30 protein-coding genes and 3 pseudogenes (1 of these 33 running past the window's edge) are annotated in these 45,536 nt (G+C 69.2%); 9 read left to right on the plus strand and 24 right to left on the minus strand.

Features of this window, described 5'->3' with window-relative positions; translation table 11 throughout:
- On the minus strand, positions 1-1,243 hold the 5' portion of the coding sequence (locus tag PV419_RS32605) for a DNA topoisomerase IV subunit B (protein ID WP_319695086.1). Its footprint begins 890 nt before the window's first position; only the first 1,243 of its 2,133 coding nucleotides appear in the window; its start codon is at positions 1,241-1,243; the stop codon falls past the left edge of the window.
- Between the two features lie 442 nt (positions 1,244-1,685).
- On the opposite strand from PV419_RS32605, the gene PV419_RS32610 reads away from it, so the two are divergent.
- Complete coding sequence (locus PV419_RS32610) at positions 1,686-1,910, plus strand: hypothetical protein (protein ID WP_319695087.1); 225 nt, start codon at positions 1,686-1,688, stop codon at positions 1,908-1,910.
- Positions 1,911-2,018: 108 nt separating this feature from the next.
- On the opposite strand, the gene PV419_RS32615 is transcribed toward PV419_RS32610, so the two are convergent.
- From PV419_RS32615 to PV419_RS32640, 6 genes are all read right to left on the minus strand, one after another.
- On the minus strand, positions 2,019-2,879 hold the full coding sequence (locus PV419_RS32615) for a serine protease (RefSeq protein WP_319695089.1): 861 nt from the start codon (positions 2,877-2,879) through the stop codon (positions 2,019-2,021).
- 174 nt (positions 2,880-3,053) lie between these two features.
- Positions 3,054-4,616 carry an RNA polymerase sigma factor gene (locus tag PV419_RS32620; protein WP_319695090.1) on the minus strand — a complete coding sequence of 521 codons (1,563 nt, stop codon included), beginning with the start codon at positions 4,614-4,616 and terminating at the stop codon, positions 3,054-3,056.
- Between the two features lie 412 nt (positions 4,617-5,028).
- A complete protein-coding gene (locus PV419_RS32625; protein ID WP_319695092.1) occupies positions 5,029-5,925 on the minus strand; it encodes a FadR/GntR family transcriptional regulator in 897 nt (298 codons plus the stop codon).
- 321 nt (positions 5,926-6,246) lie between these two features.
- On the minus strand, positions 6,247-8,616 hold the full coding sequence (locus tag PV419_RS32630) for an ABC transporter ATP-binding protein (protein WP_319695094.1): 2,370 nt from the start codon (positions 8,614-8,616) through the stop codon (positions 6,247-6,249).
- Between the two features lie 128 nt (positions 8,617-8,744).
- The gene (locus PV419_RS32635) at positions 8,745-9,506 is read right to left on the minus strand and encodes an NUDIX hydrolase (RefSeq protein ID WP_319695095.1); all 762 of its coding nucleotides are present in this window, start codon (positions 9,504-9,506) and stop codon (positions 8,745-8,747) included.
- 97 nt (positions 9,507-9,603) lie between these two features.
- Complete coding sequence (locus PV419_RS32640; RefSeq protein WP_319695096.1) at positions 9,604-10,953, minus strand: DUF4192 domain-containing protein; 1,350 nt, start codon at positions 10,951-10,953, stop codon at positions 9,604-9,606.
- A gap of 109 nt (positions 10,954-11,062) precedes the next feature.
- Between PV419_RS32640 and PV419_RS32645 the strand changes: the two are divergent.
- Positions 11,063-11,506: pseudogene (locus PV419_RS32645) on the plus strand (DEAD/DEAH box helicase); the annotation flags it as partial.
- On the opposite strand, the gene PV419_RS32650 reads toward PV419_RS32645, so the two are convergent.
- From PV419_RS32650 to PV419_RS32675, 6 genes are all read right to left on the minus strand, one after another.
- The gene (locus PV419_RS32650) at positions 11,439-12,299 is read right to left on the minus strand and encodes a transposase (protein WP_319695144.1); all 861 of its coding nucleotides are present in this window, start codon (positions 12,297-12,299) and stop codon (positions 11,439-11,441) included. The pseudogene PV419_RS32645 and the gene PV419_RS32650 overlap by 68 nt on opposite strands.
- A 462-nt stretch (positions 12,300-12,761) precedes the next feature.
- Positions 12,762-13,379, minus strand: a complete 618-nt coding sequence (locus PV419_RS32655; RefSeq protein ID WP_319695097.1) for a recombinase family protein — start codon at positions 13,377-13,379, stop codon at positions 12,762-12,764.
- Positions 13,380-13,756: 377 nt separating this feature from the next.
- Positions 13,757-16,861 carry a pPIWI_RE module domain-containing protein gene (locus tag PV419_RS32660; RefSeq protein ID WP_319695099.1) on the minus strand — a complete coding sequence of 1,035 codons (3,105 nt, stop codon included), beginning with the start codon at positions 16,859-16,861 and terminating at the stop codon, positions 13,757-13,759.
- A gap of 32 nt (positions 16,862-16,893) precedes the next feature.
- Positions 16,894-20,559, minus strand: coding sequence for a hypothetical protein (locus tag PV419_RS32665; RefSeq protein WP_319695100.1), 3,666 nt, complete (start codon positions 20,557-20,559; stop codon positions 16,894-16,896).
- Entirely contained in the window at positions 20,552-21,745 is a 1,194-nt protein-coding gene (locus tag PV419_RS32670) for a hypothetical protein (RefSeq protein ID WP_319695102.1), read from the minus strand. Before PV419_RS32670 ends, PV419_RS32665 begins: the two co-directional genes overlap by 8 nt.
- A complete protein-coding gene (locus PV419_RS32675; protein ID WP_319695104.1) occupies positions 21,742-23,739 on the minus strand; it encodes a PD-(D/E)XK nuclease family protein in 1,998 nt (665 codons plus the stop codon). Before PV419_RS32675 ends, PV419_RS32670 begins: the two co-directional genes overlap by 4 nt.
- On the opposite strand from PV419_RS32675, the gene PV419_RS32680 reads away from it, so the two are divergent.
- Positions 23,720-25,150 carry a serine/threonine-protein kinase gene (locus PV419_RS32680; RefSeq protein ID WP_319695106.1) on the plus strand — a complete coding sequence of 477 codons (1,431 nt, stop codon included), beginning with the start codon at positions 23,720-23,722 and terminating at the stop codon, positions 25,148-25,150. The genes PV419_RS32675 and PV419_RS32680 overlap by 20 nt on opposite strands.
- Before the next feature lie 71 nt (positions 25,151-25,221).
- Here PV419_RS32680 and PV419_RS32685 read toward each other — a convergent pair whose 3' ends face one another.
- On the minus strand, positions 25,222-27,363 hold the full coding sequence (locus PV419_RS32685; protein WP_319695107.1) for an N-6 DNA methylase: 2,142 nt from the start codon (positions 27,361-27,363) through the stop codon (positions 25,222-25,224).
- Positions 27,364-27,622: 259 nt separating this feature from the next.
- Positions 27,623-28,099 carry a recombinase family protein gene (locus PV419_RS32690; RefSeq protein WP_319695109.1) on the minus strand — a complete coding sequence of 159 codons (477 nt, stop codon included), beginning with the start codon at positions 28,097-28,099 and terminating at the stop codon, positions 27,623-27,625.
- Positions 28,100-28,218: 119 nt separating this feature from the next.
- Between PV419_RS32690 and PV419_RS32695 the strand changes: the two genes are divergently transcribed.
- A complete protein-coding gene (locus PV419_RS32695) occupies positions 28,219-29,658 on the plus strand; it encodes a hypothetical protein (RefSeq protein ID WP_319695111.1) in 1,440 nt (479 codons plus the stop codon).
- A gap of 42 nt (positions 29,659-29,700) precedes the next feature.
- Here PV419_RS32695 and PV419_RS32700 read toward each other — a convergent pair whose 3' ends face one another.
- Both PV419_RS32700 and PV419_RS32705 read right to left on the minus strand, forming a co-directional pair.
- Positions 29,701-31,860, minus strand: coding sequence for a RecQ family ATP-dependent DNA helicase (locus tag PV419_RS32700; RefSeq protein ID WP_319695113.1), 2,160 nt, complete (start codon positions 31,858-31,860; stop codon positions 29,701-29,703).
- A 259-nt stretch (positions 31,861-32,119) separates the two neighbouring features.
- Positions 32,120-32,761 (minus strand): hypothetical protein, encoded by a 642-nt coding sequence (locus PV419_RS32705; RefSeq protein ID WP_319695115.1) that lies wholly within the window; start codon positions 32,759-32,761, stop codon positions 32,120-32,122.
- 589 nt (positions 32,762-33,350) lie between these two features.
- Between PV419_RS32705 and PV419_RS32710 the strand changes: the two genes are divergently transcribed.
- Positions 33,351-35,180: a helicase-related protein gene (locus PV419_RS32710; RefSeq protein ID WP_319695116.1), complete on the plus strand. Its 1,830-nt coding sequence runs from the start codon at positions 33,351-33,353 to the stop codon at positions 35,178-35,180.
- 220 nt (positions 35,181-35,400) lie between these two features.
- A complete protein-coding gene (locus PV419_RS32715; protein ID WP_415925422.1) occupies positions 35,401-36,024 on the plus strand; it encodes a hypothetical protein in 624 nt (207 codons plus the stop codon).
- 12 nt (positions 36,025-36,036) lie between these two features.
- Here the strand turns inward: PV419_RS32715 and PV419_RS32720 are convergent, their stop codons facing one another.
- The 4 genes from PV419_RS32720 to PV419_RS32735 form a co-directional block, all read right to left on the minus strand.
- Positions 36,037-36,696 (minus strand): hypothetical protein, encoded by a 660-nt coding sequence (locus PV419_RS32720; RefSeq protein WP_319695118.1) that lies wholly within the window; start codon positions 36,694-36,696, stop codon positions 36,037-36,039.
- Positions 36,697-36,756: 60 nt separating this feature from the next.
- Positions 36,757-37,458, minus strand: a complete 702-nt coding sequence (locus tag PV419_RS32725; RefSeq protein ID WP_319695119.1) for a ribonuclease HII — start codon at positions 37,456-37,458, stop codon at positions 36,757-36,759.
- A 205-nt stretch (positions 37,459-37,663) separates the two neighbouring features.
- Positions 37,664-38,554 carry an ADP-ribosylglycohydrolase family protein gene (locus PV419_RS32730; RefSeq protein WP_319695120.1) on the minus strand — a complete coding sequence of 297 codons (891 nt, stop codon included), beginning with the start codon at positions 38,552-38,554 and terminating at the stop codon, positions 37,664-37,666.
- Complete coding sequence (locus tag PV419_RS32735) at positions 38,551-39,225, minus strand: histidine phosphatase family protein (protein WP_319695122.1); 675 nt, start codon at positions 39,223-39,225, stop codon at positions 38,551-38,553. Before PV419_RS32735 ends, PV419_RS32730 begins: the two co-directional genes overlap by 4 nt.
- On the opposite strand from PV419_RS32735, the pseudogene PV419_RS53445 reads away from it, so the two are divergent.
- Both PV419_RS53445 and PV419_RS53450 read left to right on the plus strand, forming a co-directional pair.
- Positions 39,136-39,381: pseudogene (locus PV419_RS53445) on the plus strand (hypothetical protein); the annotation flags it as partial. The gene PV419_RS32735 and the pseudogene PV419_RS53445 overlap by 90 nt on opposite strands.
- Positions 39,382-39,509: 128 nt before the next feature.
- Positions 39,510-39,587 (plus strand): annotated as a pseudogene (locus PV419_RS53450) (TetR family transcriptional regulator); the annotation flags it as partial.
- A gap of 149 nt (positions 39,588-39,736) precedes the next feature.
- Here PV419_RS53450 and PV419_RS32745 read toward each other — a convergent pair.
- From PV419_RS32745 to nrdR, 3 genes are all read right to left on the minus strand, one after another.
- The gene (locus PV419_RS32745) at positions 39,737-40,342 is read right to left on the minus strand and encodes a YdbC family protein (protein ID WP_319695124.1); all 606 of its coding nucleotides are present in this window, start codon (positions 40,340-40,342) and stop codon (positions 39,737-39,739) included.
- A gap of 220 nt (positions 40,343-40,562) precedes the next feature.
- On the minus strand, positions 40,563-43,436 hold the full coding sequence (locus PV419_RS32750) for a vitamin B12-dependent ribonucleotide reductase (protein ID WP_319695125.1): 2,874 nt from the start codon (positions 43,434-43,436) through the stop codon (positions 40,563-40,565).
- A gap of 112 nt (positions 43,437-43,548) precedes the next feature.
- Entirely contained in the window at positions 43,549-44,070 is a 522-nt protein-coding gene (nrdR, locus tag PV419_RS32755; RefSeq protein WP_319695127.1) for a transcriptional regulator NrdR, read from the minus strand.
- A 431-nt stretch (positions 44,071-44,501) separates the two neighbouring features.
- Here nrdR and lexA point away from each other — a divergent pair, with 431 nt between their 5' ends.
- The gene (gene lexA / locus PV419_RS32760) at positions 44,502-45,305 is read left to right on the plus strand and encodes a transcriptional repressor LexA (protein ID WP_319695128.1); all 804 of its coding nucleotides are present in this window, start codon (positions 44,502-44,504) and stop codon (positions 45,303-45,305) included.
- Positions 45,306-45,536 lie beyond the last annotated feature (231 nt).

The raw sequence follows: 45,536 nt of genomic DNA on the forward strand, positions 1-45,536 counted from the left end.
CGACCACGTTCGCCACGATCCGGGAGGCCGCGGAGGTGCCCAGCACCTCCTTGGTCTGCCCCTCGAACTGCGGCTCTGCCAGCCGCACGGTCACGACCGCGGTGAGGCCCTCCACGGCGTCGTCCTTGACGACGTCGTCCTCGGCGACGCGCAGCAGCTTGGCGGCGCGCAGCACCTCGTTGACCGTCTTGGTCACCGAGCGCTCGAAGCCGGTGACGTGGGTGCCGCCCTTCGGGGTGGCGATGATGTTGACGAAGGACTTTACGGTGGCGTCGTAGCCGGTGCCCCAGCGCAGCGCGATGTCGACGCCGAGCTCACGCGTCACCTCGGTCGGCGTCATATGGCCGCGCTCGTCCAGGACCGGCACGGTCTCCTTGAAGGTGCCCTGCCCGGACAGCCGCAGCACGTCACAGACGGCCTTGTCCTGCGCCAGGTACTCGCAGAACTCGCTGATGCCGCCGTCGAACCGGAAGGTCTCCTCCGACGGGCCGTCGGCGCCGTCCCGGCCCTCGGCGGTCCGCTCGTCCCGGACGATCAACGTCAGACCCGGCACCAGGAAGGCCGTCTGGCGGGCACGGGCGTACAGCGTCTCCAGGGAGAGCCTGGCGTCCTTGAGGAAGATCTGCCGGTCCGCCCAGTAACGGGTGCGGGTGCCGGTGCGGGTCTTGGGGACCCGCTTGCCCTTGAGGAGGCCGCTCGACGGGTCGAAGGGGGCCTCGGAGCCCGATTCGGTGAAGATGCCGGGGACACCGCGCCGGAAGCTGATCGAGTGGGTCTTGCCGTCCCGGTCCACCTCCACGTCGAGCCGGGAGGACAGCGCGTTCACCACGGAGGCGCCGACGCCGTGCAGACCGCCGGAGGCCGCGTACGAGCCGCCGCCGAACTTGCCGCCCGCGTGCAGCTTGGTCATCACGACCTCGACGCCCGACAGGCCGGTCTTGGGCTCGACGTCGACCGGGATCCCGCGGCCGTTGTCCCGCACCTCGACCGAGCCGTCGTCGTGCAGGATCACCTCGATGTGGTCGCAGTAGCCACCGAGCGCCTCGTCGACGGAGTTGTCGATGATCTCCCAGAGGCAGTGCATGAGACCGCGGCTGTCCGTGGAGCCGATGTACATGCCAGGGCGCTTGCGTACCGCTTCGAGCCCCTCCAGGACGAGCAGGTGCCGCGCGGTGTAGTTGGAGCCGCCCCGGTCTGCTCCGGTCAGCAGCGCAGTGGACGGCACGGACGTGTCGGCGGTCACGCGGTTCGCTCCTCGCTGAATTTCTTCTTGGCCCCACTGGGGGCCTACTTGGTGGCAGGGTCGCCCGTCAGAGCGTACCGAGGCTTGATAGAGCCTTTGTGCCGCCACCCATGAGAACGTCCATGCTAGTCCAGACTCCTTGACTTTCGCTCGTACGTTCGATCGCTCAATGGGGTGACACAAACATCACGTTCCCTTTCAGGCATGAACCATTTAGGCTCCGGGCACGTCCTCACCAACAACCGGCAACCCGGCCGGGAGGACAAATCCGACAAGCGACGTGAAACCGTAAACCCACGCAATACGGCTCATTCGCCGCCAACCGTCACCATCTGGTCTACTCAGAAGCAATTTTTGAGAAAAAGCCACGAGCGGGAACGTTTTCGGCTTGGTTGGATGTTGACCCTGGTACGACAGCTCGTCGAGCTAGAGAAGAGGCGACGTGACTACTGTTCTGACCCCCGCGAGCCCCCTGACGGCCGCTGACCGCTGCGACCGCTGCGGCGCCCAGGCATATCTGCGCGTCGTCCTGGTGAGCGGCGGTGAACTGCTCTTCTGTGCCCACCACGGGCGCAAGTTCGAGCCGGAACTCAAGAAGATCGCCGCGGAGATACAGGACGAGACCGAGCGGCTGACGGCCGCCCCGGCGTCCGCGTCCGACGACTAACGCTGACACCTCGCATCATCCGACGACGACGAGCGACACCGGCCCAGGGCCGGGACCTCGGGCGGCCGTCCCCGTAAGGGGCGGCCGCCCGTCCTCGTACCCGCCCCCTCATTCCGCCTCGGAGGCGGTCGCCCAGTCGGCGTCGGAGGCGGTCGCCTGCGACAGCACCGCCGAGATCCGCGTATAGACGCCCGGCCGGCCGGCCTCCGCGCAGCCGCTCCCCCAGGACACCAGGCCCACGAGCTTCCCGCGGGCGACCAGCGGTCCGCCGCTGTCCCCCTGACAGGCATCCCGGCCTCCGTCCGGCAGCCCGGCGCACATCATGGAATCCGAGCGGTACTCCCCCTCCGCGTTTCCCGGATAGGCCTCCTCACATGCCGCGTCCGGCAGCACCCGCAGCCGGGTGGCCCGCAGCGTCGAGGCATAGCTGCCGTTGCCCCGCGTATCGCCCCAGCCGTACACCGCCGCCCGCGCCCCCGGCTGGTAGGCCGGATCTCCGTCCGCCGCCATGGCGATGCCGTAGATCCGGGGCAGCGGTTGGGCAAGGGTGAGCACGGCGACGTCTCCTGACCGGCCGACCAGCTCGTATGCCGGATTGACCCAGACCCAGCGCGGGGCCATCTCCACCCCTCCGCTGCCGCGCAGATCGTCCCGGCCGATGATCACACGAAGGTCCCCGACCTCCCACCAGTCCACGCCGAGCACCTCGCGGCTCAGGCAGTGCGCGGCCGTGAGCACCGTGGTGGGGCCCACCACCACGCCGCCGCAGAACTGGCCCGAGCGCTCTCCGCCGAACCGCTCACGGCTCGCCAGCGCCACCGCCCAGGGCGCCAATTCCGTATGAGCCGGGTGGCCGCCGACCACCGTGCGGTCTGCCGTCGCCGAGGGAGGCAGGATCAACAGCATGGCCAGGGCGGTGACCAGCGGAGCCGCGAGAGGAGCGAACAGGGCGGGCAGCGACCTTCGCATTCAGCCTCCTGACCGTACGGAGCGCGTCGCACACCCAGCGTCACCCCATCCTCGCCATCCCGCATCCCGAGAGGGGCCGAACGGGGGTGAGCGCACACAGCGCGAAGGCCGGGCCCTGGGAGGGGCCCGGCCTTCGCGCTGTGCCGTGGAGCGGCGGTCCGTGAGTCCGGTCCGTCAGTCCAGGTAATCCCGCAGGACCTGGGACCGGGACGGGTGACGCAGCTTCGACATCGTCTTCGACTCGATCTGCCGGATGCGCTCACGCGTCACCCCGTAGACCTTGCCGATCTCGTCGAGCGTCTTCGGCTGGCCGTCGGTCAGGCCGAAGCGCATGGACACCACGCCCGCCTCGCGCTCGCTGAGCGTGTCAAGGACGGAGTGCAGCTGCTCCTGCAGCAGCGTGAAGCTCACCGCGTCGGCCGGAACGACCGCCTCGGAGTCCTCGATCAGGTCACCGAACTCGCTGTCGCCGTCCTCACCGAGCGGGGTGTGGAGGGAGATCGGCTCGCGGCCGTACTTCTGGACCTCGATGACCTTCTCGGGGGTCATGTCGAGCTCCTTGGCCAGCTCCTCCGGAGTGGGCTCGCGGCCCAGGTCCTGGAGCATCTGGCGCTGCACACGCGCGAGCTTGTTGATGACCTCGACCATGTGCACCGGGATACGGATGGTGCGGGCCTGGTCGGCCATCGCTCGCGTGATCGCCTGACGGATCCACCAGGTGGCGTACGTGGAGAACTTGTAGCCCTTGGTGTAGTCGAACTTCTCGACGGCACGGATCAGACCCAGGTTGCCTTCCTGGATGAGGTCCAGGAAGAGCATGCCGCGGCCGGTGTAGCGCTTGGCCAGGGAGACCACCAGACGGAGGTTGGCCTCCAAGAGGTGGTTCTTGGCCCGGCGGCCGTCCTCGGCGATGATCTCCAGTTCGCGCTTGAGCTTGGGCGCGAGCTTGTCGGAGTTGGCGAGCTTGTCCTCGGCGAACAGGCCGGCCTCGATGCGCTTGGCGAGCTCGACCTCCTGCTCGGCGTTGAGGAGCGGGACCTTGCCGATCTGCTTCAGGTAGTCCTTGACCGGGTCGGCGGTCGCGCCCGCCGCGGCGACCTGCTGCGCCGGGGCGTCGTCCTCATCCTCGTCGGAGAGCACAAAGCCCTGGTTCTCGGGCTCGCCCTCGGCGCCTTCGGCTCCGGGCTTGCCACCGGGAGCGTCCTCGATGACGTCCTCACCCTCGAGGAGCTCGTCCGGGTCTTTCTTGGCGGTGGTCTTCTTCGCCGCCGTCTTCTTGGCGGCGGTCTTCTTGGCCACCGTCTTCTTGGCCGTGGCCTTCTTGGCCGCGGTCTTCTTCGCGGGCGCGGCCTCTCCGGCCACGCCGTCTCCCGCCTCGGCCGACGGGGCGGTCGGAGCGGCGGCAGGGGCCTTCTTCGCGGGGACCGTCTTGGCCGTGACGGTCTTGGTGGCGGTGCGCTTTGCCGGACTCTTCGCTGCGACGCTCTTGCGGGTGCGCTTGGGCGCCTCTGCGGCACTGACCATCAGCGTCACACCCTCCTCGTCGAGGACCTGGTTGAGGCTGCGCAGAACGTTCTTCCACTGGGTTGGCGGAATCTGGTCAGCCTCGAAGGCCCGACGCACGTCATCGCCGGCGATCTGCCCCTCAGCCTTTCCCCGCTCGATGAGCGCCATGACAGACTCGGACTCGGCGATCTCCGGCGGGAGCGTACGGGATGTGCTGGCCGACACGAACAACCTCTCGGAACGATGGAAACGGCTTCCGGCCCCGTCCGCTGGGGACCGGAGCCGACGACCGCCGGCAGGATGAACCGACGGCGCGGGCGGAGTGCTACGGGTGGACTACAGCGTCGCGAACGACGCCCGTATTCCCTCCGCGGCTGCCACCTCTTTAATCATCGCGCTGTCCCAAAGAGCGTTACGCCCATTCCTCGTGTCCCGAGTCACACCCCATAACGGCCGCAATGCCCACTCAGCGGACAGATCGACCGGATGGAACGGCTTTGTTGATCACGCGCCGAGCCCGCGCCGCCCTGTCCGCGGCGATCGGCGTTGCGCCGCCGAAGCGCGTTGCGCCGCCGAACCCGCCGGGCGGGTTCCGGCGACGCCGCTCTCGTACGCCGTACGCCGTACGCCGCGATCCGCGGGGTCAGTGCTCGCGCGGCGCGGGCACCCCCACCTCTGCGTGGTCGAGATCGGGGTGAACGGTCAGCAGCTGGCGCATCGCGGCCTCCGCCGCCGCGGCGTCGCCGGTGCCGATGGCCTCGACGATCCGGCGGTGGTGGCCCACCCCGGCCTCGGTGAGCCGGTCGCAGCCGGCGATCGGGGCACCGGAGACATGCAGCGCGGCGGCGACGATGCCCGCCAGGTGCTCCAGCATGCGGTTGCCCGCGATCTGCAGCAGCAGGGCGTGGAACTCGGCGTCGGCGCGCGAGAAGGTCAGGGTGTCGCCCTGCCCCAGCGCATGGCCCATGATCTCCGCCATGTCGGCGAGCCGCTGCTGCACCTCCTCGCGGCCGGAGCCGGCGGCGAGGCGGGCGGCGAGCGGCTCGATGGTCCAGCGCAGCTCGCACAGCTCGCGGCGCTGGTCGTCGCGCTGCGGGCCGAAGGCCCGCCACTCGATGATGTCGGGGTCCAGGAGGTTCCAGTCACTGACGGGGCGGACCCGGGTACCCACGTTGGGGCGGGCGCTGACCAGACCCTTGGCCTCCAGGACGCGCAGCGATTCCCGCACGACGGTGCGGGAGACCTCGAAGCGCTGCCCGATCTCCTCGGGGACGAGCGGACGGTCGGCCCCCAGATCGCCGGAGACGATCATCTGGCCCAGCTGCTGGACGAGTTGGCCGTGCAGCCCGCGGCCCCGGTTGCCGGCCGTGCGTCGGCCCACTCGGCCGATCTCGGCGTCGACGCCGTCCCAGGAGGGGGCGCCGCCGCGGTCGCCGCCGGGGGAATCGGCGTAGGGGTAGCGGTCAAGCTCGCCCGGGCCGGCGAGGCCGGAATCGGCGGGGCGAGCCGCGGTCATCGTGGTGTGCGCAAGGGTACTCACGCATCCTTTGTCGGCGACGCCCCGGAAGCCCTTGAGGTCTTTGGTGAAAAGCACACGAAAGGGTGATCGCCCATTACCTCACAATTGACGCTGAATCGGACAGAAAACAGCACCCTCCGGGGAGTTGCGAGCACTTCACGCGATGGGCCTGCGGAACCCTTCCCGGCCTGGTCCACCCCCACGCCGGCACCGCGCCGGCGCTACGCCGGGTGGAGTCCCCCGGCGCGCCGAGGGGCGCGGCTGTGGGCACGGCTCCGGAATGGCGCCCGGTGCGTTCCTCGCGTGTGACCGGCGCGGTATTGGCTCGGCATTCGCGCGGTATTACTGCCGCGCCCGGCCGCGCAGACCGGTGAGGGCATACGCGCACAGCAGGACGACCAGCGACAACAACAGGGCCTGCCCCACGGGCTGGGACGCCAGCCGCAGGGCGAGCGCCAGGACCCGGTCCATCATGGAGTGCGGCTGGTCCAGCGCCTCCGCACGCAGCCGGTGCGGCAGCCCGACGAGCGAGCGCACCGACGGCTCGGCCATCAGCCGCTGGACGACCGGCACCGCCAGGACGGGCACCGCCAGCAGGGTGGCCAGGCCGAGCGCGGTGGACCGGAAGACGGCCGCCGCCATCAGCCCGGCCCAGCCGGAGCCGATCGCGAGGGCGCAGACACTCGCGATCAGCAGCGGCCAGTCGCCCGGCAGCGGCACCGCGTCACCGCCGACCAACAGGAGGAGCGCCGCCCCGTCCAGGGCGAGGACGGCGAAGGAAAGCAGCAGCGCGCCGACGGCGCACACCAGGAACTTGGCGGTCAGCAGACTGAGCCGCCGCGGCACCGTGTCCCGGGCCGGGGCCAGCGCGGGATAGCGGAACTCCTCCCCGAAGGACAGCGCGCCCAGGAGCCCGGAGGCGATCGCCACGGGCGGCAGCGGTACGTCGGCGGGCCAGCCCGTGATCCGGTGCAGCTCCCCCGCCCCGCCCGCCCGGGCGAGCAGTACGGAACCGACGAGCGAGGCCACCAGGGCCGCGAGGGCGATCAGCCAGCCCGTCCGTACGCCGGTGGCGCGGCGCAGCTCGTAGCGCAGCGGCCAGGCCGGGCCGGGCAGCGGCAACCGCGGGAGCACGCGGGGCGGGGTGGCTCGGGGATCGCGGGCGCCGCTGTCGCCGCGCACGGCCCCCGGGCCCATGTCGGCGGTCTCCTCGACCAGTCGGTGCACGACGATGCCATGGCGATACGCGGCCTCGCCGACGGCGGCGCAGGGCAGCCCGTAGACGGAGATACGGGTCTCGTCCTCCCGCACCACGGAAAGTCGGCCCCCGACCCCGGGCACGACGACATCAGTGGACACGGAGGCGTCGACAGGCCTCGCGACATCCGCGGGCCCCGCACCCTCCACGGACCTCGCGGCGTCCACCACGCCGGCCTCCACAGGCCTCGAGGTGTCCGCGGGCGCGGCAGCCGCCACGAGCTTCGCGGCCACCGCAGGCACCGCAGTCTCTGTGGTCACGCCAGCGTCCGCGGGCACGGCAGCCTCTGCGGGCACCACAGCCTCCACGAGTTTCGCGGCATCCACAGGCACCGCGGCGCTCGGTTGCCCGGTCCGGCCGTCGGGCCCGGCCTTGCCCCCGGCCCCACCTTCCTCCTCGCCCTCCGCTCCACCGGCGACCCCCGCCGCCCCGTTGACAGCCACGGCGCCGGCCTCCGCCACTCCGCTCGCGGCCTCCGGCCTGACCGCTGCCCCGGCATCGGCCCCGACCGCTTCGGCTCCCGGCCCCGCGTTTGCCGCGACCTCCGCCCCGTCGGCGCTCCTCCTGGCATCACCCACCCCGAGGTACATCCCGGAGTCGGCCCCGTTCCGGGCCCCGGCCCCACTCACCGCCTCGCTCTCGGCCTCGGCCTCGGCTTCGGCTTCGGCTTCGGCTTCGGCTTCGGCTTCGGCTTCGGCTTCGGGCAGGGTCGACGGCTGGGCGGCGCGCGCCTCCTCTTCGAGCACGGCGGCCAGGCGCCCGGCCAGCGGCGAGAGCACGGCGACACGGGGGCGCAGCCGGGTGCGCGCGAACTCGTCGACCGGCTGGTCCGCGATCAGCCGACCGCCGTCCAGGGTGAGGACCTGATCGGCGAGACGGGTGACGCTCTCCGAGTCCTGGTCGGTGACGAGGACGGCACCGCCCTGCCCGGCGAACTGCCGCAGCAAGCCCTGCATCCAGACGGTCTCCCGGGCGGACAGACCGTGTGTGGGGGCGTCGAGGACGAGCGTGTGCGGGTCTCCGAGGAGGGCCGTGGCGAGGCCGAGGCGGCGCTCCATGCCGGCCGCCAGGTCGCCGATGCGCTCATCGGCGAGCTCGGTGAGGCCGACCACGTCCAGCACGACGTCCGCGCGGGCGGCGGGCACCCCGACGGCGGCTCCGAGCATCCTGAGGTGACCGCGTGCGGTGCGGCCGGGGTGTCCGGGGACGTCGTCCAGAAGGACCCCGATCTCCCGGGCCGGGCGCCGGATGCGGTGGAGCGGGCGACCCCGGAAGAAGGCGGCGCCGTGGCCCCGGTCGAGCTGCAGCAGAAGCCTCAGCGCGCTGGTCTTGCCCGTGCCGGGGGCACCGAACAAGGCGGTCACGCGGCCCGGTGGAGCCTCGAAGGTGAGATCGTCGACGACAGGCCGATGGTTGCGGCGGGGGGTGCTGGTCAGTCCGGTGGCCTGGATCATGGCTTCTCCCGCGGGGCGTGGAACCGCTCGTGGCACGTGGGGACTGGTGACGTACCGAAGCACGGTAACCCGCTATGTCCTATTTCGTCGGCACCTACACCCCCTGTCGAATCGTCGTGTCATGGCCGTCACACCTCGGGACGAAGCATGGGCGGGTTGAGCAGCGTCGCGCCCCCTGCCCGGAACAGCTGTGCGGGACGGCCGCCCTGACGGGTCGTCGTGCCACCCGTGGGCACCAGGAATCCGGGCGTTCCGGTGACCTTCCGATGGAAGTTGCGGGGGTCGAGGGCCACTCCCCACACCGCCTCGTACACCCGGCGCAGCTCGCCGACCGTGAACTCCTGGGGGCAGAAGGCGGTGGCCAGCGAGGAGTACTCGATCTTGGAGCGGGCGCGCTCCACGCCGTCCGCGAGGATGCGGGCATGGTCGAAGGCGAGTGGGGCGGCCAACTCGGCGTCGCGGCCGAAGGCCCCGTCCTGGTCGAGCAGGGACTCGACCGGCGCCCAGCGCACGCTGTGCGCGTCGCCTCCGGGCCGCGGCGCGGGGAGGTCCGGCGCGAGCGCGAGGTGCGCGACGCTCACCACCCGCATCCTGGGGTCGCGCTTGGGGTCTCCATAGGTGGCGAGTTGTTCGAGATGGGCGGCGTTGGGAGGAGCCGGGAGCGCGGGGTCGTGGGCGAGCAGCCCGGTCTCCTCGGCCAGCTCCCTGGCGGCCGCAGCCGTCAGGTCCTCGTCGGCCCGCACGAAGCCGCCCGGCAGAGCCCAGCGTCCCTGGAAAGGCGGCTCGCCGCGGCGGACGGCCAGCGCGCACAGCGCGTGCCGCCGGACCGTCAGCACGACCAGATCCACGGTGACGGCGAACGGCGGGAAGGCCGCTGGATCGTAGGGCATGTGGCGATCATAGTCGTCTGCCTGACGATAATCAGTCCCTTCCGGATGGTCGTCGATGTTGGTGGAAGCGCTCCCGCCACGGTGGCCCCGCCGCGGCTCAATGGCGGCTGCGGGCCCCTCGCTGCCCGGGCCTGCGCCGCACCCGCGTCCGGCCCGTCGGACGCCGCCTGGCCGCCTGTGCACCCGGGCCCTTGCCCCCGCCGCCACCTGGCCGCCCGGGCCCGTCAGGCCCGCGGGATCCGCCAGACGATCCGTCGGACGCCGCGGCGGCAGCGGCGCCGAGGCGCTCCAATTCCCCGCGCATCGCGGTCTGCAGGGCCCGGTCGACGCGCTCCTGACGCAGAGAGCGGCGCAGAAGCTCCGGGTCGAGCCCCTCGTTGCACGCCTGGTGCAGCAGCCTGGCGAACAGGTAGTGGGGGTCGACGCACAGCGCGCGGCCGAGCGCGACGCGCGCCGCGGGCTCGTCCCCGAGCGACCAGGCGACCCAGCCCGCGAGAGTGAGCGGCGCCGCGGCGTGCTCCCCGTACGAGCCCACGCAGCGGCGGGCGAGGGCACGCCACAGCCGCAGCGCCGCTTCCGCGTCCGGCCCTTCCATCCACTGCGCGGCCCGGTCGCGCGCCAGCCGGTCCTGCAGTCCGATGATGACCGCGGCCGCCTCCTCGTCGGCGATCAGCCCGTCGTCGCGGACGTCCGCTGCGACCAGGTCGGCGATCGGCGGCGCGGCGCGGAACCGGGTCAGCATGCCGCCGAGGAGAACGAGCGTCTCTTCGCGCACCGTCGCGCAGTCCGTGCCACCCAGGATCCTCGGCACAAGCTCACTGCCCGCCGCGTCCAGCGCCCGCTCCTGCTCCTCGGCCCGGGGCGGGGCGAGCGGAGCGAGCCTGGCCTCCATCTCGCGCAGCGATCCGCGCACATGGATGCCCGCGTAGGTCGCCGCCGCCGCCATCACGGAGGTGCCGGGCAGGGTGAGCGGGACGCCTTCCGGCGGGCAGCAGCGCCGGTCGGGGCAGACGTACGACCAGAACCGGCCGTCGGAGATGCACAGCGCTTCGAAAACCGGCACCTCCAGCCCGCCGCACGCGGTGCGAAGCCGCTGGGCGAGCGGCCGCAGGCGCTCCATCACGTCCTGCCCCGACTCCCCCTCGGCCGGCTCCTGGCACAGGAACAGCACCGTCCCATCGGGCCGGCCCGCCCGCCGCTCGCTGCCCGTCACCAGGCACTCCGCGAGCTGGTCGCAGACCTCCGGCCACTCCTCGCTCGTCTGGGGAATGCCGAGCCTGAGCCGGCCGCCGAAGCGGCCGCGGGGCCCGTGCAGCGCGATCATCACGATGCTGTCGTCCGGGTGGAACCCGAGGACGTAGGGCAGGGCGTCGGCGAGCTCGGCCGGGCTGCGGAGCGTGATCTGGTCATCGCCGGACAGACCGGCCGCTTCGTTGTGTCGAGTCATGACCCGACGGTCTCCCAGCCCGGCCCGGCCCGCCAGGCCTGTGGATAACGTTATCCACAGGCCTGGGCCCGGTTCGCGCGATGTCGGTGGGATCGGGTTGCATGGGGGCATGAGCGACGAAGACCTGCGCATCGCGGCCGACCGCGTCCTGGCCCGCCTCGTCGGGGACCGCTCCGGCTCCGCCCGCCTGCGGGAGGACCAGTGGCGGGCGATCGAGGCGCTGGTCGCCCACCGGCGCCGGGCGCTGGTCGTGCAGCGCACGGGATGGGGCAAGTCCGCGGTGTATTTCGTCGCCACCTCCCTGCTGCGCGAGCGCGGGAGCGGCCCAACGGTGATCGTTTCCCCGCTGCTCGCGCTGATGCGCAACCAGGTCGAGGCCGCCGCGCGGGCCGGTATTCGCGCCCGCACGATCAATTCGGCCAACCCCGAGGAGTGGGAAACCATCCAGGCCGAGGTGGTTGCCGGTGAGGTGGATGTGCTGCTGGTCAGTCCCGAAGTGCTGATTTCTCCAAACTCGGGCTCTGTCCGTTGTCCAGTAGTTTCTGCAGTTTCTGCGGATCGATGGAACACTCGATCCGGGTGTTCAGCTCGGACGAGGCAGATAGTGGTGTGCTCTCGGCATCAGCAAGGGCGAGCATCGCGTTCTCCCAGAAGCCGGACTCGCGCCAACGGGCTGAATACGTTCGCAGGGTCGCGGTTCGGCCGAACAGTGCCGGGAGATCGCTCCAGGGGGTGCCCGTGCGGACCTTGTAGAGAATTCCTGTCATCACCTGCCGGGGACTGACGCCCCGGGCTTTGTGGGTGATCATTGGCTCGATCTTCGCCCATCCCTCGTCGGTGAGCAGCGGGATCGGGAGTTGTCTCTCGGTGAACCACCCTGCCAGCGCGCACGGCTGGCCATTGCGCGCCCGTCGAGGCGGCGCAAGGAAGGTCACCTTCACCTCGATCGCGGTCATGAACTCCTTCTGCCGTTCCAGCGGAAGGTGATTCAAAGTCCGGCGTGCCATGGATGCAAGCTCGAGCAGTTGGGCAGACCTTTCCTGTGCCCTCTCGGATTCCGCCTGCCGGGCAGTCATCTCTCTCTGGGTTTCGAGCATCGCGTCGAGTTCGGCATGCAGAGGCGCGATCAGCCGTTCCACTGCCTTCTCCGACTCCGCCAAGCACAGGGCACGCGCCGCTACCTGCTTCGCGGCCACGCCGAGGGCGGTGGCGAGAGCCTGTCTCTGGACCCTGATCTGCCGGTCGAGTTCGGCCCGGCGTTCCTCGAAGCCGTCAGGCTGACCGGTTACTGCCCCGGTCCACTCATCGGCCATAGCTTTGAGTCTGTCGGCGTTGCCGAGGAGCATCCTCACTCTTCGCCACGTCTGCTCCTCGATCGGGTCGGCGGCTAGGTAGGGGCAGGAGCAGGTGGGCGCGCCGATGTATGCCTCGCCCCGCCCCTGACACCTGTACGCCTTCCCCCGGCAGATCTTTCCCCCGCCGATGTAGCGCTTGCCGCAGGGGCTGACGATCCGGCCGCTGAGAGTGTAGACGCGGGCCTTCTGCGGCGTGCGGGCCGGGCGCCTGCTGGCGATCCTGATCTCCTCAACCTCGGCGGGGGTGAAGACAGGGGGCAAGGGGATGACCACCGGATCACCGTTTACAGGCCGACCCTCATGGTCCCGCTTCACTCCCCTGGAGCCACGGAAGACCTGCCGCGCTTCCAGGACGATGGGGTTGAGCACCTGCTGGCGCAGATTCTGGCCACCCCACGGTCGGCCATCCCGCTTCACATAGCCCTCAGTGTTCAGCACGACCGCCGCCTGGCCTCAGTCACGCATGGCGACGAACAACGTCCTCCCCCGTCGCAAGGCGTCGGCCTCGTGCTTCCGCTCGCAGTCCCCGTCCTCGTGGCACTCGTCGAGGACGAGGCGGCTCTCTCTCGTGCGTCCTGTGTCGACGACGCGGTAGCCGTAAGGCACCTTGCCGCCGATGTAGCCACCGTCCTCGGCCTTCCCCTGGATCCCGCCCTGGGTGCGTTCGCGGATGATGTCCCGCTCGTCCTCGGCATAGTCGGCATCCTTGCGCATCTTGCTCTCCCCTTCGGGAGTGCTGTTGTCGTAGTCCCGTTTGACCACGGCAACGAAGACGCCGATCTCCTGGAGTTCCCAGACCCACTTCCAAAACGCGCGCCCCGTACGACCGATAGCACGACCTTCGTGGACGACGACGATGTCGAAGGGGCGCGGCGCCTTCCGCGCATCCTCCATCAGCCGCCGCAGAGCCGGACGTTCATGAGCCTCCAGTGCCCCGGAGACACCCTCATCTACGAAGGTTCCAACGTGTTCCCAGCCCCTTCGACCGATGTACGCGCCCGTCTTCTTACCCGAGTAGGCGATGCCGTAGCCCTTGGCCTGCTCCTCCGTGGACACGCGCAGGTAGTCCACAGCCCGCAGCGCCCTCCGGTCCAAACGCAGGCGAGCCGCCACAACAGCCGTTGCATGACGGATTTGCACGTCAGATCCGTTACCCCGATGGGTACGTCACGAAAACCTCGGCAGGCGAGCAGACGACAGGCCGTTCTAAGGGCTCAAAGAGAATCAGCCAGCTGTTTCCGTTCGGTCACTCGTGATGTGAATTGGACACATCACACGAAGTCGACGATGAACTCGCATCGGATTACGCGGTGTTGATGCCAATCTGGATGAACGGCAGCAGAATCTGCTGACGTGGGTGGGTGGCGGTACCCGAAGTTTGCCAAGGAATTTTGAATCGATGTTACCGGGCAGAGCACCGTCCTCTCATTCCGACTCTGCCCGTTCCTTCATGAGAACAGCGCGAGCTGCTCGTCCTCAGGAGCTTGCGCGAGACCGGGATCCTCCGCGTATTCCGGATCCACGTCAACCGGTTCGGTGTCTGCCTCCTCAGTGATCAACCCCAGCGCCGCGACTACACGCTGCCCATCGACGGTGCTCTCCGCCTTGTCAGCAGCTGACTCCTCCAGAGAGGTCTCATCGGCCTCGTCCTCTCCCTCGGCGACCGTTGGCAGAACGTAGTGCTGGGCGAGGCTCGCGAGGTGCAGGGGTAGCGGCAGCGAGAGTGCGTCCAGGTAGTCGGGAGCCTGGCGGAGCTGGTGCACGGCAAGGGCAAGGGCTTCGGGCGAGTCGCCGGCGTCCGGGTGGCAGCCCAAGACCGCGATTTCCACCAACCCGGGGTTCCAGGCGGGAATGTGCGTATCGATCGTGAGCTTGCCCTTGTTGGGGCCCTGACGCAGAGGGCGGGGAGCGATCTTGTCGGCCTCGACGGCGGAGTCCCGGAAGGTGCCTGCCTTGGGAGTGGTGCTGTAAAAGATCCGCCCCGAGGACCGGATCGCGTCTTCGTCTTCCGTCCACAGCCCCTGAGGCAGACCGTTAACCTCGCCAGGAGCCGCGTTACCCCACCACTGAGGGGTCTCCCGACCCGCTGCGGTGCGTACGCGGACCAGCCGGAGGTCGGGATCGAGCCCAACCGGCTGCGCGTGTCCGGTCTTGATCAGGTCTCGTTCGGTTTGGCCGTCCTGAAGCCACGGCCAGTGCAGCCGACTGTTCTGGGAATGGGTCAGCAGGACCGTCGGTCGGCCGCGGAGAGAGCGGATCATCTTTTGAAGGTAGCGGGCAGTGGCCTTGCGCTGCTGGTCCATGTTCTGGTGCCAGATACGGTACTTCGAACGCTGTCGGGGTACGAAGGCCGCAGCTCCGGAGTCCGAGGCGGCGTCGGCCTCAGCGGGTTCGCTCACCTCTGGAATCTCGGCCGTCTTGACCAGGCCGAGAAGGAAGCGTGGGTAGGGAATCCAGCGTCCCGTCCGCTCGTCCCAGCCAGCGACCGCGGCCAGGCCGCTGCCTGGTGCGAGCGGTGTCACCATGACGGCCACCGGCGTGTGGCGGGGAAGCCGTGTGGGTCCGTCCTTGCGTCGCTTGACCATGTACGTGGCGACATAGCGCAGGTCCGCGGGAAGTGCCTCGCCGAGCGTGTGCTCGGGCAGGACGCGCACGCCGTACTGGCGCAGGGCGTCCTCCCATCCTGAGTGGACCCGGTGCAAGAGGTTCTTCTCGGTGTTGTGCCCCTTGGCCTTCTTGGGGACGAGAGCGAACTGTGTGAGCACGCCCGCATCCGCGCAGCCCAAGCGGAGGGCGTACTTGGGGTCGTCCAGGCGGTGGGCGAAGTCCTGACGGCGGTCGATCTCCACGAGTGCGAAGCTAGGGCAGAGCGGGTCGGCGCCATCCTCGGTGAGGAACTCCTCGGCCGCCTTCCGCCGAGTGTTGATGCCCGTCTCCAGGGCCTTGCCCCTCGGGCGCGCTTTTGGGTCGATGCCCAGGGTGTCGGTGATGCCACCTGTGGTGCGCAGACAGCGAAGGCGAAGGGTCAGTTCTGGGGACTTCCATTCGAGGACGACCGGGCTTCCGGGCGCAGCCAGCTCGTATGCCTCCTCAGCATTGGCGGGCGCCGGTCGGCCGCCGTCACCGTCCAGCCCGAGGACATCGGCGACGGCCTCGATGGCCGCATCCCGGAAGGAGGGACTCTGCCACAACAGTCGAGCCTCGACGACCGCCACGTCTCCGCTCCCCTCAACCGCTTCAGTGAGGTCCTGGCCCTCGTTGATCCTGACTGCCACCGCTAGTGCAGTCCGGCGAGCAAGAGCTTCACGTTCCGCTTCGGCGGCCTTCTCGGACGCCTTGGGCTTGGGCCGGGCGTTAGCGGGGGCGCTGGAGCCGGCGCTCGCCCGGCTGAGGGAGGGGACCCGGCGCATCTGCTCGGGCAGCGCTTGTTCGGCCCATTCGACGATCTGTGAGCGCTGGTGCGACATGAGGCCAGTGCCGATGCCATGGGCACCCATGTGCGTACTGTGGACGACCGAGGCTCGGGTGCCGTCCCCATGGCCGATCCACTCCTCAGGTTCGCAGAGCAGGCTGTCCGGGTCGGGGAAGGGGCGGTTGAGCGCCAGCCTGCCGAGGATCTGGGCGGGTCCGTTGTTCTTCCAGGTGTAGCCCTGGGTGCCACGATCCCAAGTCAGACGCGCCACCGCGTAGCGGTCGCTGGTCGGTGTTCCGGGCAACCAAGGGATGCCCGGCAGCAGGTATACGGAAGTGTCGCGGCCGTACGGCAGCCGCAGCCGCTGCTTCTTCGCATCGAGGCGAGTCGCCCAGCGGCGCACTCCGGTGTGCAGGTGGAGACGCGGGCGAGGGTCGAGGGGGACGGAGTGCAGCGAAATGTTGATCACGATGGAGAACCACCACTCGCGCCCCTTGACCACGTGCGAGAGGGGTTGAGAGAGAAGCTCCGCCCCCTGCTGGCGCGGTCCTCGCGGCACGGCTCGGAAGTGCAGGCTGCCGGCACTGTGCTCGTAGGGGCCAAGAGCGAGGATGCGCCGGGCCAGAGCGTCAGTCGCAAGCTGGTACTGCCGGTCGCGCGGGGCAGCGGTTCCACCCTCAGTCGTAGGGCAGCCGAGCAGGTCGACGGTGACGTCCTGCCACTGTGGCGGGCAGGCGCGCAGTGCCGTGTGCGTGTCAAGTACGGCGCGGTAGTGCTCGGGCTCGGCACGGATGTCCTGGAGCCAGGAGCCATTCAGCCGGTCAAGGGTGTCACCCGGCAGGGGGTGGGGGACGTCGTGCGGAGCGTAGAGCCAGAAGTCCTCGGCCTGCTGGAGCGGGTCGCGGAGGCGTCCCCGGACGATCAGTTCGGGGGCAAGGCTCTGTAGTACTCCGTTGAAGCGGGCGACGGGCGCGGTGCGGTAAGGGTCGGCTTCGGGATCGCGTCCAAGGTTGCAGAGCTCCAGGATGCTCGAGTGCCACTGCTCGGGGAAGGGCAGCGCGCGGTATCGGGCGGTCCAAGGGGTGGCGTCTGGCTTGAGGAGGTAAGCGGCCCGGCTGGTGTCACGATATTTGGCGGCCATAGGACTCCACGGTCTCCTTCGGTTCTCGGGGGTCAGCTTCCGGCGCTCAGGCCGCACAGGGCGTCGTAGAGGGGGTGGTAGAGCGTGCGTACCAGGGCGGGGTCGGCGGGGTTGGGAAACGATTCGGGGGCGGTCTCGTCGTCGAAGTAGGGCGCAAGGACGTCACGGAGCTTGATGAGCAGACCGTCATCGTTGCGCCTGCGTCCGCTCCGGGTCGCGGCGGCGGGCGGTGCCCCGGCCTCGGCAAGGGCGGGGGCGAAGGCTGCGTCGACGAACACGACACGTGCGGGCACTCCGCCTCGCACCAGACGGCCGATGACCTGCCAGATGGTGACGAGTTGGTCCCAAGCGAAGGAGGTCTTCTCTGCGTCGCTGAGCCGGGAGTAGATGTAGCGCCGGGAGAGCAGGCGGCGCCATACCTTCCGGGCGGCGAGCCGGAAACCGAGCCCAGCGGCGTCCAGGTCCGCAGCGTCGGCTACGAGCTTGCCAAAGGTTCCCGCTTCGGGATCCGGCTGGTCGCGGACGAACCTGGTGACCCAGTCGTTGACGGCGAAGACGGCCAGAGAGAGGTCGTCGGGGCGCGGGTGAGGACGGGCGAGGAAGAGCACGGTCCCGAAGGCGGCCTTGTGGCTCTGGTTGAGAATGTTGTGACCGCGCTCGATCGCCATCAAGGGGGCGACCAGGACTTCGGCGTCCTCGTCCTTGGCGAAGGCTGCCAGGTCGCCTCGTCGTACGGCGGAGGCGCTGGTGAAGTCGTCCGTGGCCGAGTCACCGGGGCCGGTATGATCCAGCTCCGCCTTATCGGAGGCCAGGACACGGACTTTGCCACGCCAGCGGGGCATGCGTTCAAGGAGGTCAGCGGCCGTCCTTGCGTCGTGGTAGCTACCGACCAGGAGCAATGCCCGCCGGCGTTCGCCGTCCTCGATCTGCCGAAGTTCCCGGTCCAAGAGCGATGTGCTGCCTGGGGCCGACTTCCCGAGTTGAGTAACCATCTGGGCGAGAACCCGATCGCGGGTGTCGAGTTTGGCTCCGGAGAGAGTGAGCGGGGTTCCTTCGCCGTCGTAGAGGAACAGCGTGCTGAAGCGGGTCTGCCGGATGGAGTCGACGGCGGCCTGGCGGGGTTTGAGGATCGCCTTGACTGGAGCCATGACGTGTGCGCGGGTCGATGTACCGGCCCAACTAGTGCCTGACATGAGCACCACGTGTGGTCCGGGTCGGCCCGCGGCGGGGTCGGCCCCCAGTGCGGGAAGGGTGAGCAGGAGTTCCCGGCCGACGCCGGCGCATCGGAAGAAACGGAGGGTGCCACTGCGGTGTTCGTCGCCTTCCGGCCCTCGCTCCGGGTCTTCGGGCAGGTACTGGAATCCGAGGACGTTACCCATGGGGGCCTCCGGCACGACCGGTGCGTAGTCCAGGGGCGGCCTGCGGGAGAGTTCGTTGTCGGCGGTGTCCAGGTGGAGGGCCGCCTCGGCCTGCGGCCACAGGAAAGTGACGCGTTCGAGGCGCTGATGCAGTGCGGCCAGTACCAGGGTGAACTCGAGGCGCCGTGTCGCCCGTTCCAGCCAGGGCTCGGTCCCCCAGGAATCTACGGGGTCCCGGTCGGGCTTCCCCGGCCCCGGTGCCTCTTGTTGCAGTGAACCGTCCATGATGGGCGACCCTGTGAGCAAGACATTGAGGACGGAGCGGACACGCTGGCTGGTCGCCGTCTGGTCGAGGTTGTGCAGGAGATCTCCGGCCCTGCGGATCAGGGTGTCGGTGAGTTCACCGTGCGGGCCGCGATCACCGAGTGGGTCGTCACGGAAGGCATCGAGGGCCTGGGTCACCTCGCTGCGGCGTGCGTCCCACGCCGCGGTGCCCGGGGTGCGCGGTGAGGCGAGATCGTCGGAGTCGCCGTCGGAGTCGTACACCTCAGTGTCGGAGGAGATCCCGTCTAGGACGGATCCATCGGCGTGCGGCCGCGGGTACCACTCGTTGATCAGTTTCTCCTGGAGGGTCCAGGCGCTGAAGTATTCGATGTCCGCCCAATCACGGAGGTCGTCCTCGGTGATCAGCCTGCGGTAAAGGCGGTTGGCAGCGATGTGCACGAGGTCTAGGGATGCCGACCATCGTTCGACGTCGCGTGCCGAGAGGGGAAGTCGGCCCTGCCGGGCCAATTCATCGATCTTGTGAATGCCGAGCCGGTCGAGCCAGGATTCCGGGCCTCGCACAATCAGCGTCGCGGACGGGGCGAAGGCAGTGTCGAGCTGCATCTGTACGCGGTCCGCTTCGTCGACGATGACGATGTCGCTGCGTAGGCAGGCGAGTTCGAGGTGCCTCAGACGTTCCGCGTTAAGGTGGTTGGGGACGGCGCTCTGCAGCAAGCTGGCGGGGTTGGCCACCCAGATCAGGGCGTCGACCAGCTCTCGGTCGGTGGCGTGTCGGGGGCAGACGCTCCACACCGGACAGCCGTGGTCGGACCGGGAGGTCTCAGGCTCCGTTGCCCCTGCGCCTTCCTCTTTCTGCCGCGCGGACTCGTCGTGCCGGTACACGGGCATCGGGATGTTCTCGACGGGGGTCGGACCGGGCGTCTTGACCGGGCGCAGTTCCGTACAGGGGGCGTCGACGTAGCGCAGGGGTTCGGCCGCTTCCAGTCCGCGCTGTGCGTCGAGGACGCACACCGTGCTCAGGTCGTCGAAGGCCGGATCGTCGTGCTGGAGTAGGGAGGCTTGGCCGCGTGCGGCGAGTCGGCGGTGCAGCCGGGACGCGTGCTGCTCGCGGGTGGTGCCGCCAATGACGGGGGCGGCCTTCAGCCCCAGGTCCCGGAACTGGCCGACTAGGGTGAGCTGTTCGGCGACATCACCGACGACGAGAGTGGTACGCATCCCCTTGCGCGCACCCCAGACGGCGATGAGATTCATCAGGGTGCTCTTCCCCGCGCCCACCATGCCGACCAGATGGAGCAGCTGGTCCAGGCGCAGTGTTGTCGTCTTCTCGAAGTGCAGCCCGTCGGTGGAGAGGACATCGAGCTGCAGATCCTCCAGGCGTCGCATCCATTTCCCGGAGGGGAGACCGCCGGCGGTCTCGGCCTCCTCCATCCAGCGTGCCGTTTCTGCGAGTTCGGCCAGTGGGATGTTCAGGGGCCGACCTGCGGTGCCCGGGACGCGGCCCAGGTCGTGGCCGGCGGGCGGAGGGAAGCACAACTGCTCGGGGATAGTCACGGAGGCCGGCCGGTGTCGCTCGGTGAACCGGGCCTGGCCCGCCGGGGCTGGCGGCAGCAAGCGCCGGTCGAAGTCCGGAAGCCTGGACAGCGCACGCTCGAACTTGCCGAAGCGGTCGACTGCGACCGTCGGCTCGACCCGCCGCGCCGGCCCTCCCCCTTCGGGCAGTCGGTATCCACGGAGCCGTTCGGGTAGCTGGGCGTACGTCTCCAGGCACTGGTGCCACATGCGTCGGCGGCGCAACTTCCACAGAAGGTGGCGCGCCACGTCCAGCTGGTCGCGCTGGGCCGGCGTGGTCACGAGGCCCGCGGCTACGGCGAAGGGGTAGCCGCCCAAGAGGGTGTAGACGCCTCGGGCGTCGCGGGACGGGTCAAGGGTCTCCATCAGATAGAGGCCGAGCTCCACCTGGCAGAGCAGGGAGGGGTTCACATCCTGATGTTCCTGGGGCCAGACCGGCTCCAGGGCTTTGGCCAGTGGCTGGTACCACTCGCTGCTGTTACGCACGGGGCGATCCGTTCGTCGGTGTGGAGTCCATCAGGTGAGGGCCGCCTTCCCCACGGAGCCGGGCGGAGGCGAGTGCGACGAGCCGGTCGTCGGTGAGCAAGAGCAGGCCCTCGGCCGTGGCAGGCCGGTTTCGCCGGTACGTGCCGAGGTAGTCGCGATGGGCTTCGGCCTGCTCTCGGGGGACCACCCAGCACGACTCGTCGTAGGGCGGCTCCGGGCGGACGGGTTTCGCAGCACGGCCGAGCAGACCGGGATGCTTCCAGTCCTTGACATCGATGGCCCAGACGTGACCGTCGGGGAAGGTCACGCGCAAGTCGTAGGCGTCGAAGCCCGGCCAGAGCTGGATTTCAAGTCCGAGCGCGCTCAGCCTGGCCTCCAGTTCGACCTCCGCGCGCCCGGGACTGGTGACGAACTGCCTGAGCGGTCGCACGAGTTGCAGCAGCCCGGCCGCGTCCGCCCCTGCCAAGGTCCGCCCGTGCGGCGGCGCGCCCCGTCGGCGGCACCGGTCTCGTTCGCACCACCACGATGCGCCGCCCGCGACCGGAGTGAGCAAGGTCAGACAGCGACCGCAGGTGACGTAGGCTCCTTCGTCTTCATAGGAGGCCGGAACCGCCGCGTAGCACTGGTCCAGGAGTTCTTGTACGGGGGCAAGGAACAGGTCGGTCTCAGTCTCAAACCGTTCCACTCCGGTGAGCACCGGGCGTTCCACCAGGAGCCTCCGGAATGCTACGTAGGACTCAGGCGACGACGCCTTGCGGCACAGGCGCATCGCCGTGTGGATGACCTCCCGGTCGAATTGGGCGGCACCGGCGTCCTTGCCTCTGATCCACCACTCGTGGCACAGCTGGGTGGGGACCAGTGCCTCGGGGTCCACCAGGTAGTCATCGGGTCCGAAGGCATCCGGCGGCAGGTCGAGGGGCCAGTCCTCCAGGGGGCGGCTGTGGCACCAGAAGAGCAGTTCCGGGAGGCTGCGGGGGACCTCCTCGACGCCTCTGAGGAGGCAGGCGAGGACGGTCCGGTCGAGGGCGCGCTGAGCTTCGGCCGGGTAGGGCAGCCTGAAGGAGGAGAGCGATCCGAGGTCGGCGAGCTGGATTACCGCGCCGGCCAGAGTACGGACGAGCCGTACGTCGGGGAAGTCGAGCCAGTCGCCGCGCTGAGCTGCGTGGGCATTAGAGGCGGTGGTCATCGAGGCTCCTGCTCCGTCGTGGCGAGATGTTCGATTCCCGAGTGACACCATTCGAGGGCTTCGCAGCTGCCGCAGTGCCGGCCTGGAGTGGTCGGGTAGTCCTGATCCCGGACCCAGGGCTGGGCAAGTTGCGCGATCACCTCTCTCGCCTCATCGACGGTCCCCGGGCGCGAGGGGTCCAGCTCCTCGAAGGTCACGTCGTCGGTGTGGAGGAGTTCGAGCTCCACCCTGGAGCGCACCACATCTCCGCCCAGGATTCCGGCGGCCAGCATCAGTACGCCGAGTGCCAGCTGGGGGTAGCGCTTCAACAGCGGCTCCCCTTCATAGAGGTACCTGCTCGCGGTCTTGGTTTCCCGCCAGATCCAGCCCCCGCGACGGGTGTGGAGCAGATCGGGGGTGGCTATCAGAACGAGATCGAGTTCGGGGTCGTAACAGACCGCCTGGTACTGCACACGCACCTCTTCCTCTGCGGCAAGGCCGTCCAGCGGGCAGTAGAAGGAGTGCTGTTCGAGCATGGCGGCGCCGTCCAGTGCTTCCTGACCGCTCAAGTGCAGGCTGCCCGCACCCCAGGACGCCGGGTCCGCCGGGCCGGAGAGCGCCTCACAGCTCCGGTAGGGCTTACTGCCGTGCCGTTGGTTCAGGATGTCGTCAACCACGCGGCCGCGTCGCACTTCCGGGCTCTCGGGTTTCGAGGAGCGCAGTTTGAGCTGCCGGGTCACGTGGTACTTCGCCGGGCAGTCCCGGTAGGCGCGCAGATCAGTGACCGATGCGCTGCGCCGAGGCCGCGGGGGCTTCGATGGTGTGATCCGCAGTAGTTCCGGAGTGCGCGGGAGTGTCTCGCAGCCGGTCATCGCCTTGCAGTCGACGCAGCCGGATCCGGGGCGGACCCCGGTGCCGTCGATGGCTTGTAGGAGCGCGGGCCACCCCTCCGCCGTAAAGTGCTGCCGTGCCTGCTGCCTGTTCCAGTCGAGCAGCTCCTTGCGCTTCCCATCTCCACAGCCGAATTCGATGACCCTGACCTGTGTGGGCAGGTTGGTGCGGAACGGCGGAAGCTTGTCGAACGGGACCGGAGTGTGTCGCTTCCGCCAGCCCCCGCCCGCCGGACGCCCCCGGGCCGCGACGTACGCGGCTGCAGCTTTCTCCCCCTCAGGGCGATCGTCCTTGGCAGCGCCAAAGGTGAGCAGCCACAGGTCCCTGGTGGAGCCGTCGACGGCCGCGTAGCGGCGTCCCCAGGCGGTCATCTCATAGGTGTCCGCGCCCCGGGCGTCGACCGGCCCGGGGTCCTTGCCAACCACCCAGGTGTCACGGACCGGGACGGTGAGCGTGAGGCCGGCTGCCTGGCGGGCGTGCTGGTCCGCCGCCCTGGCCTCCAGATAACGTCGGACCGCCTCGGCCGACCAGGACAGGAGCAGAGGGTGCGACGCGCGACGACGGTGGAGCCCGAACGTTCCCTTCGTGCGCCAGAGTTCTCCGATTACCCACTCCAGATCGTTACGCTCGTGTTCAATCAGGTCGAGCGCATCCATAAAGACCTTGAGAGTGAAGTCCTGAAATTTTTCGACGAGTTTGGGCGGTTCGGGATTTGCGATCAACATCGGGCGGGCGTCGCTGCTGCGCATCGTCGGGCAGTCTCGTGGGTCGAGCCGCGCAGCGCCGAGGTTCATACGTACCAACCTGGTGTCACCGCTGGTTCCGGCGGGGCGCGGCCAGTTACTCATGTGCTCCTCCAAGCGGTACGGCAGGGCGGCCCGACGCGACACCATCGAGAGCGGCTTGCCGGGTGCCGGTGACTCCAGCATGACACACGACGACTGTGAACTCAGTCCATGCACGAAATCGTTCTCGATCGCTTTACACTGGGCGCATCCGCCACGCAACGGTCTGGCGGAACCGGAAACCCCATCACCGTCGCGCCTCTCTTCGTGACGGACGAGGGACGCTTCGGAGGCAAGGGGCGGCATGAAGAAGGACGACGTGCTGGGCGGCCGGTACAAGCTGCGCAAGCACCTGGGCAGCGGCGGCATGGCCGTGGTCTGGCAGGCGGAGGACCTGCGGGACGAGAGGCTGGTGGCCGTCAAGTGCCTGCGCACGAACAGCGATCTTCTGGACTCACTGGACGAAGACGAGGCGCACGAGGAGCTGGGGCGCATGCGTGGCCGGTTCCGGCGCGAGGGCGCACTTCTCGGACGTATGCGCAACCGGAGCATTCCCGAGTTGTACGACCAGGGATCCCACGGCACCGAGCCCTACCTCGTCATGCGCTTCGTCGACGGCAAGCCCCTGCACCGCTTCCTGGACCAGTACACCCCCACCGTCGGCGTCGCCGCAGCCATCGGAGTCCAGATCGCCGAGGCGCTAGCCTGCGCCCATGACGTTCCGGTCGTGCACCGTGATCTCAAGCCGTACAACTTGATCATCGACGAGAGCGGTGTGGTCGTCCTCATCGACTTCGGCATCGCCAAGCCACTCTGGCCAGGCGTCACGGACTACACCCAGCACGGTTCCACTGTGGGCAGTAGGGGGTACGAGGCCCCGGAACAGATCCTGGAACGCCAGATCACCCCGAAAACCGATCTATACGCGCTGGGTTGCATCCTTTACCACCTGCTGACCGGCCACCCGCCATTCTCCGGGGACGGCCTGAAGCACCAGCACGTCAAGGACGCTCCGATCCCGCCGACCTGCCACGTCGGGCACATCCCCGCGGAGCTGGAAGCTCTGGTGCTGAACTTGCTGGCGAAGGAGCCGGAGGACCGGCCGGTTGACGCCCGCGCGGTCGCGGAGGTGCTGCGGAAGCACGCGCCGCGCCCGGGTGACGCCGCCCCTTCCCCTCGGTTGGAGCCGGACCCTACGCGTCCGTTACGCCTGCCAGCTGAGTACGACCTGCCCGCCGCGCCTGCGGCACCGGCGATCGTGACCAGGCCAAACAGGAGGCATCGCGCTTCCGGGTTCCTCAGCCGCAGGGTATTTCAGGAGCTCACCGCCGAGGCCGAGACCGAGATCGATGTCGGTGAGCCCGCGAGTGCGGTCGACAGACTGGTGGAGCTGCTGCCGACCGCCCGCCGGGACTGGGGCGCCTTCGACCCAGGGGTCCGGGCGGCCCTCCGCATGGCCGCGAACGGCATGCGCATTGCCGGGCGCTGCAAGGAGGCGATCGCGCTCTACGAGGATCTGGCCCTGCGGGCGGAGGGCAGCGTGAGCCCGAACGATTTGGCCGACTACCTGGAAGGCACGCTCGGCGCGGCGGAGTGCCGTATCCCGTTCGGTGACCTGCTCCCTGCGGCATCGGCGCTGGCCATGGTGCTTGAAGAGCTGCCCCGCGTCACCGGCCCTCGCGCCCAGGTGCTGGCAGAGCGATGCCATGACGTCGGTGTCGAGCTCGACGAGCTGGGCTACGAGATGTAGGCGGACGATCTGGCGCGGGTGCCCCTCCGCACTCGCTTCGATGATGCCGGACCGGCAGGCTCACCGGGCGATCAGTGCAGCCTTCCCGCCGCGAGCCCGTCCCCGAGGCCCCGGACAAGGCCCTCGCCCACCGCCGCAAGGGAGCGAAGTGACTCCTCCAGTGCAAGCAGTTCCCTGAAGGCCGCCGCGTAAGGCCGCTGTTCGGTGAGAGAAAGCTGGAGTACCTGCAATTTACGTACGTCGATGCGGGCCGAACTGGAGGTGTGGGAGCCGGCCTGCCGCGCGTTGGCCGGAGCTCGCAGGCAGCCCGCGAGAAACCAGGCGTCGAGCAGTTCGGGGTCCGGGTGCAGCGCGTATAGCTGAGGCCCGAGCACCAGAGGCGTGTCCACCTGGACCCATACGTGATAGGCCCGTTCGACACCCACCACGACAACGTCCCCGGGCTCGGCTACGGTGAGCGCGCCGGTTCTGGCACCCTTCTCCACCACGGCCCCGGCAAGCCAGCCGCCCGGCCCCCCTCCCAGTACCAGGTCGGGAACGCTCAGGACTGGCACTGCACCGTGCGGAAGTGCATCGCCGTGCAGGAGCTCGCCTGGAAGCGTCTGCCCCTGCCGCAGCTTGAGCGCGTGGGCGCGGTCCAGGTCCGAGACCATAACCGTAGATGCGGCATCGCCGCCCCCCGACAGGTCGATCGTGGCGAGGGTACGGGAATGACCGCGCACCTCGTCGAGCAAACCATCCAGGCGCCCCCAGGATTCGTGGAGCTTTACCTGGGCCTCCAGGGCTGTCTCCGGCACGTAACGTGCGGGCGTGAGATCCGTCTGCTCGTCGAGCAGGTCCATCACGGGGACGCTGACGCACCCTTCGGGTAGCCGCTCACCCGCTCCCGCCTGCTGGCCCTCGGACCAGGAGTGGGCCTGTACCGCGTCGAGGACCTGACCGCTCAGCCGTGGCCAGTCGATACCCTGAGCTCCCCGGCCCGTGCCCTGCGAGGTCGCCGCGTCGAGCAGGAACAGCCGCTCACCCGGAGCCGTCCCGCCGTCGGAGGCGGGCGCCCTGAGAATCCACAACTGGAGTGAGACGCTATGCGGTTGCGCAGCTCCGGCTGGCAACGCGACGACTCCCCGCAGCGCGCCCGTGCGCAGCAACGCCCTGCGGATGCGCCTGCCCGCACGCCGGGAAGCCACCGCCGGTGGCAACAGGAGTACGGCGACACCGCCGGGCGCCAGGCGGGCCAGCGCATGCTCGACCCAAGCGAGTTCGGGCTCTGTCCTTGGTGGCAGGCCGTAGATCCAGCGGGGGTCGGTGGCCAGTTCCTCATGACCCCAGTCGCGCGCGTTGAATGGGGGGTTGCACAGGACGACGTCGGCCCGCACGACACCGTGCGGGTCTGTGCGGAGCGAATCTCCCGCCCTGATCTCCGTGCCCACCCCTCCCACGTCTGCGCGGGTAAAGCCCAGCCGGGCGGTTGCCAGCGCAGCAAGCACCGGGTCGAGGTCGGTCCCGAGGAGCGCTGGAGCCGTGGAATTGGCCTTGGCCCCACGCTCCCTCATGCCCTCATCGGCGGCCAGGAGCAGCCCACCAACGCCACATGCGGGGTCGAGGACGGTAATCCGCGCATCCGTGCCCCCTGGTCCTCCGGCCCTGACAGTCAGAGCGATGTCCGCCATCAGCCGAGCGAGTGGGGCCGGAGTGGTGCTGACCTGCCGCACATGGGCGTCGAGCCAACGTGAAAGCAGGAAGTCGAAGGTCGCGCGGCCTCCTTCATGGCGTGCGGCATCGATCGTCTCGTCCACCACACGGACGGCCTCTTCCGGAAGGGAGGACTGCTCGGGCACGGTCTGGTCCGCGCCCTCCGCGCCCTCCGCGGCGAGAAGGCGGCGGCCGACTTCCGCGAGTGCCGTACCCATGACCGCACGTTCGCCCAGCGCCTCATAGTGCGGCCACAGCCGCTCGCGCAGCCCGATCCGCTCAATCTTTCCATGGGCGTACAGCCATCGTTCGACGTCGGCCAGGGAGAACTGCGGGCTGGCGTCCGTTCCGCCGACCGGTGTTGGGAACGAGTCGTGGCGGCGCCGCCAGTTACTTACCGCCGCTCGACCCACACCCGCGATGCGCGCGATTCCCGCGAGAGTGACGGGCGCGTCAATGGGGTCTGGCATGCGCTTCTCCGAGCGGGGGCGATTTTCGGACGGACCGGCACTGGATGCCATCACCGTATCTCAGCCACCCTACAGCAGGTCAATCATTGACTGAGTTCACAGACATATCGTCGATCACGGCGTTATTCGCCTCCTGCCCCCCTACACGGGCGCAGAAGAGGCGATCAGGGGAGGCATCGGGCGCCGACTCGGGGAGCACTACGCCTTGAGGAGCCTCTGGCCGCAGTCTCGACCAGCATGTGCTGCGCCAGGTGTCCTCGAAGACCTCCGCCCCGCCCGGGGTGCTCGACGATCCAGCCGGCCGCGCGACTCAAGCTCCGGTTCGAGCGCGAGATGGGCGGCAGTCGCTCGGTGTAATCGGCGTCCTTGCGCATGCTGCTCCCCCCTGGGGAGTGCTGTTCTCGTAGTCCCGTTTGACCACGGCAACGAAGATGCCGATCTCCTGGAGTTCCCAGACCCACGTCCAAAAGGCACGCCCAGTACGGCCGACGGCACGGCCCTCGTTCACGACGACGATGTCGAAAGGCCGCGGGACCGCCCACGCTCGCTCCATCAGTCGCCGCAGATGCGGGCGTTGGCGTGACTCCAAAGCTCCGGGGATACCCTCATCGACGAAAGTGCCGACGTGCTCCCAGCCCTTCTGGCTGATGTACCCGGCCGCCTTCTTGCCCGAGTACGCGATTCCGTACCCCTTGGCCTGCTCCTCTGTCGACACACGCAAATAGTCCACAGCCCGCAATGTCCGCCAGCCCGACCGCAGCCGCGCCGCCACGTGAGATTCTTGCACGTAGTTCCTCCGATTACACAGATACGTTTTTGAAGGACGCGCCAAGCAGGCCGGCTTGTGGCAGCACCGGGATGAGACAAGCTGGCTCGTAGAATGATCATTCGCACTAGACTTCGACCGTGGCCTACATCGTGACGCTGCCAGCGAGGCAGATGAAGAAGATCCATGATCGACTGCGCTTGCAGCTCCGCCTGACCAAGGTCCTCGCCGCGCAAGATCAGCCAGTTGGGCCGAATATTGGCCCGCCAATGGCCCTGGTGATCAGCGAAGACACGGAGAGCAGCGTCGACCGGCGATCCCGAAGGCTAATCTGGATGGGTAGTGTGGCCCGTCACAACACACCCGGCACTGTCGACAAGAGTGTCACCATCGATCCCCTGCGTGAGTGCATGGAGGATGTGCCCATCGATGGGGAGGACGGCCTTCTCACTCTGTTGGACGCCGACTTGCGGAACGAGTTCGAGCAGGCAAGTCTCATCGGCACCGCCAGATGGTGCAGCGGTGAGGTCTGGCAGGCGCTTGAGGCAGGGCTCCGTACGAGGTTTCCCCGTCTCGTCCCGCTGATCGACTGGTTACTCGCTCAGGCCAATCCTCCCGCATTGGATAGTCGTGACGAAGCAGATCGCGCTTGGCAAGAACAGCAAGATGCGCTCCGGAGCATCGTGCGGATCAGCAAGTTCCCCCTACCTTCGCTAAATGCCTGGAAGCGTCCCGTATCCCGCGAAGCGCCCTACACCGCAGGCATCATCCCGCAGCCCTCGGAAAACAGTCTGATCGATCACGATGTACGTGTCGCGGGACAAGCGTTCGGCCTGGACAGTGACTGGGTCAACGGGAGCGGGGCCAGATGCGACATCAACGTGCTTTGGGATTCGAGTGGACGGCGACTCGAGGTGACCAACGTCAATGCCCTTCCGCTGGAATCCCGGACCGGGACGGACATGATCTACTATCACGTGCCCACCAAAAGCTTCACACTCGTTCAATACAAGCGGCTAGATCCACGCAGGCGAGAGATACGGGTCGACGAACGGCTGCGAAGCCAGCTTGATCGACTCGAAAAGGTGGCGCAGCTGAACAGCCCGCCCACGCAACCGCATGAATGGCGTCTGGGAGGCGACCCGTGCTTCGTCAAGCTCGCCTACTGGCCCGAGGATACGTACAAGTATCCAGTCGAGGGGCTCGCCCACGGAATGTATCTTCCGGTTTCCTACGTGCGCATGCTGCTTGAAAACGACTGCACACTCGGCCCCCAGAAAGGAAGTCAGGCTCGACTGCTGGGCTACGACCGAGTCGAACGTCACCTTGTAGGAGCGCAATTTGTCGAACTGGTAAAGGAGGGACTGGTCGGCACTGTCGGCACCACGCGAGAGCAATTGTGGTCGATGGTCAAGCGTCGCGTCAGTGAAGGTCAGAATGTCCTCGTCGCCGAGGAAGACAGTGGCGAGTCTGTCCGCGACCGGCAAAAACGCAATCGGACTCGAACCTCCAAAGACAATTCGTACGCACACAAGGTGTACAGGCAAGAATCGCTCTTCGGTCCTGACTCCGAGCAGTAGATCCTTGGTTTGCCTGCGCCAGGGCCAACAGAGTTGTTGTTCCTACCCGGCCAACGCAAGGACGAGCGGGAGCACTTGGTCGGCTCCGGCCTGGCGCAGCAGGCGTGCGCCTACGGCAAGGGTCCAGCCGGATTCGGTGTAGTCGTCGACGAGCAGGACCGGGCCGGGGGTGTCGGCCAGGGCGGCGGTGAGTTCGTCGGGCACGGTGAACGAGGCGGCCAGGGCACGCAGCCGCTGGGCGGAGTTGCTGCGGTGCGCCGCATGCTCGTCGGCCTGCGGAGTGTATGCCAGGCTGCCCAGCAGTGGGAGCCTGCCGACCCGGGCCAGGCCCCCGGCCAGTGAGGCGACCAGCTGCGGGCGCGTGCGGGAGGGCATGGCGACAATCCCCACTGGCCGCGCCACCGCGTCAGGGGAGCCGCTGGCCCAGCCACCCGGCGAGCGGGCCCAGTCCGCCAGCACCGTCACGACGGCGTTCAGCACGTCGTCCGGGACCGGCCCGTCCTCCGCCTGCGCCGCCAGGATCGGCCGCAGTCGGTTACCCCAACCGATATCCGACAGTCTTCCCAGCGCACGACCGGTGACCGCTTGCTGACCTGCGGGAATTCTGCCCTTGAGGTCCATGCCGACCGCGGCGAGCCCGGTCGGCCACATCTTGCGCGGCTCGATCTCGACCCCCGGCCGGTCCAGCTCCCCCGTCGCCGCCGCGAGGGCTGAGGGTGACACAGCCGCCTCCAGCCACGGCCCGGCACAGTTGTCGCAGCGGCCGCACCGTGCCGCCTTCTCGTCGTCGAGTTGCCGCTGCAAGAACTCCATCCGGCACCCCGTGGTCGCCACGTAGTCCCGCATGGCCTGCTGCTCCGCCTCCCGCTGCCGGGCCACCCACGCATACCGCTCCGCGTCGTACGCCCACGGCTGTCCCGTCGCGGTCCAGCCCCCCTTCACACGCTTGACCGCCCCGTCGACGTCCAGAACCTTCAGCATCGTCTCCAGTCGCGAACGCCGAAGATCCACCCACGGCTCCAGCGCCGGCAGCGACAACGGACGACCCGCCTCCTCCAGCATCGCCAGCGTCCGCCGGACCTGTTCCTCGGGCGGGAAGCCCACCGAAGCGAAATACGCCCAGATCGCCTCGTCCTCCCGCCCCGGCAACAGCAGCACATCCGCATGATCGACGCCCCGCCCCGCACGCCCCACCTGCTGGTAATACGCGATCGGCGACGAGGGCGACCCCAGGTGCACCACGAACCCCAGATCCGGCTTGTCGAAACCCATCCCCAGCGCCGAGGTCGCCACCAGCGCCTTCACCCGGTTTGCCAGCAGATCCTCCTCCGCCTGCAACCGGCCGGCGTTCTCCGTCTTCCCTGTGTAGGAAGCCACCGGATACCCACGCTGCCGCAGGAACGCCGCGACCTCCTCCGCCGCCGCCACCGTCAGCGTGTAAATGATCCCCGAACCGCGCAGATCCCCCAGCCGCTCCCCCAGCCACGCCAACCGATGCGCCGCATCCGGCAACTCCAGCACCCCCAACCGAAGACTCTCCCGGTCCAGCGGCCCCCGCAGAACCAGAGCATGCCCACCGCCTGTACCCAGCTGCTCGGCCACGTCCGCGGTCACCCGCGCGTTCGCAGTCGCCGTCGTGGCCAGGACCGGCACACCCTCCGGCAGCTCCGCCAGCATCGTGCGCAACCGACGGTAGTCGGGCCGGAAATCGTGGCCCCAGTCGGAGATGCAGTGCGCCTCATCGACCACGAGCAGACCGGTCGTGGCCGCGAGCTTGGGCAGCACCTGATCGCGGAAATCCACGGAGTTGAGGCGTTCCGGACTCACGAGGAGAACATCGGTCTCACCGCGCTCGACCTCCCCGTAGATGGCGTCCCACTCCTCCGGGTTGGCCGAGTTGATCGTGCGCGCCCGGATCTCGGCCCGCTCCGCCGCCTCGACCTGGTTACGCATCAACGCCAGCAGCGGCGAAATGATCACCGTCGGACCGGCGCCGCGCCTGCGCAACAGAGCTGTGGCCACGAAGTACACCGCGGACTTACCCCAGCCGGTCCGCTGCACCACCAGTGCCCGCCGGCGCTCCTCCACCAGAGCCGCCACCGCCTGCCACTGATCCTCCCGCAGCCGCGCCGAACCCACCGAGGCACCGACGAGCTCAGCGAGGATGGCATCGGCTTCAGCACGGAGCTCCACGTTGTCCATGCCTCCATGCAACCCGATCCCACTGACAATCGGCGAATCCACCCAGCACGCACGGTCCGACATATGTCAGTCGGGCACCAACAAGCGGGCACCGGCGCCGAGGGCAGCGCTACCCCGATACGTCAAGGAGGACGCGAGAGAGGCGTTCGGCGGCAGATCGCCGCCTCCCCCTGTACGGACCGGCTCCGGGTGCGTCCACACAAGGAGCGAAGAGGAGGTGGCCTCGCTCCGTCACACACGACGCAGCAGGGCCTTCCGCCTATGCTTCCACTTCTGACGAGGGGATTGGCGCATCGAAAACATCGACAACGAACTCCGAGGTACCGTTTCCTTCGAAGTCGACATCCTGGTTGCTGTGAAGCAGCGTGTGAACCCTGACCCAGCGCCCCTCTGCACTTGCAGCCTCTGCTACCTCGAGCGCACCACGAACGGGACCGAGGCCGGCAAGCGGCTGCTCGCTCGTCCAAGTCCGCAAAAGCAGTGCTCCTGCGGGCAGGGCCCACGTGCGCGGCTCAGAACTGGCCGGCACGGAGACCTCGTCGCTGCGCAATTGGAGCACCCAGCCGATGACGCCATCGCTGCTGCGTTCGTTCGACATACGGATGCCGAGCCCGATCATGTAAGCGCCATCGAGATATTCTTCAAGCTCATCGTCAATCCGGCTGAAGTAGACGGCCTCACGGACGACCTCAACTGGCCCACATTCCGTGAAAGCACCGAGCTCCGGGGCAGTATTTTCCTTCAGGTACTGTCGTGCCGCCATAGCCACTGGCTCTGGAACACGATCCAGCACCGCTTGCAGAACTGCATCATCCCGGTCGGCCAGAAAACCATTAAGGCCTCCGACGAACTCCTCCGTCAGATGGAGATCAACTGCCCCCAGCGTGGTGACCGCCTCCAAGCGATCGGGGTAGCCCTTACAAATAGCGAATACCCTGCTGCGCCCCGGGCTCGTGTGTGCGATGAATGAATAGACCACTGCCTGCCTCTCCGGATGTCTCAGAAACAGCAACAGAACGCGCTTACGCGTCCGTGTTGTCACAAGTTAATGGAAGTCGCCCGCAAATCGACGTATCGACCGAACTACGCATTCGTTCGCATGGTCATTGAGGCAGTTTGCCGTCACGCCCGGCACTTGAGCCCGGTCCAGCATAGCGGCCACAAACTACCAAGACGCCGCCATGAAATCAACGTCGAAGAGACGCATGAGAGCCGTCTCGCTCAGCCTGTCGGTCTTCAACGGTCGGAGCGCGATTGGCGTGGCCGGGCTCGATCTGTTCGGCGTCGCGCCCCTCAAGAGGACAACGGACGTGGCGCATCGCTGTGGCTCCGTTGCGCGGTGATCAACCTGCAAGGTACGACAGCCGATGCCCGCGAAGGGGGAACGGCCACGCATAGATCGAGAACGGCCAGGGTCGCCTACTCGACCCTGACACCCCTCGCACAGCACGTTTATGCAGGTCAGGGCTCCAAGTCCGCCTGGAATTTGAATGCCTTCCCCGTTCCGTAGCCCCGAGCGGCTGAACAATCCCGACTTCCGGGACCAGGTGCTGCCCAAGCTCTCCGCGGCCACCGGCCTGCTGGTCGTCGACGAGGCACACTGCATCTCCGACTGGGGCCATGACTTCCGCCCCGACTACCGCAGGCTGCGCACCATGCTCGCCGACCTGCCGCCGGGCGTGCCCGTGCTGGCCACGACCGCGACCGCGAACGCCCGGGTGACCGCGGACGTCGCCGACCAGCTGGGCACGGGCGGGCCGGAGACGGGCGGCGCCGGCGCGGACGGCTCGCGGGCGCTGGTGCTGCGCGGGCCGCTGGACCGGGAGAGCCTGAGCCTGGGCGTGCTGCGGCTGCCGGACGCCGCGCACCGGCTGGCCTGGCTCGCCGACCACCTCCCCGAGCTCCCGGGGTCAGGGATCATTTACACCCTCACGGTCGCCGCGGCCGAGGAGGTGACCGCGTTCCTGCGGCAGCGCGGCCACACCGTCACCTCCTACACCGGCAAGACGGAGAACGCCGACCGTCAGCAGGCCGAGGAGGACCTGCTGGGAAACCGGGTCAAGGCCCTGGTGGCCACGTCCGCGCTGGGCATGGGCTTCGACAAGCCGGATCTGGGCTTTGTGGTGCACCTGGGCTCGCCCTCCTCTCCCATCGCCTACTACCAGCAGGTCGGGCGCGCCGGGCGTGGCGTGGAGCACGCCGAGGTGCTGCTGCTGCCGGGCCGCGAGGACGAGGCCATCTGGCGGTATTTCGCCTCGCTCGCCTTCCCCGCGGAGGAGCAGGTACGCCGCACACTCGAGGTGCTGGCGGCGGCGGGCCGTCCGGTGTCCCTGCCCGCGCTCGAGCCGCAGGTCGACCTGCGCCGCTCACGCCTGGAGACCATGCTCAAGGTGCTCGACGTGGACGGTGCGGTGCGGCGGGTGCGCGGCGGCTGGACCGCGACGGGGCAGCCCTGGACGTATGACGCGGAGCGCTACGCATGGGTGGCGCGGCAGCGGGAGTCGGAGCAGCAGGCGATGCGGGACTACGCCTCGGCGGCCGGCTGCCGGATGGAGTTCCTGCGGCGGCAGCTGGACGACGAGGCGGCGGCGCCGTGCGGGCGCTGCGACAACTGTGCGGGGGCCCGGTTCACCGCCGAGGTGTCCGCGGCGTCGCTGGAGGCGGCGCGCGGCGAGTTGGGGCGCCCCGGTGTCGAGGTGGAGCCGCGCCGGATGTGGCCGACCGGCCTGCCCGCGGTCGGCGTCGACCTCAAGGGCCGGATCCCGGCGGGCGAGCAGGCCGCCCCCGGGCGGGCGCTCGGCCGTCTCTCCGACATCGGCTGGGGAAACCGGCTGCGGCCGCTGTTCGCCCCGCACAGCCCGGACGAGCCGGTTCCGGGCGATGTGGCGGACGCCGTGGTGACGGTGCTCGCCGACTGGGCCAAGGGACCCGGCGGCTGGGCATCGGGGGCCCCGGACGCCCCGGCCCGGCCGGTCGGCGTGGTCACGGTGGCCTCGCGCACCCGGCCGCGGCTGATCCAGACGCTGGGCGAGCGGATCGCCTCCGTCGGCCGGATGCCCCTACTCGGCGCGGTCTCCTACCTCGACTCGGGGGCCGACACCCGGGTGCCGCGCACCAACAGCGCCCAGCGGCTGCGGGCACTTCACGGGGCGCTGACGGTGCCGCCTGGGCTGGCCGAGGCGCTCCAGCGGGCCTCGGGGCCGGTGCTCCTCGTCGACGACATGGCGGACACCGGCTGGACGCTGGCCGTGGCCGCCCGGCTGCTCCGCCGGGCCGGTGCGGGGGCGGTCTTCCCGCTGGTCCTCGCGGTGCAGGGATGACCGCCGCCGCAGGTGAGAGCGGCTCACGGGAATATTGACGGCGGACCGTCGCAAACCGGTCAGGCGCGCCAATTGCTCGTTGCCGCGCGCCTGTACGACCGCAAGAATTGAAGCAGTTCCCCGCTTCCGGTCCGCCCGTGGTGCGCCGGAGCCGTGTCGTGGCGTGCGCCCATGCCCGGCCCTTCGCACGGACCGTGGGCGCGCAGACGAAGGGAGGACCGTGACCTTCGGCTTCGCTCCGCCGCCGGCCACCGATCACGTTTCCGGGCTGGGCCGGATGCTCGAGCCCGCCGAGTGGGCCGCCGCCGGCATCCCGCTACTGCGCAATCCGCGCGACGTGGTCACCGGACTGCACAGCCGCCATCTGCCCACACCCTCGACGGCCGTCGTCGCGGTCCTCGATCCGGAGGAACGGCTGGCGGCCAGCGCCTCGTTCACCCGGCGCCGCTCCTGGGCCGCCGACGGCTGGGAGTTCCGAAACGCGCTCCTGGCCCAGCTGCGCCGGGTCATCCCGCATGATCTGCGGCGCCGCACCCCGGTCCGTACCGCCGTCCTGCTCTACTGCCGGGACGGCGAGAGCCAGTGGACGGAGGAGGACGGCGCCTGGATGTGGGGCCTGCGCGATGCCTGCACCTTGCACGGGCTGCGCTGCGGTGCCTACATCACGCTGACCCGGGCGGGCTGGCAGGTGCTGGGCGAGGGGCGGGGCGGCCGTCGGCCGCACTCCGCCTCCCGCCACAGCGGCCTCGGCTTCGGCACCGCCACCGGTGACAGCGTCACGGCTGCGGTGTCGCGCCCCCGCGGCGAAGCGCGCGAGGCGCTGCGCCGCTCCGCGGCCGTGTGAGCGGCGCCGCGATCAGACGCCCACGGTGATGAGGGCGTTGATCCGCTCGGGGTCTCCGCAGACGATCAGCAGCGTTCCGGCACGACGCGTCGCCTCCGGCAGCGCGCGGGCGACAGCGTCGTCGGCTCCCCCGTTGACCGCGACGACCACGACCGGGCGGGCCGTGGCGCGACCGGCAGCGGTGGCGGCGTAGAAGACGTCGTCACCGGCGTCCTGCTGCGCCCAGTACGACGCGTCGCCGAAGGAGAGCTCATGCGCCGCCCACGGATGCTGTTCCCCGGTGGTCAGCACCAGGATGTCGCCCGGCGCCCGGCCGGAGTCCAGCAGCAGGTCCACGGCCTCGTCCGCCGCGTCCAGGGCCCCCTCCGGCGAGGCGGGGATCAGCTGGATCTGCGGACCGGTCGACGTCGCGGAAGCGGCGGGCGGCGCGAGCTTGGCCGCGGCGGCGGGCGGGCCGAGCTTCGCCGCGTCACCCGTGGTGCGCTGTGACGGGGCCGAGGGGGTCGCGGCGGAACCGCGGTTGGGACCGGGGCTGCCGGGCCGCCGTGGGACGGGCCGGGGGCCGGGGCCAGGGACAGGACGAGGGGTCGGCGCGGTGCGGCCTGCGGCCGGTGTCGCGCGAGGACCCGGGACACTCTCGTGAATCTGAGGCTCCTCGGGGATGAGAGGCATGGGCTGATGTCTATCAAACGCCGGTGCGAGTCGCATCGGCGGGTGGGTCAAAAAAACCGTTCAGAAGTCGAAGCCGAGTTGACCGCAATCCTCCGCATCGGCTGGTCCAGGGACACTGCGGACCCGCTTGAGGTGCCGCCAGCGGGGCAACCCGTCCAGATAAGCCCAGGACAGCCGGTGGTAGGGGGTGGGGCCCAGCTCCAGCAGGGCGGCACGGTGCACGGGCGACGGATACCCCGCGTTGTCGCCGAAGCGGAAGTCCGCGTGGGCGGCTCCCAGTTCGGTCATCAGTGTGTCCCGCCGGACCTTGGCGATGACCGAGGCCGCGGCGACGGCCACGCAGGACTGGTCGCCCTTGATGACCGTACGGACCTTCCAGGGCTCGCCCAGATAGTCATGCTTCCCGTCGAGTATCACCGCGTCGGGGCGCACGGGCAGTGCGTCGAGCGCGCGGGTGGCGGCGAGCCGGAGGGCCGCCGTCATCCCCAGCGCGTCGATCTCCTCGGAAGAGGCATGGCCAAGGGCGTACGAGGTGACCCACGTCTCCAACTCCTGGGCGAGCACTGTGCGCTTCTTGGGGCTCAGCAGCTTGGAGTCGGTGAGCCCGGTCGGCGGTCGCCGCAGGCCGGTGACCGCCGCGCAGACCGTCACCGGGCCGGCCCAGGCCCCGCGCCCGACCTCGTCGATTCCGACGACGATCTTGGCTCCTGTGGTGGCGCGGAGCGAGCGCTCGACGCGGTGAGTGGGCGGTTGGTAGGCCATGGCGAGGACCACATTACGCCGCCCGGGCACCGCTTGTGCACCGGGTTCCGCCTGGCGGCCCCGCGCCCGCCCCTTGCGGACCGCCCCCTTCAACACGACACCGCCGGTGGCCGGTTCTACGGCGCCGCGCGGCGCCGATCCGCTCGCCGGGGAGCGTCCCGGCGGCACTCCGTGTCACTCACGTGTCAGCGCGTGTCAGTGCGTGTCAGCCCGCGGCCGGGACCCAGCCCGGGAGCGGCTCTGTGCTGTCCTGCCACTCGCCCGGCGGCGCCCCGGCCGCTGCGGCCGCGATCACGCCCCCGACGATGGCGCAGTTGGTGTCCACGTCCCCGCCCACCTGCGCGGTCGTCCAGAAAGCCTCCTCGAAGGCGCCGAGGTGCCGAGCTGCCGACCACAGGGCGAACGGCACGGTGTCGTGCGCGCTGGTGCGGCGGCCACAGCCGAGCACCGCCGCGACGGTCCCCGCGTCCGCGTAGTCGAGCATGTCGCGGGCGCGGCGCAGCCCTGCCTGGACGGCGCTGCGCGGGACGAGCGAGATCACCTGGTCCAGCAGGGCGTCCGGCCCGCCGACGCCCGCCGGGTCGGCGGCCAGCGCCGCCGCCGCGGCCACCGCCATCGCCCCCGCCACGGCTTCCCGGTGCTGGTGCGTGGTGTACGCGGAGATCTCCGCCTGGTGGGTGGCCTGCTCCGGGTCGTCCGCGTACCAGGCGCCCAGCGGCGCGATCCGCATCGCGGCGCCGTTGCCCCACGAGCCCTGCCCCTCGAACAGGCCCGCGGCCAGTTCCCGCCAGTCGCCGCCCTGTCTGATCAGCCTGAGCATCCGGTTCACCGCGGGCCCGTAGCCGCGGTCGAAGTCATGGTGATCGGCGAAGGAGTGGGCGAGCACGTCCTGGTCGATACGGCCGTGGGCGACCAGGACGGCCAGCACGGAGCCGGCCATCTCGGTGTCATCGGTCCACTGCCAAGGGCCGGGCGGCAGCTCGCGCCGCCCCAGCAGCGGATAGTTGGCGGGTACGAAGAACTGGGAGCCGAGGGCGTCGCCCACGGCCAGCCCGCGCAGGCTCCGCAGGGCCCGGTGGAATCGGTCTCCGGTCATCGCCGCGCACTCCAACTGGTAAGGCCGTAGGGCTCGGGGGCACACCAGTGCTCGAAGGGCCGGTCGAGGTGGTACCGCCCGTCGGGGCCGAGCAGCAGGGCCCTCGTCTCGCCGTTGCCCGGGTTGGACAGCGACTCGAACTCCGCGACGGTCCAGTGCAGCCACCGCATGCAGAACAGCCGCATGGTCAGCCCGTGGGTCACCAGCAGGACGTTCGGCGGGTGGGCGGGGTCCTCGAAGCTGCGCCACAGGCTCTCCAGGAAGGCGTCCACCCGGTCGTAGACGTCGGCGCCCGACTCGCCCTGGGCGAAGCGGTAGAAGAAGTGCCCATAGGCGTCGCGGTAGGCCTTCTGCTTGCGGACATCCTCCCGGTCCTGCCAGTTTCCCCAGTCCTGCTCGCGCAGCCGCGGCTCCTCCCTGACGCGGGTGCGCGACGCGTCGAGGCCGAGGAGCTCCAGGGTCTGGTGGGTGCGTCGGTACGGCGAGAGATAGACCGAGACCCGCTCGTCGGCGAATATCGAGCGCAGCCGCTTCCCCGCCTCAACGGACTGCCGCCGCCCGGTCTCCGTCAGCCTCAGGGCATGGTCGGGCACCCGCTCGTACACCGTGTCATCAACGTTCCCCTCCGATTCGCCGTGCCGTACGAGAACGATGCGCCGGGGTCGTGCCATGCGGCCACCCTAGGCCACCGGCCTGCCCTCACGTATCTCGCACTGGCGACCGCTGAACCGGCGGGGCGGCGGCGCTGGCCGGCCGAGAGCGCCCTCACCGGTCTCGCCGAGCACGGCTGTCCGGGGCTGACCGTCGAATACGTCGCCGAGCACTCCGGCGTCCACAAGATGACCCTGTACCGCAGGTGGAGCGGCATCGAAGAGCTGCTCGCCGACGCCCTCGACCTGGCCGGCGAGGACATCTGGACTACGCCGAGCGGTTCTCCCGCCGCGCGTCCGTGGTCGTGCGGGCCGCCGACCGCGGCGAGGCCCCGGCGGGCACCGACGCCGCGACGGTCGTGCGGGCCGTCTCCGCCGCGCTGTTCTTCCGGGTGTTCATCACCCGCGAGCCCATCGACCGGACGCCGGCCGACCGGTGCGCCGTGGCGGTCGCCGCCGCCGTCCGGGCGGGCGCGTACGCCCCGGCGTCCCGAGCCCGGGCCGTAAGATCTTTCGCGGCCCCGGTCCCGCCTCACACCGTCCAGGAGGACTCGACCCCCACGACATCGCCCGTGATCGCCGCCACGTCCGCCTCGGTCTGCGCGCGCAAGGCGAGCCGTTCCACCCGCTCCACGCGGTACTTGCCGTGCTCGGCGGCTGAATTCCACATCGACAGCACCAGGAACTCACTGCCGGGAGCCTCCCCGAACACCCCACGCAACATCCCCGGCGACCCGGCCATCGCCGGATTCCACACCTTCTCCTGCACCAGCGTGAAGTGCTCCACCCGGTCCGTGTGCACCCGGCAGTGCGCCACCCGCACCACATCCGCGTCCGTGAACCGCGGCTGGAAGCCCACCTTCACATCGAAACGGTGCTCGAACAGCCGCACCTGCATGTCTCGGTACGTGCCCGACTGCGCGGCCGCCAACCGGTCGTGCGAACGCGCCATGAAGGAGTCGTAGAACGCTCTGCTCTCCCAGAACGCGAAGATATGCGCCACGTTCGGCCGCCCCCGGCTCCAGCCGCCACCCTGCCCCCGGAATCCCGGTTCGCCGAGCAACCCCGCCCACTTCCGCTGCCCCCGCTCGAAACCGCGGCGGTCCACCACGGTGCAGCGAATCCACTTGACCAGCACCGCGCCATCGTACGGCCCCGAAGGTGGCCCGCATCACGGACTGAAGGAGTCCGGCTACGCATGGGGGTCGCCCGGCGACAGCACGTTCGAGCTTCCGCGCGCCCGTACGCCCCGCGCGCACCCCCGGAGCGACCGAGCACACCCCTCGGAGCGACAAAGGCGGGGCACGGACCGAAGGCCCGCACCCCGCCTCAGCGGTTCGCCCGCGAGGGGCCGGTGATCAGCTGCAGCCGCTGGTCGAGCCGCAGCCCTCGCACAGGTAGCAGCTGCCCGCCCGGCGCATCTTCGTCCCGCAGGAGAAGCACAGCGGCGCGTCGGCGTTCAACCCGAACTGGATCTCGGCAAGCTCCGTGGAGCTGTGGGCCTGCTTCGGCGCCGGGGCGACGGCCCGCGGCTTGGAGGTGGCGGCCTGCGGGACGTCCACATGGCGCGGGGCCGACTGTGCCAGGCCCTCGACGTCCATCTCGGCGTCGTCGATGGACTGCTCGTACGAACCGGTCTCCAGGTGGCGCTGACGCTCCTCCGCGGAGTGGATGCCGAGCGCCGACCGGGTCTCGAACGGCAGGAAGTCCAGCGCCAGCCGACGGAAGATGTAGTCGACGATCGACTGTGCCATCCGCACGTCCGGGTCGTCCGTCATCCCGGCCGGCTCGAAGCGCATGTTGGTGAACTTCGAGACGTAGGTCTCCAGCGGCACCCCGTACTGCAGGCCGACCGAGACGGCGATCGAGAAGGCGTCCATCATGCCCGCAAGGGTCGAGCCCTGCTTCGACATCTTCAGGAAGACCTCGCCGAGGCCGTCGTCCGGGTAGGAGTTCGCCGTCATGTAGCCCTCGGCGCCACCCACCGTGAAGGAGGTCGTGATGCCGGGACGGCCCTTGGGGAGGCGCTTGCGGACCGGGCGGTACTCGATGACCTTCTCGGCCTCGGGCTTGGTCTGCTCGGCGGCCTTCTCCTCCTTCTTCTTGGCCGAGAGCGGCTGGCCGACCTTGCAGTTGTCGCGGTAGATCGCCAGAGCCTTCAGGCCCAGCTTCCAACCCTCGAAGTAGATCTCCTCGATCTCCTCGACGGTGGCCGACTCCGGCATGTTGACCGTCTTGGAGATCGCGCCCGAGAGGAAGGGCTGGGCCGCGGCCATCATGCGCACATGGCCCATCGGCGAGATGGAGCGCTCGCCCATCGCGCAGTCGAACACCTCGTAGTGCTCGGGCTTGAGCCCCGGCGCGTCGATGACGTTGCCGTGCTCGGCGATGTGGGCGACGATCGCCTCGACCTGCTCAGGCTGATAGCCGAGCCGCTTCAGCGCCTTCGGGACCGTGTTGTTCACGATCTGCATCGAGCCGCCGCCGACGAGCTTCTTGAACTTGACCAGGGCCAGGTCCGGCTCGACGCCCGTGGTGTCGCAGTCCATCATCAGGCCGATGGTGCCGGTCGGCGCGAGCACCGACGCCTGGGCGTTGCGGTAGCCGTTCTTCTCGCCGAGGCGGATCACGTCCTGCCAGGCCTCGGTGGCCGCGGCCCACACCGGCGTGTCCAGGTCGTCCGTGCGCTTGGCGGCGGCGTTGGCGTCCGAGTGCTGCCTCATGACGCGCTTGTGGGCGTCGGCGTTGCGGGCATAGCCGTCGTACGGGCCGACGACCGCGGCCAGTTCGGCGGAGCGCCGGTAGGACGTGCCGGTCATCAGCGAGGTGATGGCCCCGGCCAGGGCCCGGCCGCCGTCGCTGTCGTAGGCGTGGCCGGTGGCCATCAGCAGAGCGCCGAGGTTGGCGTAGCCGATGCCCAGCTGACGGAAGGCGCGGGTGGTCTCGCCGATCTTCTGGGTCGGGAAGTCCGCGAAACAGATGGAGATGTCCATCGCGGTGATGACGAGCTCGACGACCTTGGCGAAGCGCTCGGCGTCGAAGCGCTGGTGGCCCGCGTCATCGTCGTCGAGGAACTTCATCAGATTGAGCGAGGCCAGGTTGCACGAGGAGTTGTCCAGGTGCATGTACTCGCTGCAGGGGTTGGAGGCGGTGATCCGGCCCGTCTCCGGCGAGGTGTGCCAGTGGTTGATCGTGTCGTCGTACTGAATGCCCGGGTCGGCACAGGCCCAGGCCGCCTCGGCCAACTTGCGGAAAAGCGACTTGGCGTCGACCTCTTCGAGGATCTCGCCGCTCATACGGGCGCGCAGACCGAACTTTGAGCCGGACTCCACGGCCTTCATGAACGTGTCGTTCACCCGGACCGAGTTGTTGGCGTTCTGGTACTGGACGGACGTGATGTCGTCGCCGCCCAGGTCCATGTCGAAGCCCGCGTCGCGCAGGGCGCGGATCTTCTCCTCCTCCTTCACCTTGGTCTCGATGAAGGCCTCGACGTCCGGGTGGTCGACATCGAGAACGACCATCTTGGCGGCCCGGCGGGTAGCGCCGCCCGACTTGATCGTTCCGGCGGAGGCGTCGGCGCCGCGCATGAAGGAGACCGGGCCGGAGGCGTTACCGCCGGAGGAGAGCAGCTCCTTGGAGGAGCGGATGCGGGAGAGGTTCAGGCCGGCGCCGGAGCCACCCTTGAAGATCATCCCCTCTTCCTTGTACCAGTCGAGGATCGACTCCATGGAGTCGTCGACGGAGAGGATGAAGCAGGCGCTGACCTGCTGCGGCTGCTTGGTGCCGACGTTGAACCACACCGGCGAGTTGAAGCTGAAGACCTGGTGCAGCAGGGCGTAGGTGAGCTCGTGATCGAAGATCTCGGCGTCTGCGGGGGAGGCGAAGTAGCCGTTGTCCTCGCCGGCCTGGCGGTAGGTGCGCACCACCCGGTCGATGAGCTGCTTCAGGCTCGACTCGCGCTCCGGAGAACCGACCGCGCCACGGAAGTACTTGCTCGTGACGATGTTGACCGCGTTCACCGACCAGTAGTCGGGGAACTCGACGCCACGCTGTTCGAAGTTGATCGACCCGTCGCGCCAGTTGGTCATGACGACGTCACGGCGCTCCCAGACCACCTCGTCGTACGGATGCACGCCGGGCGTGGTGTGGACGCGCTCGATGCGCAGACCCTTGGCCGCCTTGCTTCCCTTGGAGCGGGAGCCTCGCGCGGGGCCGCTCGTCGTCTCTGTCATTCCGCCTCCCTGTACGGGCGAAAACGCCCTGATGTGCCCTTTTCTTCCCGTGGCACGGTGTATGTCGTTCATCCGGGGACATCCCGCCCCGGCAAGCCTTGACCGCCGCGACTCAGTCGGCGGCGGCGGCGGACGCGGGGACCTCCGCGGCCCCGTCGGCGCCGGGCCCGCGGTCGTTCGCGGGAGGCCGTTGCTGGTTGCGCAGCTCCGTGACCGCGGCCTCGAAGTCTTCGAGGGAGTCGAAGGCGCGGTAGACGGAGGCGAAGCGGAGGTACGCGACCAGGTCGAGCTCCTGGAGCGGGCCGAGTATGGCCAGCCCCACGTCATGAGTGGACAGCTCCGCGCTGCCGGTGGCCCGCACGGCTTCTTCCACCTGCTGGCCGAGCTTGGCGAGGGCGTCCTCGGTGACCGGGCGGCCCTGGCACGCCTTGCGCACCCCGGAGATGACCTTGTCGCGACTGAAGGGCTCGGTGACCCCGCTCCGCTTGATCACCATCAGTGACGCGGTCTCCACGGTCGTGAAGCGGCGCGAGCAGTCGGGGCACTGCCGACGCCTGCGAATCGAACAACCGTCGTCTGTGGTCCGGCTGTCGACGACTCGACTGTCGGGGTGCCTACAGAAGGGGCAGTGCATGACTCCGTACCCTCCTCACCCTCAAGAACGGCGCATGGCTGACATGCTTCGACCGGCCCTCGCGGGCCTTTCGAAGCTGCCACAAGCATAGGCGAAGCGCTCGGCCATAAATGACCGGGGACCACAACCTGTGGGCGGCTGGCATCCATCAAACCACTAGATGTGGTGCTCGGCACTCAACCGCAGCAGCGGCGTGTCCCGATCCGCGAGCAGGCACGAGACTACGCGAAGCCCACCGGTCCCCGCGCCACGGGGGTGAGGGTGTCACACTGGACGCCGCCCAGCCGACCATCGAATCAACCGCCTCATACACCCAATCCTGTGATCACGTCAGCTCATCTGCGAAATTTCACTCGAACGTGTGTTTGGCGCAACCTTTCGAAAGCAACTACCGTTGCCCTACTAGGGAGAACATCTCGAGAGGGGCCGTCGTGACCACCACCACAGAGAGCGCCACCATCACCACCCAGGAGCGCTCCCAGAGCCGACTCGAACACACGCATGCGATGAACCAGGGCCACGCGATGAATGACGCAGTCACGAACCCGGAGGGGCAGAAGCCCACGCGCTCCCTACCCGGCCGGCCTCCAGGGATCCGGGCGGACAGCTCCGGGCTGACCGACCGGCAGCGCCGGGTCATCGAAGTCATTCGCGACTCTGTGCAGCGGCGCGGCTACCCGCCGTCCATGCGTGAGATCGGTCAGGCGGTGGGCCTCTCCAGCACCTCGTCCGTCGCCCATCAGCTCATGGCGCTGGAGCGCAAGGGCTTCCTGCGGCGCGACCCGCACCGGCCCCGGGCGTATGAGGTGCGCGGCTCCGACCAGCCCAGCACCCAGCCCGCCGACACCACCGGCAAGCCCGCCGCCTCGTACGTTCCCCTCGTCGGCCGGATCGCGGCCGGTGGCCCCATCCTCGCCGAGGAGTCGGTCGAGGACGTCTTTCCGCTCCCCCGACAGCTCGTCGGAGATGGTGAGCTCTTCGTCCTGAAAGTGGTCGGCGACTCCATGATCGAGGCCGCCATCTGCGACGGCGACTGGGTGACGGTGCGCCGCCAGCCCGTCGCCGAGAACGGTGACATCGTCGCCGCCATGCTCGACGGAGAGGCCACGGTCAAGCGCTTCAAGCGTGAGGACGGCCATGTGTGGCTGCTCCCGCACAACTCCGCGTACCAGCCGATCCCGGGCGACGAGGCGACCATCCTGGGCAAGGTGGTCGCGGTGCTGCGCCGGGTCTGAGCTCGACGGGTCTGAGCTCGGCAGGTCCAGGCGCGCTGACTCTCCGCGCCCAGCGACCGGGCCCCGGAACCTCTGCGCCGGTTCCGGGGCCCTGCTGTGTCCGCGCTCCCTCAAGACCTGGCTCAGTAGACCGTCGCGGCTAATGTTTGGGATAGGGGTGGCGCAGTTTGATGCGTGCGTCGTGGGTGGTGAAGTGCCAGTTCACCTGACGTTGGTCGGTGTTGGTGGCGT

It is taken from the genome of Streptomyces sp. ME19-01-6, from assembly GCF_033793745.1.
In the GTDB taxonomy this organism is placed as follows: domain Bacteria; phylum Actinomycetota; class Actinomycetes; order Streptomycetales; family Streptomycetaceae; genus Streptomyces.

Excerpts from the sequence above, each read along its gene's own strand:
- PV419_RS32615 (WP_319695089.1), bottom strand. The coding sequence starts at position 2,879 with ATGCGAAGGTCGCTGCCCGCCCTGTTCGCTCCTCTCGCGGCTCCGCTG.
- PV419_RS32630 (WP_319695094.1), bottom strand. The coding sequence starts at position 8,616 with ATGATCCAGGCCACCGGACTGACCAGCACCCCCCGCCGCAACCATCGG.
- PV419_RS32635 (WP_319695095.1), bottom strand. The coding sequence starts at position 9,506 with ATGCCCTACGATCCAGCGGCCTTCCCGCCGTTCGCCGTCACCGTGGAT.
- PV419_RS32640 (WP_319695096.1), bottom strand. The coding sequence starts at position 10,953 with ATGACTCGACACAACGAAGCGGCCGGTCTGTCCGGCGATGACCAGATC.
- PV419_RS32650 (WP_319695144.1), bottom strand. The coding sequence starts at position 12,299 with ATGCTCCTCGGCAACGCCGACAGACTCAAAGCTATGGCCGATGAGTGG.
- PV419_RS32660 (WP_319695099.1), bottom strand. The coding sequence starts at position 16,861 with ATGGCCGCCAAATATCGTGACACCAGCCGGGCCGCTTACCTCCTCAAG.
- PV419_RS32670 (WP_319695102.1), bottom strand. The coding sequence starts at position 21,745 with ATGACCACCGCCTCTAATGCCCACGCAGCTCAGCGCGGCGACTGGCTC.
- PV419_RS32685 (WP_319695107.1), bottom strand. The coding sequence starts at position 27,363 with ATGGCATCCAGTGCCGGTCCGTCCGAAAATCGCCCCCGCTCGGAGAAG.
- PV419_RS32700 (WP_319695113.1), bottom strand. The coding sequence starts at position 31,860 with ATGGACAACGTGGAGCTCCGTGCTGAAGCCGATGCCATCCTCGCTGAG.
- PV419_RS32710 (WP_319695116.1), top strand. The coding sequence starts at position 33,351 with ATGCCTTCCCCGTTCCGTAGCCCCGAGCGGCTGAACAATCCCGACTTC.
- PV419_RS32720 (WP_319695118.1), bottom strand. The coding sequence starts at position 36,696 with ATGCCTCTCATCCCCGAGGAGCCTCAGATTCACGAGAGTGTCCCGGGT.
- PV419_RS32725 (WP_319695119.1), bottom strand. The coding sequence starts at position 37,458 with ATGGCCTACCAACCGCCCACTCACCGCGTCGAGCGCTCGCTCCGCGCC.
- PV419_RS32730 (WP_319695120.1), bottom strand. The coding sequence starts at position 38,554 with ATGACCGGAGACCGATTCCACCGGGCCCTGCGGAGCCTGCGCGGGCTG.
- PV419_RS32735 (WP_319695122.1), bottom strand. The coding sequence starts at position 39,225 with ATGGCACGACCCCGGCGCATCGTTCTCGTACGGCACGGCGAATCGGAG.
- PV419_RS32750 (WP_319695125.1), bottom strand. The coding sequence starts at position 43,436 with ATGACAGAGACGACGAGCGGCCCCGCGCGAGGCTCCCGCTCCAAGGGA.
- nrdR (WP_319695127.1), bottom strand. The coding sequence starts at position 44,070 with ATGCACTGCCCCTTCTGTAGGCACCCCGACAGTCGAGTCGTCGACAGC.